The 57671-nt window shown below is 35.1% G+C and carries 60 protein-coding genes, 1 other RNA gene and 1 pseudogene (1 of these 62 running past the window's edge); 28 read left to right on the forward strand and 34 right to left on the reverse strand.

Annotated features, from left to right (window positions below; all coding sequences use genetic code 11):
• The 12 genes from M2373_RS13685 to M2373_RS13740 all read right to left on the reverse strand — a co-directional run.
• Positions 1-161, reverse strand: a 161-nt coding sequence (locus M2373_RS13685; RefSeq protein WP_259111807.1) for an FdtA/QdtA family cupin domain-containing protein, incomplete at its 3' end; no start/stop codon positions are given.
• 12 nt (positions 162-173) lie between these two features.
• Positions 174-1469 carry a nucleotide sugar dehydrogenase gene (locus tag M2373_RS13690; protein WP_259111608.1) on the reverse strand — a complete coding sequence of 432 codons (1296 nt, stop codon included), beginning with the start codon at positions 1467-1469 and terminating at the stop codon, positions 174-176.
• The gene (locus M2373_RS13695; RefSeq protein ID WP_259111609.1) at positions 1470-3875 is read right to left on the reverse strand and encodes a tyrosine-protein kinase; all 2406 of its coding nucleotides are present in this window, start codon (positions 3873-3875) and stop codon (positions 1470-1472) included.
• Positions 3876-3883: 8 nt separating this feature from the next.
• Positions 3884-4702, reverse strand: a complete 819-nt coding sequence (locus tag M2373_RS13700) for a polysaccharide biosynthesis/export family protein (protein WP_259111610.1) — start codon at positions 4700-4702, stop codon at positions 3884-3886.
• Between the two features lie 30 nt (positions 4703-4732).
• Complete coding sequence (locus M2373_RS13705; protein ID WP_259111611.1) at positions 4733-6661, reverse strand: nucleoside-diphosphate sugar epimerase/dehydratase; 1929 nt, start codon at positions 6659-6661, stop codon at positions 4733-4735.
• A gap of 280 nt (positions 6662-6941) precedes the next feature.
• Entirely contained in the window at positions 6942-7400 is a 459-nt protein-coding gene (locus tag M2373_RS13710) for a regulatory protein RecX (protein ID WP_259111612.1), read from the reverse strand.
• Positions 7401-7459: 59 nt separating this feature from the next.
• A complete protein-coding gene (glyA, locus tag M2373_RS13715) occupies positions 7460-8725 on the reverse strand; it encodes a serine hydroxymethyltransferase (RefSeq protein ID WP_259111613.1) in 1266 nt (421 codons plus the stop codon).
• Between the two features lie 126 nt (positions 8726-8851).
• Positions 8852-9895, reverse strand: a complete 1044-nt coding sequence (arsB, locus tag M2373_RS13720) for an ACR3 family arsenite efflux transporter (protein WP_259111614.1) — start codon at positions 9893-9895, stop codon at positions 8852-8854.
• Positions 9896-9897: 2 nt separating this feature from the next.
• The gene (locus M2373_RS13725) at positions 9898-10509 is read right to left on the reverse strand and encodes a low molecular weight phosphatase family protein (RefSeq protein ID WP_259111615.1); all 612 of its coding nucleotides are present in this window, start codon (positions 10507-10509) and stop codon (positions 9898-9900) included.
• 23 nt (positions 10510-10532) lie between these two features.
• On the reverse strand, positions 10533-11006 hold the full coding sequence (locus M2373_RS13730; protein WP_259111616.1) for a DUF6428 family protein: 474 nt from the start codon (positions 11004-11006) through the stop codon (positions 10533-10535).
• Positions 11007-11098: 92 nt separating this feature from the next.
• Entirely contained in the window at positions 11099-11425 is a 327-nt protein-coding gene (locus M2373_RS13735) for a helix-turn-helix transcriptional regulator (RefSeq protein ID WP_259111617.1), read from the reverse strand.
• A 119-nt stretch (positions 11426-11544) separates the two neighbouring features.
• Positions 11545-12486, reverse strand: a complete 942-nt coding sequence (locus tag M2373_RS13740) for an NAD(P)/FAD-dependent oxidoreductase (RefSeq protein ID WP_259111618.1) — start codon at positions 12484-12486, stop codon at positions 11545-11547.
• Positions 12487-12527: 41 nt separating this feature from the next.
• On the opposite strand from M2373_RS13740, the gene M2373_RS13745 reads away from it, so the two are divergent.
• Positions 12528-12905, forward strand: coding sequence for a Fur family transcriptional regulator (locus M2373_RS13745; protein WP_259111619.1), 378 nt, complete (start codon positions 12528-12530; stop codon positions 12903-12905).
• On the opposite strand, the gene bla is transcribed toward M2373_RS13745, so the two are convergent.
• From bla to M2373_RS13770, 5 genes are all read right to left on the reverse strand, one after another.
• Positions 12902-13657, reverse strand: coding sequence for a subclass B1 metallo-beta-lactamase (gene bla / locus M2373_RS13750; protein ID WP_259111620.1), 756 nt, complete (start codon positions 13655-13657; stop codon positions 12902-12904). The two genes, M2373_RS13745 and bla, sit on opposite strands and share 4 nt — an antisense overlap.
• Before the next feature lie 155 nt (positions 13658-13812).
• Positions 13813-15012 carry an efflux RND transporter periplasmic adaptor subunit gene (locus tag M2373_RS13755; RefSeq protein ID WP_259111621.1) on the reverse strand — a complete coding sequence of 400 codons (1200 nt, stop codon included), beginning with the start codon at positions 15010-15012 and terminating at the stop codon, positions 13813-13815.
• A gap of 35 nt (positions 15013-15047) precedes the next feature.
• On the reverse strand, positions 15048-16319 hold the full coding sequence (locus tag M2373_RS13760) for an ABC transporter permease (protein WP_259111622.1): 1272 nt from the start codon (positions 16317-16319) through the stop codon (positions 15048-15050).
• A 44-nt stretch (positions 16320-16363) separates the two neighbouring features.
• A complete protein-coding gene (locus M2373_RS13765; RefSeq protein ID WP_259111623.1) occupies positions 16364-17593 on the reverse strand; it encodes an ABC transporter permease in 1230 nt (409 codons plus the stop codon).
• A gap of 83 nt (positions 17594-17676) precedes the next feature.
• Positions 17677-18366, reverse strand: a complete 690-nt coding sequence (locus M2373_RS13770) for an ABC transporter ATP-binding protein (RefSeq protein WP_259111624.1) — start codon at positions 18364-18366, stop codon at positions 17677-17679.
• A 425-nt stretch (positions 18367-18791) separates the two neighbouring features.
• Between M2373_RS13770 and M2373_RS13775 the strand changes: the two genes are divergently transcribed.
• From M2373_RS13775 to M2373_RS13795, 5 genes are all read left to right on the forward strand, one after another.
• Entirely contained in the window at positions 18792-19766 is a 975-nt protein-coding gene (locus M2373_RS13775; protein ID WP_259111625.1) for a ribonucleotide-diphosphate reductase subunit beta, read from the forward strand.
• Positions 19767-19911: 145 nt separating this feature from the next.
• Positions 19912-20199 (forward strand): hypothetical protein, encoded by a 288-nt coding sequence (locus tag M2373_RS13780; RefSeq protein ID WP_259111626.1) that lies wholly within the window; start codon positions 19912-19914, stop codon positions 20197-20199.
• 52 nt (positions 20200-20251) lie between these two features.
• Positions 20252-21910, forward strand: a complete 1659-nt coding sequence (locus tag M2373_RS13785) for a ribonucleoside-diphosphate reductase subunit alpha (RefSeq protein ID WP_259111627.1) — start codon at positions 20252-20254, stop codon at positions 21908-21910.
• A gap of 156 nt (positions 21911-22066) precedes the next feature.
• Entirely contained in the window at positions 22067-22957 is an 891-nt protein-coding gene (locus M2373_RS13790; RefSeq protein ID WP_259111628.1) for a DUF72 domain-containing protein, read from the forward strand.
• A gap of 182 nt (positions 22958-23139) precedes the next feature.
• Entirely contained in the window at positions 23140-23370 is a 231-nt protein-coding gene (locus M2373_RS13795; RefSeq protein ID WP_259111629.1) for a hypothetical protein, read from the forward strand.
• 83 nt (positions 23371-23453) lie between these two features.
• Here M2373_RS13795 and M2373_RS13800 read toward each other — a convergent pair whose 3' ends face one another.
• Entirely contained in the window at positions 23454-24047 is a 594-nt protein-coding gene (locus M2373_RS13800; protein WP_259111630.1) for a hypothetical protein, read from the reverse strand.
• Between the two features lie 55 nt (positions 24048-24102).
• On the opposite strand from M2373_RS13800, the gene M2373_RS13805 reads away from it, so the two are divergent.
• The gene (locus M2373_RS13805) at positions 24103-25338 is read left to right on the forward strand and encodes a PorT family protein (RefSeq protein WP_259111631.1); all 1236 of its coding nucleotides are present in this window, start codon (positions 24103-24105) and stop codon (positions 25336-25338) included.
• Here the strand turns inward: M2373_RS13805 and M2373_RS13810 are convergent.
• The 5 genes from M2373_RS13810 to M2373_RS13830 all read right to left on the reverse strand — a co-directional run bounded on the left by M2373_RS13810 (position 25335) and on the right by M2373_RS13830 (position 31201).
• The gene (locus M2373_RS13810; RefSeq protein WP_259111632.1) at positions 25335-25979 is read right to left on the reverse strand and encodes an HD domain-containing protein; all 645 of its coding nucleotides are present in this window, start codon (positions 25977-25979) and stop codon (positions 25335-25337) included. The genes M2373_RS13805 and M2373_RS13810 overlap by 4 nt on opposite strands.
• Positions 25979-26818 carry an alpha/beta fold hydrolase gene (locus M2373_RS13815; RefSeq protein WP_259111633.1) on the reverse strand — a complete coding sequence of 280 codons (840 nt, stop codon included), beginning with the start codon at positions 26816-26818 and terminating at the stop codon, positions 25979-25981. The genes M2373_RS13810 and M2373_RS13815 overlap by 1 nt, the downstream gene beginning before the upstream one ends.
• Before the next feature lie 88 nt (positions 26819-26906).
• Positions 26907-27797 carry a ribokinase gene (locus M2373_RS13820; protein ID WP_259111634.1) on the reverse strand — a complete coding sequence of 297 codons (891 nt, stop codon included), beginning with the start codon at positions 27795-27797 and terminating at the stop codon, positions 26907-26909.
• An 84-nt stretch (positions 27798-27881) separates the two neighbouring features.
• Positions 27882-28517 (reverse strand): DUF4241 domain-containing protein, encoded by a 636-nt coding sequence (locus tag M2373_RS13825; RefSeq protein ID WP_259111635.1) that lies wholly within the window; start codon positions 28515-28517, stop codon positions 27882-27884.
• Positions 28518-28585: 68 nt separating this feature from the next.
• Positions 28586-31201 (reverse strand): valine--tRNA ligase, encoded by a 2616-nt coding sequence (locus M2373_RS13830; RefSeq protein WP_259111636.1) that lies wholly within the window; start codon positions 31199-31201, stop codon positions 28586-28588.
• A gap of 128 nt (positions 31202-31329) precedes the next feature.
• Between M2373_RS13830 and M2373_RS13835 the strand changes: the two genes are divergently transcribed.
• From M2373_RS13835 to M2373_RS13900, 14 genes are all read left to right on the forward strand, one after another.
• Positions 31330-31800 carry a DUF1573 domain-containing protein gene (locus M2373_RS13835; protein ID WP_259111637.1) on the forward strand — a complete coding sequence of 157 codons (471 nt, stop codon included), beginning with the start codon at positions 31330-31332 and terminating at the stop codon, positions 31798-31800.
• Positions 31801-32014: 214 nt separating this feature from the next.
• Positions 32015-32884: a polyphosphate kinase 2 family protein gene (locus tag M2373_RS13840; RefSeq protein ID WP_259111638.1), complete on the forward strand. Its 870-nt coding sequence runs from the start codon at positions 32015-32017 to the stop codon at positions 32882-32884.
• Positions 32885-33036: 152 nt separating this feature from the next.
• Positions 33037-33414, forward strand: a complete 378-nt coding sequence (locus tag M2373_RS13845; RefSeq protein WP_259111639.1) for a hypothetical protein — start codon at positions 33037-33039, stop codon at positions 33412-33414.
• Between the two features lie 4 nt (positions 33415-33418).
• Positions 33419-33988: a hypothetical protein gene (locus tag M2373_RS13850; protein ID WP_259111640.1), complete on the forward strand. Its 570-nt coding sequence runs from the start codon at positions 33419-33421 to the stop codon at positions 33986-33988.
• Between the two features lies 1 nt (position 33989).
• On the forward strand, positions 33990-34496 hold the full coding sequence (locus M2373_RS13855; RefSeq protein ID WP_259111641.1) for a hypothetical protein: 507 nt from the start codon (positions 33990-33992) through the stop codon (positions 34494-34496).
• 106 nt (positions 34497-34602) lie between these two features.
• Positions 34603-34986: a hypothetical protein gene (locus M2373_RS13860; RefSeq protein WP_259111642.1), complete on the forward strand. Its 384-nt coding sequence runs from the start codon at positions 34603-34605 to the stop codon at positions 34984-34986.
• Positions 34987-34990: 4 nt separating this feature from the next.
• A complete protein-coding gene (locus M2373_RS13865) occupies positions 34991-35563 on the forward strand; it encodes a hypothetical protein (protein WP_259111643.1) in 573 nt (190 codons plus the stop codon).
• Between the two features lie 18 nt (positions 35564-35581).
• Complete coding sequence (locus tag M2373_RS13870) at positions 35582-36148, forward strand: hypothetical protein (RefSeq protein ID WP_259111644.1); 567 nt, start codon at positions 35582-35584, stop codon at positions 36146-36148.
• 37 nt (positions 36149-36185) lie between these two features.
• Positions 36186-36569: a hypothetical protein gene (locus M2373_RS13875; protein WP_259111645.1), complete on the forward strand. Its 384-nt coding sequence runs from the start codon at positions 36186-36188 to the stop codon at positions 36567-36569.
• A gap of 6 nt (positions 36570-36575) precedes the next feature.
• Complete coding sequence (locus M2373_RS13880; RefSeq protein WP_259111646.1) at positions 36576-37133, forward strand: hypothetical protein; 558 nt, start codon at positions 36576-36578, stop codon at positions 37131-37133.
• Position 37134: 1 nt separating this feature from the next.
• Positions 37135-37650 (forward strand): hypothetical protein, encoded by a 516-nt coding sequence (locus M2373_RS13885; protein ID WP_259111647.1) that lies wholly within the window; start codon positions 37135-37137, stop codon positions 37648-37650.
• A 26-nt stretch (positions 37651-37676) separates the two neighbouring features.
• Positions 37677-38060, forward strand: a complete 384-nt coding sequence (locus M2373_RS13890) for a hypothetical protein (RefSeq protein WP_259111648.1) — start codon at positions 37677-37679, stop codon at positions 38058-38060.
• Between the two features lie 4 nt (positions 38061-38064).
• On the forward strand, positions 38065-38580 hold the full coding sequence (locus M2373_RS13895; RefSeq protein ID WP_259111649.1) for a hypothetical protein: 516 nt from the start codon (positions 38065-38067) through the stop codon (positions 38578-38580).
• A gap of 64 nt (positions 38581-38644) precedes the next feature.
• Positions 38645-39028, forward strand: a complete 384-nt coding sequence (locus M2373_RS13900) for a hypothetical protein (RefSeq protein ID WP_259111650.1) — start codon at positions 38645-38647, stop codon at positions 39026-39028.
• A 104-nt stretch (positions 39029-39132) separates the two neighbouring features.
• Here M2373_RS13900 and rnpB read toward each other — a convergent pair.
• Positions 39133-39464, reverse strand: an RNA gene (gene rnpB / locus M2373_RS13905) — RNase P RNA component class A.
• Between the two features lie 158 nt (positions 39465-39622).
• Between rnpB and M2373_RS13910 the strand changes: the two genes are divergently transcribed.
• The 3 genes from M2373_RS13910 to M2373_RS13920 all read left to right on the forward strand — a co-directional run bounded on the left by M2373_RS13910 (position 39623) and on the right by M2373_RS13920 (position 42466).
• Positions 39623-40114 carry an RNA polymerase sigma factor gene (locus tag M2373_RS13910; RefSeq protein ID WP_259111651.1) on the forward strand — a complete coding sequence of 164 codons (492 nt, stop codon included), beginning with the start codon at positions 39623-39625 and terminating at the stop codon, positions 40112-40114.
• Positions 40107-40781, forward strand: a complete 675-nt coding sequence (locus tag M2373_RS13915) for a beta-carotene 15,15'-monooxygenase (RefSeq protein WP_259111652.1) — start codon at positions 40107-40109, stop codon at positions 40779-40781. Before M2373_RS13910 ends, M2373_RS13915 begins: the two co-directional genes overlap by 8 nt.
• Before the next feature lie 62 nt (positions 40782-40843).
• Positions 40844-42466 (forward strand): AMP-binding protein, encoded by a 1623-nt coding sequence (locus M2373_RS13920; RefSeq protein ID WP_259111653.1) that lies wholly within the window; start codon positions 40844-40846, stop codon positions 42464-42466.
• 60 nt (positions 42467-42526) lie between these two features.
• On the opposite strand, the gene M2373_RS13925 is transcribed toward M2373_RS13920, so the two are convergent.
• From M2373_RS13925 to M2373_RS13945, 5 genes and pseudogenes are all read right to left on the reverse strand, one after another.
• Entirely contained in the window at positions 42527-44260 is a 1734-nt protein-coding gene (locus M2373_RS13925) for a T9SS type A sorting domain-containing protein (RefSeq protein WP_259111654.1), read from the reverse strand.
• 189 nt (positions 44261-44449) lie between these two features.
• Entirely contained in the window at positions 44450-45913 is a 1464-nt protein-coding gene (rpoN, locus tag M2373_RS13930; protein ID WP_259111655.1) for an RNA polymerase factor sigma-54, read from the reverse strand.
• A gap of 285 nt (positions 45914-46198) precedes the next feature.
• Positions 46199-47647 (reverse strand): asparagine--tRNA ligase, encoded by a 1449-nt coding sequence (gene asnS / locus M2373_RS13935; RefSeq protein WP_259111656.1) that lies wholly within the window; start codon positions 47645-47647, stop codon positions 46199-46201.
• A gap of 135 nt (positions 47648-47782) precedes the next feature.
• Positions 47783-48381 (reverse strand): annotated as a pseudogene (locus M2373_RS13940) (CDP-alcohol phosphatidyltransferase family protein).
• Between the two features lie 4 nt (positions 48382-48385).
• Positions 48386-49057: an LA_2272 family surface repeat-containing protein gene (locus M2373_RS13945; RefSeq protein WP_259111657.1), complete on the reverse strand. Its 672-nt coding sequence runs from the start codon at positions 49055-49057 to the stop codon at positions 48386-48388.
• A 106-nt stretch (positions 49058-49163) separates the two neighbouring features.
• On the opposite strand from M2373_RS13945, the gene M2373_RS13950 reads away from it, so the two are divergent.
• The 3 genes from M2373_RS13950 to M2373_RS13960 all read left to right on the forward strand — a co-directional run bounded on the left by M2373_RS13950 (position 49164) and on the right by M2373_RS13960 (position 52636).
• Positions 49164-50090, forward strand: coding sequence for an XRE family transcriptional regulator (locus M2373_RS13950; RefSeq protein ID WP_259111658.1), 927 nt, complete (start codon positions 49164-49166; stop codon positions 50088-50090).
• Position 50091: 1 nt separating this feature from the next.
• On the forward strand, positions 50092-50892 hold the full coding sequence (locus tag M2373_RS13955; RefSeq protein ID WP_259111659.1) for an AraC family transcriptional regulator: 801 nt from the start codon (positions 50092-50094) through the stop codon (positions 50890-50892).
• Positions 50893-50992: 100 nt separating this feature from the next.
• Positions 50993-52636, forward strand: a complete 1644-nt coding sequence (locus M2373_RS13960) for a serine hydrolase (RefSeq protein WP_259111660.1) — start codon at positions 50993-50995, stop codon at positions 52634-52636.
• Between the two features lie 83 nt (positions 52637-52719).
• Here the strand turns inward: M2373_RS13960 and rimM are convergent, their stop codons facing one another.
• The 5 genes from rimM to M2373_RS13985 all read right to left on the reverse strand — a co-directional run bounded on the left by rimM (position 52720) and on the right by M2373_RS13985 (position 55773).
• The gene (gene rimM / locus M2373_RS13965) at positions 52720-53262 is read right to left on the reverse strand and encodes a ribosome maturation factor RimM (protein WP_259111661.1); all 543 of its coding nucleotides are present in this window, start codon (positions 53260-53262) and stop codon (positions 52720-52722) included.
• A gap of 14 nt (positions 53263-53276) precedes the next feature.
• Positions 53277-53843, reverse strand: a complete 567-nt coding sequence (locus M2373_RS13970) for a 30S ribosomal protein S16 (RefSeq protein ID WP_259111662.1) — start codon at positions 53841-53843, stop codon at positions 53277-53279.
• 175 nt (positions 53844-54018) lie between these two features.
• On the reverse strand, positions 54019-54540 hold the full coding sequence (locus tag M2373_RS13975) for a nitroreductase (RefSeq protein WP_259111663.1): 522 nt from the start codon (positions 54538-54540) through the stop codon (positions 54019-54021).
• 138 nt (positions 54541-54678) lie between these two features.
• The gene (locus tag M2373_RS13980) at positions 54679-55128 is read right to left on the reverse strand and encodes a hypothetical protein (protein ID WP_259111664.1); all 450 of its coding nucleotides are present in this window, start codon (positions 55126-55128) and stop codon (positions 54679-54681) included.
• A 114-nt stretch (positions 55129-55242) separates the two neighbouring features.
• The gene (locus M2373_RS13985) at positions 55243-55773 is read right to left on the reverse strand and encodes an SRPBCC family protein (protein WP_259111665.1); all 531 of its coding nucleotides are present in this window, start codon (positions 55771-55773) and stop codon (positions 55243-55245) included.
• 213 nt (positions 55774-55986) lie between these two features.
• Between M2373_RS13985 and M2373_RS13990 the strand changes: the two genes are divergently transcribed.
• Positions 55987-57671, forward strand: the 5' portion of a protein-coding gene (locus M2373_RS13990; RefSeq protein WP_259111666.1) for a M3 family metallopeptidase. 373 nt of this gene lie beyond the right edge of the window; the window shows 1685 of its 2058 coding nt (coding positions 1-1685); its start codon is at positions 55987-55989; its stop codon lies off the right edge, out of view.

Consider the following 57671-nt stretch of genomic DNA (forward strand, 5'->3'; position numbering starts at 1 on the left):
TGTTCTTTAAATGCATGACTTCCTCTTACTTCTCCTCCCGGTACATCATAAATCCAGTAAGTTCTCTGTATCTCAAAAGGAAGCTGATTCGGATGCTCAAAAAAAGATAAATTACCTCTTTTGTCATAAATCTTGGGTAGCGAAATGAGTCTAGGTATCATGGAGTTTTAAATTTATAATCTAGCATCTACTAAGCTTCTATCTAAACATGCTTTAGCATCAAAAACCACAGCATTTTCTTTTTTCAGCAGATTAATATCCATTTTTAAAAATTCGTTATGTGAAACAGCGATAATAATAGAATCAAACGTTTCACCATCCGGTAAATGATCTAAGATGTCAACACCGTATTCATGCTTAACTTCTTCTTTATTCGCCCAAGGATCAAAAATACTTACATTGATACCGTAATCGATAAGCTCTTTATAAATATCAACCACCTTTGTATTTCTTACATCCGGGCAATTTTCTTTAAATGTAACTCCGAGAATGAGTGATTTAGATGCTTTGATAACCCCTCCTTTTTCAATAAGAAGCTTTACTACTTTAGAAGCAATAAATTTCGCAATAGAATCATTCACCCTACGCCCGGAAAGAATCACATCAGGATGATATCCTAATTGTTCCGCTTTATGGGCAAGATAATAAGGGTCTACTGAAATGCAGTGTCCTCCGACCAAGCCCGGTTTATATTTAAGAAAATTATATTTAGTGCCTGCTGCCTCTAAAACATCATGAGTATCAATACCGATTCTGTCAAATATCAATGCCAGTTCATTAACAAAGGAAATATTGACATCTCTTTGAGCATTTTCAATTGCTTTAGAAGCCTCTGCCACTTTAATGCTAGGAGCTTTATGAGTTCCTGCAGTAATAATTTTTTTATATAAATTATCAACTTCTTCAGCAATTTCTGCTGTAGAACCTGAAGTTACTTTTTTTACACTGGTAAGGGTATTAATCTTATCCCCCGGATTTATTCTTTCCGGTGAATATCCAACAAAGAAATCTTCATTGAATTTTAATCCGGAATATTTTTCTAAAACGGGTACACATTCTTCTTCTGTACATCCAGGGAAAACGGTAGATTCATAAATAACAATGTCACCTTTTTTAATAATCTCACCCAACATTCTGGAAGCAGAAATTAATGGTTTTAAGTCCGGAGCATTATATTTATCAATTGGAGTGGGAACTGTTACGATAAATATATTGGCATCGGAAATATCCGTCAACTTACTTGTTGCTTTATATCCTATTGCCTCATTAGATTCAATGCTTTTCTTAAGGCTGTTATGAAGTTTATCAATATCAGCTTCTAGGGTAAGATCTTTCCCCTCATTAAGTTGATCAACCCTCTGAGTATTAATATCAAATCCTAAAACAGGATAATGAGCGGCAAATTCCAAAGCTAAAGGTAAACCTACATACCCTTGTCCTATAATTGCAATTTTATAATTTTTCATCATCTATTTACTAAATATATTTTTCAGTTTATGTATCCATGTTTTTTCTTCTACATTATTATATCCGTACCCATATTTATTACTGTAACCCAAGTTTTCCCTGCTTACATCATTCAATACGAATCCTACATTTCTTATTTTCGCCTGGTCAATATTATTATTAGCAAACTCTATTAGAGATTTCTCTGTATATTTTGATCTTGAAACATATATGGTGATATCTGATAGCTCTGCAATTAAGAAAGTATCTGTTACCAGCAATAATGGAGCCGTATCTAAAATAATATAGTCATATTTTTCTTTAAGCTGATCTAATAGTCCCTCGTATCTACCATTTGACAATAACTCAGTAGGATTTGGAGGAATCATTCCCGAATAGATAACATCTAAGTGAGGATTGAATGATGAAACATGAATAATATCTTCAATCTTCGTATGATCCGAATAAAGATATTCTGTAAGCCCAATTAAACCTTTCCTTGCAGGATTATAACGTTGAAGCTGAGGGTTTCTAATATCTGATCCGATAATAATCGCTTTTTTCTTAGGATTAGCTAATGTTAAAGCCAAATTAACTGATGTAAAAGTTTTCCCTTCACCTTTTACAGTAGAGGTAACAAATACAACCCTCCCTCTGCCTGTGATTTTTGCCAGCATAAAATTCATATTGGTAATAAGAATTCTGAAGGCTTCAGCCATAGGAGTAATATCATTCATCTGAACAATATCAGAATCTCCTTTTTCTAAACTTGGCAATTCAGCAATAACAGGAGCATGAACCAGTTTTTCCAAATCATGTTTAGTCACTAGCTTATTATTAAATAATTCTGTTAAATAAATAATTAATAACGGAATTATTAATCCGATAACCAGTGCAATCATTAGAATGACACTACGCTTCGGTGCCACCGGAATATTAGATGCATAAGCAGTATCAATTACTCTTGCTTTGGGAGCAGTAATAGATTGAGCAATAGCAGTTTCTTCTCTTTTTTGTAATAATAAAAGATAAAGGTTTTCCTTGATCTGCTGCTGTCTTTCTATACCTCTGAATATTTTTTCAATAGAAGGAAGTTTTGATATTTTATTGGATACCTTATTTTGCTCTCCTAAATATTCGTTTCTGGCCAGTTCCAATCCTGACCTGTTTCTTTGAAGACTCTGCATTATGGAAGAACGCATCGTTCCCATTTGTCTTGTAATATCAATAACAGTAGGGTTTTCCGGAGTTGCAGATTCTAATAGTCTATTTCGCTGCAATACCAATTGGTTGTATGTTGTAATTCCTGCAAGAGCATCCTGATTGTTTAAGCCTATATTATAAGGTAAAGCCTGATACTGTCCTTGCTTTGAAACAAAATTAAGCAACTCATTTGTTAATTCCAGCTGAGCGTCAATATCCAATTGTTTTGCTCTGGCAGCTGAAGAGCTTTCTAAACTTATTTTTGCTTCAGTTTCTAAATCAGTAAGGTTATTTTTTGATTTAAAACTTTCTTTTTCATTTTCTACCTGCCCCAGCTCTACCGATAGTTTTTTAATTCTATCTTCAATAAAATCCAATGTTTTCTTAGATTCTAAATTCTTATCTACAATAGCATCATTATTATATGAAACCACTAAGGAATTTAATATATCTTCAGACTTAAAAATCTGAGGATACTTCATTTCCAATCTAACTACTGTAGCGTCTTTATTAACAAGATTAACATCTAAATTCCCCTGTAAACTTGTTATTTTCGATTCAACCGATGAAATAGCTAATTCTAAATCATTAACATCTACATTCTTTGCTAATTGTGAATTATATTTTTTATTTTTAATGATAATAATATTTGCATATGGAAGACTGATAGTCTTACCAAATCCAGAAATAATTTCTTTTTTTGTTTTTTTATCTTTTAAAACAAGTTTTTCACCTTCAATTTTTAGTTGTAAAACATTAACATCATTGGATGAAGACTGTTTTTCATTAATCACTTTAACTTCAACAGGTGAAGAGTCTTTATATAATTCGATTTTCTTAATTCCGTCTTTTGCAACGATATTCGTCTGAAGATTTTGATTAATGACTACCTCTCGCATTAATCTTTTGGACTTTAAGATTTCAATTTCATTGGCAATACTATTCGTTTTTAATCCTCCAAAACTTGAAAGATCTGGCAGAACACCTAAATCATTAGTAGGAACTTGTGAAGAGGAACTTTTTGCATCTTTAATTAAGACTGTTGTTTGTATACTATATACATTAGTCATAAATTTTAAAGCAATATAACCCACTATTACAGCAATAATAGCACTTATGATAAACCATGCCCATCTTCTAGTATATGGTTTAATTATTTCTTTAATATTTATATTATTAAAAATATCTTTCTCTTCTGATGATTTCGCGGAATATTGATTGTCCATTAATGTTTTTATTTCCTAATTAAACTTACAATAACTGCCGCTGCCGTAATCGCGATTGATGCTGCAGTTAAATAAAGACCTGTGTTTGGATTTTGTTTAGATGTTAAATCTTTTGTATTGTTGGCGGCTACAATAATCGCATCCCCTTGTTTAAGATTATAATAAGGAGAATTAATAAGGTTTGCATCCTGTAAGTTGATTTTTCCGTGAGAAACTACTCCATTTTCAGTTCTAATGATGAGAATATCATTTCTTTTCCCATACATTGTTAAGTCACCGGCAAGACCTAAGGCATTCCAAATAGTTGCCTGTCCGTTGCTTATCACATAGTCTCCCTGTCTGTTTACTTCTCCCAACACTGTTACTTTAAAATTAGCAAGTCTTACATTGACGGTTGGATTAATGACATATTTTGTCATCTTATTTCGAAGTTCCTCTTTAAAATCTATCAGAGATTTATCTTTTGTATTTATTTTTCCTAGTACAGGAAAATCAATATTTCCATCTACATCTACAATGTAAGTTGGTCCGGAAAGAGTTGTCATTCCCTGATTAGGGGTATTACCTCCAGCGTAAGTATTAGTCTGTACTAATTCTGCCGATGAATAATTTTGATTAAAAGGCTTTACCACATCCATATCTTTTGCGGTAATTAAAATCACGAGTTGATCTCCTGCCTGTATCGTCGAGTTGGAATTTTTAATCGATGTTTCGGTGGCGATTTGTTCTATATTCTGCATATAATTCAAATCATTATGAGCGTTCTGATTAGTTTTACAAGAAACTAATACCAATGCAGAAAATATAACCAATACTTTAGTCTTCATATTTTAAAAATTGTACAAATATACATTTTCTTATTTATCCAATACCTCATAGATAGAGTTGTTACTCCTAAATTCAGGTACTATTATTTTTAATATTTTTACGACTTCAACCTTATCTCTTTTCAAAGATGCTTTGGTAATTGAAGTAACTAATGAATCAATATCCGAAAACTCCATTAACGGATCCTTCGATATCATAATTTTATCATTATGGGTAGGAAGTGTTTTAGCATTATCGCTTAATAATTCTTCGTACAATTTTTCTCCCGGTCTCAATCCCGTATAAATAATTTTTATATCTATATTAGGTTCAAACCCGGATAATTTTATCATTCTTCTGGCAAGATCTAATATTTTTACAGGCTCGCCCATATCGAATACAAAAATCTCTCCTCCCTGCCCCATTGTTCCTGCCTGTAAAACCAATTCACATGCCTCAGGAATAGTCATGAAATATCTTACAATATCAGGATGGGTAATTGTTACCGGACCACCAGCTTCAATCTGCTTTTTAAAGTGAGGAATAACAGATCCGTTCGATCCTAAAACATTTCCAAACCTTGTTGTTATAAATTTAGTCTTGTTCCCTTCAACATTCTGCAATGACTGAACAAAAAGTTCGGCAGCTCTTTTCGAAGCTCCCATTACATTGGTCGGGTTTACAGCCTTGTCTGTAGAAACCATTACCAACCTGTTTACTTCATACTTACTTGATAATGAGGCAATAATTTTAGAACCAAGTACATTCACTAAAATAGCTTCATGCGGATTCTCCTCTACCAACGGAACGTGCTTATATGCCGCAGCATGATAAACCATTGCAAAATTATAGGTCTGAAACAGAGGCTCTACTCTATATTTATTAGAAACATCCGCTAATACAAACTTAAAACTGATATGAGGAAATTTCTCCTTCATTTCAAGTTCAATATCATATAACGGGGTTTCCGCCTGATCTAACACAACGATCAAAGAAGGATTAAATTGTGCGACCTGTCTTACGATTTCGCTACCAATAGAACCAGCTCCACCCGTTACCAGTACAGCTTTGTTAAAGTGCCTGCTTTTAACTTCTTCATTAACGATTTTAATAGGCTTTCTGTTTAGCAAATCCTCAATCTGTAGATTTCGGATGGAACCACCAAGATCACTGTCTCTTAATTTCTGTACAGATGGTGCTTTAAAAATATTAAGGTCTTTTTCAAGGAAAAGATTTACCCATGAGTTCATCTCATCTTTCGACATCATTTCTTTTACGATAATAATACCATCAATGAAAAGATCTTCTTTTGAACTTTCCTCTATTCTTTTTTTCTCGTAAATTGTTTTACCTAAAAGAGACGCCCTTTTTGTATCTGTTCTTTGTGTCAAAAAACCAACGACCTGATAAGGAAGACTCGGATTATCCAAAATAGCTCGGGCAATCGCAATAGACTGTTCATCAATTCCCAATACCAGAATTCTTTTTTTCAAAGAACTTCTTCTGTATTCTCTTACAATATGGAAAAACTCTTTTACATATAATCTGAATAAGAATAATCCCATGAAAGAAATAACAAAATACAGTACCAAGTAAGGGGTAAGCATAAACTTTCCGCCTGTAACCCAGAAATAAATCACATTTATTGTCCCTATCACAAACATAGTGCAGAAACAGGAAATAAGTAATTTAAAAAGATCTATAAATGTAGAGTGCCTGATAATTCCGGCGTAAGTCTTGAATAAATACATGAAAACAGTATTCACAAAAATGATAGACGCAAATACAATACTTTTGTCTTCATGATAAATGAATTCTTTCTGACTGATTTTTTCAATGATGTAAGTGGAAAGAAATAAAGATATAACCAGAATAATAATATCTATTACAAGAATTATCCATCTAGGTAAATACCTTACATCTGAGAGATTGACAACATTATCTCCTCCAAAAATCTTTTTTCTAAGAGAATCGTACATTGTCTTTATTTGTGTTCATATTTAAAATGTCTAAGTCGATTATTTCATCTGAAAATAATCATGATGCATTCCTGCAAAATTAAAATAAAATTCCATCTATAATTTAAATTTAAAAAATAAATTTTAAACAAGAACAAACTATTAACAAAAATCATACCACACGCCCTATTTAAGGAGCGTCTGTGATAACAGTAACAATCAGTACATTTTTTTTAATTTCACAAAAATTATAAAATTTTCAAAAAATATTTCTCCCTATTTTCAGGTAAAATATTTTACATTAGTCAAAAATATCATTTATTTTTTCATATTCAAAACCTTTACTCATTAAATATTTTATAGTTTTTGATTTTCTTTGGTATTCTTTTAATCCAGCTTGCTTGGAATAGTAATCTTCATAGATTTTCTTAATCGTTTTTTCATAATCCGATTCATCTATTTCATCAAAACAAGTATTGATTAACTTTTCCGGAACTTGTTTTTGTTTTAAATTGATTTTAATTTTATTCTTCCCCCAATGTTTTATATAAAATTTTCCCCGGATATAACTTCGGGTAAATCTCTCTTCATTCAAATAATTTTCTTTTAAAAGATAAAGCATAATTTCTTCTTTTGCTTCTTCGATCAAAAGAAATTCTTTCATTTTCTGCTCCACTTCTGCATGACATCGATCCTGATAAACACAATAGTTTACCAATTTCAGCTTAATTTCAGCAAAAGTGAAAGATTTCTTTTCCATATTGATACAAAAAAGAATGAGCAAAAGCCCATTCTTTATATTTTTAATTAAGGTAAATATTAATAGTTAAATAATGCCTTACCTTCCATTAGTTCATTAACTTTCTTTCTTACAGAACCTAAAACCTCTTCATTTTTGATATTATCTACCACCTCAGATATCAATTCTGCGATTGTATCCATATCATTTTCTTTCAAGCCTCTTGTTGTGATCGCTGCAGTTCCCAATCTGATTCCTGAAGTAGTGAATGGTGACTTATCGTCAAACGGAACCATATTCTTGTTACAAGTAATATCAGCTTTTACAAGTGCTTTTTCAGTTTCTTTACCGTTTACATTTTTATTTCTAAGATCCACAAGCATCAAGTGATTGTCTGTACCACCGCTTACAATATCAAATCCTCTGTCGATCATTGATTTTGATAAAGCCTGAGCATTTGATCTCACCTGCTTTGCATAAGTTTCAAACTTCCCATCGATAGCTTCTCCAAAAGCAACCGCTTTACCAGCGATAACGTGCTCTAGCGGACCACCCTGAATTCCCGGAAAAACAGCTCCGTCAAGAACCTGGCTCATCATTTTGATCTCGCCTTTTGGTGTTTTATGTCCGTAAGTATTTTCAAAATCTTTGCCCATCATAATCATTCCACCTCTCGGACCTCTTAACGTCTTATGAGTTGTAGTTGTTACCACATGACAATGCTCGAAAGGATTGTTTAAAAGACCTTTTGCAACCAACCCTGCAGGGTGAGCGATATCTGCCCAAAGAGTAGCTCCAATCTCATCAGCAACCTCTCTGAATTTTGCATAATCCAAATCTCTTGAATATGCTGAGAAACCGGCAATAAGCATTTTCGGTCTTTCTCTCAACGCTACCTCTCTCATTTGGTCATAATCAATAAGACCTGTCTCCTGCTGAACTCCGTAAGAAACCACATCATATTGGATTCCGGAAAAATTCACTGCTGAACCATGAGTAAGGTGACCTCCCATCGAAAGATCCATTCCCATGATTTTGTCACCAGGTTTCAAAACAGCAAGATAAATCGCCGCATTAGCCTGAGAACCGGAATGGGGCTGAACATTTACATAATCTACTCCGAAAAGCTCTTTTGCTCTCTCGATAGCCAGCGTTTCAACCTCATCTACTACTTCACATCCTCCGTAATATCTTTTTCCGGGATATCCTTCAGCATATTTGTTTGTCAATACACTTCCCATAGCTTTCATCACGTTTTCAGAAACAAAGTTTTCTGATGCAATCAGCTCAATTCCATGGGTTTGTCTTTGTCTTTCTTTTTCAATCAGGTCGAAAATAATGTCCATTTTACTTTTAGTTTTTGAAATTTTTCACCCCAAATGTACGGAATTTCCTTTGAGATTTCGGTATCATCAATTATGATTTTTGGAATAAAATTTCAGACATCTTCTCTTGATTTACTCGTCATTATCTCATTTTTTGACCTTCAATTCATATCTTTTTTTGAAATATAAACTTACTTTTACCAGTAAAATAAGCACAGGAACTTCCACTAGCGGACCTATCACTCCTACAAAAGCCTGAGATGAATGAATTCCGAAAATCGCAATGCTCACTGCAATAGCCAATTCAAAATTATTACCGGTCGCTGTAAAAGCAATAGAAACATTTTTTTCATAAGGAACTTTCATTAACCTGTTAATCGAAAAACTAATAAAAAACATCAATACAAAGTAAATCATCAATGGAATGGCTACTTTTACAACATCCATTGGCAGTTCTAATATTTTATCGCCTTTTAAACCAAACATTAAAATAATGGTAAACAGCAAAGCGTATAAAGTTACAGGTGAAATCACAGGAATAAACTGTCTGTTGTACCATTCTCTTCCTTTTGATTTTGTAAGAAAATAGCGGGTCAAAAAGCCCCCTAAAAATGGAATTCCCAGATAAATTAAAACACTTTCCGTCACATCCCGAATAGGTACATGAACATTAAAACTTCCCAATCCTAATTTTTGCGGAAGGATATGTATAAACAACCACACCAGAAAGCTGTAAAATACAATTTGAAAAATACTGTTGAGCGCAATCAATAAGGCAGCATATTCACGATTTCCTTTTGCCAGATCATTCCAGACAATTACCATGGCAATGCACCTAGCCAAGCCAATCAGGATCAGCCCAATCATAAAATCAGGTTCATTTCTAAGAAATATAATCGCTAAAACAAACATTAAAACGGGGCCTATCACCCAATTTAACAATAACGAAATAGAGATTACTTTTTTATCTTTCAATACTTTTGGCAGCAAACTGTACTCTACTTTCGCCAAAGGCGGATACATCATCAGAATTAAACCTATCGCTAAAGGTATATTGGTTGTACCTGAGGAAAGTGAATTCACTTTTACAGAAAAATCAGGAAAAAAATATCCTAACCCCACTCCTGTCATCATAGCCAGAAAAATCCACAGCGTTAAATATCTGTCAATAAATTTTAATCGGGGATTCATCTTTAATGGTTGATTTGAGAAAAAACATAAAACATTTCGGCCCCGATTTCCAGACTTTTTTCCTTATACACTTCAGCCTGATCGGACCTTCCATCTGAAATTTTCGGATCTTCATAAGTAACAGGAATACGTTTTTCTGCACCGGCAATAAAAGGACACCCTCCGTCAGCCTGCGAACAGGTCATTACGGCTGCAAAACCATTCTCAGGATTAAAAGCATCATCAAATTTTTTAGAAAAACCAATGATAGGTTGTGCATTCTCGGTATATTTTATTGAATAGATCGGATTTTCACTTTCATGTAATTTCCAAATATGGAAACCTGCATCTATCAATGTTTCGGCAATTTCAGGAAAAATGGCCGTGGTTTCAGTTCCCCCCGAATAACAATCAACATCCGGTATCTCAAAATATGCCGATGCGGTTTGTGCCCAGATTTGTGCCAGATGACTTCGTCTCGAATTGTGAGTGCAGATAAAATTAATGGCTATCGATTCTTTGTTGACCACTTTTTTCTGTATAAAATCAATCAATGGCTGTAAAATGACTTTTCTTTCTTCGCTTATATTTTGTGTAAGAATTGCTTTTATATAGTTGGATAGTTTGGTATTCATTTCATTCATTTTTTTAATTACTACTAACAACAGCCCGAACCTGGTGTACAGCAAGAACTCTGACCAGATTTCAGATCATTCAGATTTATTTTTTGTTTTTCCAGAGGAATTCCGCAGGCCTCCTGAGCCAGACAGGCTGTCATTTTATTTTTTAAGACAAAATATTTCCCGTTAAATTCCAGATCATATTTTCCAATTGTTTCATCCTGATATTCAACTTCAATTTCAAAATCTCCGATTCCCATTTTTTCCTCAGACAGACTGATAATATGAAGTAATTTTCCGGGTTTCAGGCGATGTTCATAATCATCAGCATCCCAAAGTTGAAAATTGACCTTCTCTTCATTCCTGACCGTCCCTCCGCAGTCAATAAAATTTTTAGTGACCATTCCGACTTCAGTTACATGGAAATGCTCCGGAACCTTATTTCCGTTTTCTAATCTAAATTCTACATGATCCAGTGTCGGCAGGATTTTTTTAATTTCTTCAAGTCTCATATTTTTTGATTTTAAACATTATAAGTAAACTTTAGTATTTTGATTCAAAATCGTAATATCGCAATATTACGATAAATTAGTGTAAATTTTTTTTAACAGCAATTTTGCTTTTTTACGGTTGTGATAATATTTGAAAAGAATGCATTCAAAACTTCGAAAGCCTTTTCGTCAATACAATAACAAATAGAATTCCCTTCAATATTTCCTTTGATGAGACCTGCATTTTTTAATTCTTTCAAATGTTGGGAAACAGTGGGCTGCGCAAGAGGAAGTTCATTCACAATGTCTCCGCAGATACATTCATTTACTCTTAATAAATACTCAATGATGGCTATCCTGGCCGGATGTCCTAAAGCTTTTGCAATGTTTGCAATCTTGTTTTGCTCTTCGGAAAAAAAATCTGTTTTTGTAGCACCCATTATAAATAAATCTATATCGCAATATTACGATAAATAATTTTTCTGACCAATACTTTTTTCTAATTAAAATAAAAAAATCCTCATAGCAAGACCATGAGGAAAAATATATGAGTTGAAACTTAAAAATCTTCTTCCGCTAGCTCCCTGTTAACAACAGCTCCCGCAAAATTCCCCTGCGCAATGGCATTAGCTACAGATCTCATCATCGTTACATTATCACCACATGCAAAAACTCCGGGAATATTAGTTTTATGCATCATATCTACTTTGATGAATCCCTGTTCAGTCAGTTCAAGTCCCAAATCATCGCTATTGATATTTTGAGTAAAAGGAATTTTCGCATACAAGGCTTTTAACGAAACTTCTTTTCCGTTTTTAAAGATCATTTTTTGAATTTTTCCGTTTGCCTGCTGAACTTCCTCAATTTCATCTTCAATAATATTGATTCTATTTTTCTGTAATTTTTCCGTCTGATCATTGTTTAAACTTGATCTTCCATTGGTAAACAGGACCAGGTTTTTTGTTAAATTAAAAACCAATTTTGAAAAATCAAATGCCATATCGCCGTTGGAAAGAATTCCTGTCACTTCATTTCTGATTTCATATCCATGACAATACGGGCAATGGAGAATAGAAATTCCCCAACATTCTGAAAATCCCGGAATATCAGGTATTATATCCTTAATTCCTGAAGCAATGATCAGCTTTTTAGCATGGAAATCATCCTTATTTTCAGTGATAACTTTAAAACCATCAACATCTTTATGCATTTTGACCACTACTCCATTCTGAAATTTCACTGTTTTATACTTTAAAACCTGTTCTTTAGCCAGATCAGAAATTTCTTTCGGGGTTTTACCATCATGTGTAATAAAATTGTGTGAATGCGGAGTCTGCCTGTTACTGGGCTTTCCACCATCAATAATCAAAACATTTCTTAAAGATCTTCCCAAAGCCATCGCAGCCGATAATCCTGCATAACTTCCACCGATTATAATAACATCAAAATTTTTCATGCGCTTATTACTTGTTGCTTTTGCAAATGTAAAACAAATTTTCATTAATGCGACTTAATCGCAATAATAATTTTTATATTTGCAGTATGGCAAAGAGAAATACGGTCACAAAACAGCTGATTCTTGATTCATTAAAAAAATCAAAATCTGCAGTCAGTCAGGAGATTTTACAAAAAGAATTGGGCGAGGCTGTAGACCGGGCAACAATTTACAGGGTTTTAAACAGTTTTTGTGAAGACGGAATTGTTCACAGGATTTTAGGTGACGACGGAAAATATTATTTTGCGTTTTGCATTAACTGTTCTGAAAAGAAGCACAATCATAATCATTTCCACTTCAAATGTTTAGCCTGCGGAAAAATAGAATGCCTGCCCAACGAAATGGACATAAAATTACCACAGGGCTATCAGTCTGTTAATTTTAACGGTTTTATCTCAGGCTATTGCGCTGATTGTTCTCATTAATTTTCTTTAAATAATTTGATCGTATAATCCAACAGCTCTTTTCCCCCAACCTCACCATGTCCGGGAATAACAATTGTGGCATTAGGATATTGGGCTTTTACTTTTTCAACAGTCGCAGACCAAGCCTGAACATTGGCGTCTCCCAAGTATCCTTTGGCAGCATCAACTTCCTTGATCAGACAGCCTCCGAACATCGCATTTTCTTTTGGAAAATATCCTATCACATTATCTTTTGTATGACCTTCACCAAAAAATTTTGCATAAACTTTCTGCTTGCCTATTTTTAAACTTAATTGTTTATCAAAGCTGTTGGCCGGAACATTGGCATTATTCTTTTTAGCCAATTCAACAGTCATTTTATTGGCATAAGAAGGAATATTATTTTTGCTAAATTCTTTCAGTCCGCCGACACAATCTTCATGAAAATGAGTGGCAACAACGGCATTGATTTTTGAATGCAATGTATTTTTAATCCAAGAAATCAATTCTGCTGAACTTTTATCATTTGTCGGAGTATCAAAAACAACGGTTTCGCTTCCGTCTTTTACAATCATGCCGTTGCATTCAACCTTTCCGTAAGATTCTGTCTGCAAAAATGAAATATGCTGATATACATTTTCAGACAGCTGAATGACCGTTAAGTTATCTGAATGAAAAACAATTTTCCCTTTCTCTAAAGGAGATTTCTGAAAACTGAAAGAAAAAATAATAAAGAATAAAAAAAGAAACAGATTTTTGGAAATTGACTTCATAACAGTTTATTTACGGATCGAACGAAAATAAAAAATTTCTTACGCCCAATAACAACCACTGCGCGTTAATTAAGTGTTAATTTCTTTGATTAAAATAAAAAAATCCCGGGAAAACTCCCCGGGACTTACAGTTTAAAATGTATAGTGATCGTTTACTATTTTTTCTTTTCTTTTAACTCTTCTTTATCTTTATCGGAAGGATTCCAGACTTTGATATCAGAATCTTTTGTAATTGGAGATCCCGGTAGAACCTGAACGTTGATTCCATCACTAGCTCCCAGTTTGATATATTCTTTTTTGAATTTTCCGTCTTTTTGTTTTACTTCAACAAAAGGAATATCCTTACCGTTCTTTTTTTCGTACTGAACCAATGATTCATCCAATAGTAAGGCATTCTTCTGAGAATTTAAAACAATCTCTCCGTTTGCCGAAAATCCTGCTCTGATATATTCGTTATTTGGATTATCCACGTCTCCTTCTACAGGAAATTTAATCGTTCCGTTTGTATCTTTTCCTTTCGGAGCGATCATCGTTAACTTCCCGGGGAAAGTTTTGTTTTGCAGTGCTCCGATGACAATATTCATTCCCATACCCTGCTTAAGTTTTCCGGCCTGAGCTTCATCAATCTCCCCCTGAAAAATCAGTGAATTAAGATCAGCAATAGAACATATAGTTGTTCCGGCATTGAATGAGTTGGCTTCAATCACCTGACTTCCTACTTTTACAGGTACCTCAAGAACAGTACCTGACGCTTTTGAACGAATCTGAGTGGTTGCCAGACCCTGTAATTCGGGAGTGGAACCTGTTTTCACGATCTGTAACGTTTTTTGAGCAGTTACCAACTGTTGCTGGGCATTCTTTAACGTCTGCTGCGTTGAATATAACTGCTGTTGAGAATTCAAAAACTCTTGTTTAGATGCTACTCCCTGCTTATAGAGTTTCTCCTGCATTTCAAATTGTTTGCGCATGTTATCAACATTCAGTTTGGCATTGTTAATCTGAAGCTGAGAATTATCCACATTCTGTTGAGCACTGTTTACATCTGCGATATTAGGAATAATTCTTACCGTAGCGATCAGCTGTCCTGCTACCACTTTATCTCCTTCATCCACTAAAATTTTATCGATGATTCCCGCAATATTGGGTTTGATTTCAATTTCTTCTTTAGGAACAATTTTTCCTGTCGCCATTACTTTATCATCCATATTCTGAATGGTAGGTCTTCTGGTCAGGAAAGCTTCGCTCTGCTTAGAATTCGATTTTACGAGATATCCAATTCCTGAGAACAATGCCACTGCAAATAAAAGCCCCAAGACAATATAAATGGCTTTTTTCCAGGTGAATTTCTTTTTCATATGTATAGTTTATTTTTTTATTTAAGTAGTTTTCTTTATTCTGTTCTTAACGCTTCGATAGGTCTTATTTTTACGGCTCTCTGCGCCGGAATCATTCCGATAATCAATCCTAATATGACCATTACAGACATGGCAGCAAAAACATTTCCGTAGTTAACAGTAGGGTTATAAAATGGAAATGCATCCTGATTTTGTGTCAGCATATTTAAAATAATCAACACAAAAATTCCTGATATAAAACCTAGCAATCCTGAAGACAGTGTGATAACAACACTTTCCAGCAAAATCTGGTTTCGGACTTCAGATGGCTTGGCACCTAATGCTCTTCTGATCCCAATTTCTTTGGTTCTTTCTTTTACGGTAATTAATAATATATTGGAAATCGCAATAACCCCTGCCAGAATTGTTAAGGTTCCGACAATAATCGTTAAAAGCTGCATTCCGGTAAGGAAACCTGTCAGTTTTTTAAATTCTTTTCCAAGATTAAAACTTCCAAATGCATTGGTATCTTCCGGCGACACTTTATTCTTAGTTTTCAGCACCTGTTTTACCCTTTCCTCTACATCATTCACGTTGGCATTCGGTTTACTCACAATCGCAAACATATCGATTTCATCACCTGCATTGTACATTTTGGTGTATGTAGAAAGCGGAATAAAAGCTGTCTGGTCATTTTCAAAACCACCGCCCTTTTTCACTCTGAAAACACCGATGATATTAAAAAAGATCCCTTTTATATTGATTGACTGACCTAATGGATTTTCATTTTTCTTAGAATCGAAAAAGTTCTTATAAATCTCTTCACCTATAACGGCTACATTTTTGTTTCCCGAAACATCAGCATCATTGAGATAGCGCCCGAAGATCAGTTTTTTTTCTGAAATTTTGTTTCCTATCGGGTAATCTCCGGAAAGAGAATAAGTTCCGTTTTTACCGTTTTTAGACATAGATTCTCCTGGAGTTCCTGTAAAACTTCCTCTTGCATTTTGTGGAGATATATAATCTATTTCAGGAATTTTATTTTTAAGCATCTGAATATCCGGCAAATTAAGATGAAGCTGTCTGCCTTTTGGGAAACCTTCATAAGGGATATTCGTATTTTGTGCCCAAAGGAAGATAGAATTCGTAGCAAAACCTGAGAACAGTTTATCAAAACCATTCTCCATTCCTTTAGCTGCTCCCAGCAGACTTACATATAAAAACATCCCCCATCCCACACCAATCATGGTAAGGAATGTTCGAAGCTTATTATTCTTCAGTGAATAATAAATTTCCTGCCAGGTATCCTTTTTAAATAAGATATTCACTTTATTTAATTATAAGTTAAAAATTATGAGTTATGAGTTTTTAATTACTCGGTTCTCAATGCTTCAATCGGTTTAATTCTCGAAGCTCTGTAAGCCGGGACAAATCCTGCAACCAATCCTGAAAAAACCAATGCAATGAATGCCATAAAAATGGTTCCCCATCCTACACTCGGACTTTTTATGAAATACTCTTCCAGACTGTCTCCAATAAGATGCAAAGCCAATACTCCAAGTCCTACTCCCACAAATCCTGAAACTACAGTAATCACAACACTTTCCTGAACGATAAGAGCCACAATACTTTTCGGTTTTGCTCCGATAGCTTTTCTTACCCCTATTTCTTTGGTTCTTTCTTTTACAATATAAACCATGATGTTACTAATTCCGATAATTCCCGCCAAGAGCGTTCCCATTCCGATAAATCCAACAATTGCGGTAAGAACTGCCATGAACATAAAAGTATCGTTCATATTCTGGGCATTATTCCATACACGCACTCCGTTTTCGTCATCAGGAGATACACTTTTTCTCGCCTTTAATTTATCTTTAAGTTCATCACCGTATTTTATGGCTTCTTGCGGATTTAGTTTTTCGTTATAAGCGATATAGACTGTGCTCACTGTATCAGAACCCTTTTTCATTTGCTGTAAAGCGGTAATAGGGACGGTAATATGCCTTTCATCGCGGTCTCCACCATCATCAGAAAAAACTCCGATAACCTTAAACATGGTTCCATTAATATCCAAATCTTTTCCTACAGGACTTCCGTTTTTGATCAAGTCTCTCTGAACCATTCTTCCGATGACAGCAACATTTTGTTTTCTTTCGAGATCCATGAGTCCGAGATAACGCCCTTCAATCATTTTACGGTTTTCAATATATTTTTCTTCCGCATCGGCACCATTTACCTGATAATTCCCACTTTCTTTTCCATATTTCACCAATAAACTAGCTGTATATCTTGGAGTTGCATTTCCGACTTTATCTTTATCAACTCCCACTAGGAAATCATAATCACTGTTGTTCATTACAATTTGTCTGTCAGACTGCAATCCATTATAAGCAAGTGTTGTTTTTCCTGTGAATATGGAAATCAAATTCTGGGCATCCCGCGCAAAACCTTCTGTAAAAGCATTCTGCAAACCCGTCCCGATCCCGAAAAGAACAATGAAGATAAATAACCCCAAAGCCACGGTAAAGCCGGAAAGTACCGTTCGCAATACATTACTGCGAATGGAACTGAATATTTCCTGCCAACGATCTAGATCAAACATATATTTAGATTTGAAGCGGTAAGCCCTATGATGGAAGTCTCCAATCTTGCCGCTGATTTTATGTTATTATTAAAAATCTATTCTTATAAAACGATCTGTTTTATAAACTCATCACTTTCTATAATTCCGTCTTTTAGAATTACATTTCGTTTGGTTTGAGCTGCTACATCCGGTTCGTGAGTTACAACGATGATTGTTTTCCCTTCATTATTAATATCCTGAAGAAGTTTCATAATATCATGTGTTGTTTTAGAATCCAGAGCTCCTGTCGGTTCATCTGCCAGAACGACTTTAGGGTTTGTAATTAAAGCTCTTGCGATGGCAACCCTCTGTTTTTGTCCTCCTGAAAGCTCATTAGGTAAGTGATTGGCCCATTGTGCCAGCCCTACTTTTTCGAGATATTCCATCGCCTTCTGGCTTCTTTCTTTTCTTGGAACATTCTGATAGTATAATGGAAGAGCTACATTATCAAGAGCAGTTTTATAACCAATCAAATTAAAAGACTGGAAAATAAAACCCAGAAATTTACTTCTGTATTCTGCCGCTTTTATTTCAGACAGATGTTCAATAGGAACATTATCCAGCTCATACGTTCCTGAGTCTTTTTCATCAAGAATTCCTATAATATTAAGAAGTGTGGATTTTCCGGAACCGGAGCTTCCCATAATAGAAACAAACTCCCCTTCAGCGATATTAAGATTAATCCCTTTGAGAACGTGCAGTTTACTTTTTCCTGTATCGTATGATTTATGTAAATCCTGAATTACTAACATTAAGTGATGTATGTTTTATGCCTAATAAGTAGATGTTAATTTCAATTTGTTACGAAGAATAAAAATTTCTTTAATTAAATTATTGTTTAATAATTTAAACCTTTATTAATAGCATTTTACAAAAAAGTGTTTAACTGTAACTTATCAATTCTATCTATTTTTGAACAATAATCGTGTCTAAGCCAATATCAGCCGCTGTTTTATGTAAATGTGGAAAACTTTTAAGGTTAAAACTCAATCAATTAGTCTTTACCCCTTTTAAATACAGTTCTTTTTTTCGACCTTTGTGCTTCGCACGGCACAAAAACAAAACCACTTTTTCTGTGAAAAACTTTTTAATTTAAGTTACGACATATCAAGTTGTTGAGTAATCTCCGAGCTTTATCCACAGTGATCTGATTATTTTAATTTAAAAGATATTTAATATGGGAATTTTTGATAAAAGAGTAAGCTATAAGCCATTTGAATACCCTGAGGTTCTTCAATTTGTAGAAGCGATCAACAAATCGTTTTGGGTACATTCGGAAGTGGACTTTACTGCAGATGTTCAGGATTTTCATTCGCAGTTAGAACCACATGAAAAACATGCTGTGAAAAATGCGCTTTTGGCCATTGCACAGATCGAAGTGTCTGTAAAGACATTCTGGGGAAACCTATACCACCACATGCCAAAACCTGAGCTGAATGGTCTTGGAGCTACTTTTGCAGAATGCGAATTCCGTCATTCTGAAGCTTATTCCCGTTTATTGGAAGTACTGGGATATAATGAAGAATTCTCTTCTGTAGTGGAAATCCCTGCTATAAAAAAGAGAATCGATTTCTTATCAAATGTTTTGAAACATGCTAATTCTACGACACCAAAAGAATATGTTTCTTCACTTTTATTATTCAGTATCCTGATTGAAAACGTATCGTTATTCTCTCAGTTTGCGATTATCCTTTCATTCACAAGATTTAAAGGATTCATGAAAAATGTTTCCAATATCATTGCATGGACATCTATTGACGAACAAATCCACGCAAACGGTGGAATTTATTTAATCAACAAAATTCGTGAAGAACAACCAGACCTGTTAACAGATTCTGACATCGAAGACATTTACACATTAGTAGATCAGTCTATCGAGCTGGAAGGTGAAATCCTTGACTGGATTTTCGAATTGGGTGAACTTAGCGTTTTCTCTAAAGAAGATCTTTTAAACTTCATGAAATACCGTGTTGATGACAGTTTAAAGAAAATCAATATGAATCCTCGTTACAATGTTTCTCCAGAACAATATAAACCAATGGTATGGTTCGAAGAGGAAGTTTTTGCTAATTCTATGGATGATTTCTTTGCAAAAAGACCTGTAGATTATACAAAACACGATAAGAGTATTACGGCGAACGATCTTTTCTAAATTTTAATCGGAAGAGAGCGAGCAAAGCGAGCGTCAAAGCTGCTAGTATTCGCGATGTCATACTGAGCCTGTCGAAGTATTTATTAAAAAATTTCGACAAGCTCAAAATGACAGTCATTTTTAATAATAGTATCAAACACAAATTATGATCAATGTAATCGTAACCTATACCGTAAAACCTGAATTTGTTTCAGAAAATAAATTGAATATTCAGAAGTTTTTAAATGATTTTAAAGATTTGGATCAGGAAACATTTGAATATAAAGTATACATAAAAGAAGACGGTATTACGTTTTTACATTATTCAAATTACATCAATGAAGAGGTACAGTATGAGGTTTTGAACATTCCATCTTTTAAGGAATTCCAAAAATTAAGAGATGAAAGCGGACTGAATGACTCTCACAAAGTAGAAATTTTACAATCAATTTAGCACAAAATTCCTAAGGCTAAAAAACTAAGGAATTCGAAAATATAAAACAATTATGGAAGAACAAAATTCAAATATATGGTGGCTCAACGAAGAGTCTGAGCAAATGCTTAACAGAGGATATCTGTTGAAGGGAGAAACTGTAGACGGAGCTATCGACAGAATCACCACCGCTGCTGCCAAAAAATTATATAAACCGGAACTTCAACCTGCTTTCAAAGAAATGATCACGAAAGGATGGATCAGTTTTTCATCTCCTGTTTGGGCAAACATGGGAACACAGAGAGGTCTTCCTATTTCTTGTTTCAACGTTCACATTCCCGATAGTATCGAAGGAATTACCCACAAAATGGGTGAAGTGATCATGCAGACAAAAATCGGAGGCGGAACCTCAGGTTATTTCGGAGAACTTCGTAACAGAGGCACCGCAGTAACGGATAACGGGAAGTCTTCAGGAGCTGTTTCTTTCATGAAATTGTTTGATACTGCAATGGATGTGGTTTCACAAGGAGGTGTAAGAAGAGGAGCTTTTGCTGCTTATCTGGATATTGATCACGGAGATATTGAAGAATTCTTATCTATTAAAGACATCGGAAGCCCGATCCAAAACCTATTTACAGGAATTTGTGTTCCTGATTATTGGATGCAGGACATGATCGATGGTGACATGGATAAGCGTAAAATCTGGGCAAGAGTACTTGAAAGCCGCCAACAGAAAGGTCTTCCATACATTTTCTTCACAGATAACGTTAACAGAAATAAACCTCAGGTTTACAAAGATCTGGGAATGCCTGTCAATGCAAGTAACCTTTGTTCGGAAATCATGCTTCCTTCTACAAGGGAAGAATCATTTATCTGCTGTTTATCATCAATGAATTTAGAATTATATGATGAGTGGAAAGATACAGACGCTGTAAAGCTAGCGGTTTATTTCTTAGATGCAGTTTTAACTGAATTTATCGAAAAAACTGAAGGAAACTATTATTTACAAGGAGCGAGAAACTTTGCAATGCGTCACAGAGCTCTTGGATTGGGGGTATTAGGATACCACTCTTATTTACAGAAAAATATGATTCCTTTTGAAAGTTTTGAAGCTACTCAGTTTAACGCAAGAGCTTTCAGACATATTAAAGAACAGGCAGAACAGGCTTCAAGAGAATTAGCAAACATCTATGGTGAACCGGAATTATTGAAAGGATATGGATTGAGAAATACCACAACAATGGCTATTGCTCCTACGACTTCAAGTTCTGCAATCTTAGGACAGACTTCTCCTGGTATTGAGCCGTTTGCATCTAATTATTATAAAGCCGGCTTAGCTAAAGGAAACTTTATGCGTAAGAACAAATATTTAGCAAGATTACTGGAAGAAAAAGGAATCGACAACGAAGAAACCTGGAGAACAATTATGCTAAACCACGGTTCTGTTCAGCATTTGAAAGAATTAACTGACGAAGAAAAAGCAGTATTTAAAACCTTCAAGGAAATTTCTCCAATGGAGATTATTTCTCAGGCTGCACAAAGACAGCAATATATTGACCAGGCTCAATCTCTTAACCTGCAGATTCCTTCTACAATGCCTGTGAAAGATGTAAACTATCTTTATATTGAAGCATGGAAAAAGGGAGTAAAAACTCTTTATTATCAAAGAAGTTCTTCTGTATCTAAGGAAATGATGGTTAATTTTGTAACATGCTCAGCTTGTGAAGCATAATATCTGACAAATAATAATTCAATATAGCATCCGGCACGCTTTCAGCGTGCCGGATTCATTTTCACTTAAATACATCAACAAAAAACAGATAAACTTCAGTCACTTTTAGCCTTTTTATTATATTTGTTAACCAGTTTAATTCTAAAAACGTTAAATATGAAATTCGGACAAGTAGAAGATCCTTCTAAAATAGATTTTACATTACCTAAGGACCATCCAAGAACAAAAGAGATTTTAAAGCAAAATAAAAAAGGGCTGGAAAATATCTCTATCGGATGTGCAAAATGGAACAAAACAGACCTTAAAGGCTTCTACCCGAAAGGAACTAAAGATGAATTGACTTATTATGCGACTCAGTTTAATTCTATCGAGCTGAATGCTACTTTCTACGGAATGCCCACACCGGAGCAGGTGCAAACCTGGAAAGAAAAAACACCGGAAAATTTTAAATTTTTCCCAAAAATAACCAACACGGTCTCACACTTCAGAAGGCTTTTAAATATTGATGACGTTGTCACACAATTTGCAAGTGCTGTTTTAAATTTTGATGAAAAATTGGGTATGGTCTTTCTACAGCTTCATGATAATTTCAAACCGAAAGATTATGACAGATTAGAAAAGTTTGTGAAAAACTGGCCTAAAGAAGTTCCTTTAGGAATTGAGCTGAGAAATACAGAATGGTTTACTGATGATGAAATTTTCAATACAACCTGTACACTTTTCGAAACCCATAATATCACAAACATTATCGTAGACACTGCCGCCCGAAGAGATATGCTTCATATGCGCCTCACTACTCCCAATGTATTTATCCGATATGTCGGTGCCAATGCAGAAAGTGATTATGAAAGATTAGATGACTGGTTGAAGCATCTCACACAATGGAAAAAAGAAGGTCTTCAAAATCTGTATTTCTTTGTGCATCAGAATGTAGAAAAAGCTTCGCCATTACTTTCCGCTTATTTCATTAAAAAGATGAATGAAGAATGGCAAACAGACCTTCCGATACCAAAAATGGCAACTGAAAGCACAGGAACTCTATTTTAATTTTAATTATTTTTAATTTTTCACCACAAAATAATTCACAAACACTCATAAAAAATCAAATCAGCTACAATTTATTAATCATTTGATTTACAAGTAAAAACATTTGCAAATTTCCTATTTACATTGATTTTTTCAATAAATTTAGATAAGACAATAATTTTGAATTATTTAAAATAAAAGTCATGGAAAAGGAAATTTGTAAAATCAGTATTGCCAATAATTGGCGTAATGATGAGTATACTTTTTATGAAAATAATAAAGTAAAAAGATTTTTTGACAATAACAGTCTTAGCTCGGATGTTACAGAATGGCTGGACCCATCAACGATCAGCAAACAGAACAAAGATCGGCTGATAAAAAAATGTCCCGAGGAATTTAAGGAAAAAATAATGCAGATCTTAGATTATCCTTAAAATTTGAATTTGATCAAAAAGCTTTATTAAACTTCTTTATAAAAAAAACAAATCCCAACTTGCTTTTCCAGACTGTCAAATTATTATTTCCTTTTTCTGAGAAGTAAAACCAAATTAATAAATACTAAAAGAAAGTCTAGCGTAACCCAGATTCCAAGCTTTATATTTTCATAATTATAAGCTTCAACCTCTTTTTTTGCTTTTTCCGAGAGTTTCAGACTTTGATTAATATAGTTCTGAATTTCAATAACCTGATCAATGTTTTTATTTGGTACGGAATGCTGGGAAAAATATGCCAGATTCTTTTTTCCAAGATATCCTACAATCCAGTATTCATCAGAAGTATCCATTTTAAGGTACTCGATTCGGTAATATTCAGGACGTATTTTCCCTATATGCTTGGTATCCAGAATTCCATTTTTATCTTTATCATCTAAATTAATTACATAAAAATCCAGTGGCTGAGGAAGTTTATTAACAACCTGCAATGATATAGAATCCTTTACAATTCCTATTGCACTTTTTTTGATAAACCAATAGGTAAAAATAGAAATAGAAAAAACAAGTGTCGCGATACGAAATAGCCTCGCCCATTTAGCAATACTCCCCTTTTTGACTTTAGATAAAAATAAGGAAATAAAAGACGCCCAAAATATGATAAAGATGATGAATACCATCTTGCAAAGATACTTTTTTATCAATACTTTTGGGGAAATTTAAAAACGATTAACTATGAGAAAGACTTTTTTAGTTTTTTTATTATTTTTTGTATTTTTTTCTAATGCCCAGGTAAAATTTGAAAAAGGATACCTGATCACCAATGATGGTGAAAAGAAAGAGGTATTGATTAAAAATATGGATTGGACTGGTACACCAAAGGATATTTCGTACAAAACCAATGAACAGTCAAGCCAGATAACTGTTAATCCTACCGACATCAAAGAATTTGGAATATATGGTGCAGGAAAATATATTACATACAATGGTCCTGTTGAGTCTTCTTATGATGATCTTTCAATTTTATCAGGGCAATATGATCCTATTTTTAAGGATGAAACTATTTTCTTAAAAGAGCTTTCCGCAGGAAATAAAAATCTTTATTATTATAATTTAAGAAATGCCGTAAAGTTTTTCTATTCAGACGGAAATTCAGAAATAAAGCCTCTTATCTATAAAAGATATAATCCTCAAGGTGATCAATCAAAAGTTGCAACCAACGACACTTATATAAGTCAGTTAAAAGAAATTTTCAAAGATGATTCTGCTGCAACAGTATTGGTACCCAAAACAAAATATAGCATTAGTAGTCTTACTAAAATCTTCTCATTACATAATGATAAAGATGCTGACCCAAATATCAAAAAAGAATTTTTAGCCGAAACAAAATCTAAATACAATCTGAGCATTAGACCCGGAGTGATATTTTTCAATCCTATAGAAGCATCAAATCCTGTAGGTGAGGGTAATTTCCCTTCGAAAACTAATTTTAGAATAGGAGTAGAAGCTGAATGGGTTTTACCATTCAACAAAAACAAATGGTCAATCTTAATTGAGCCTACTTATTCGTTTTATTCTAATGACAAAATGAGTTTCAAATCCAGAGATCAACTTTATACGATAAGCTTTGACAGCTATTCATTTATTAATATTCCCCTAAGTATCAGACACCACATGTACTTGAATAATAAATCTAAATTATTTGTGAATGTAGGTATTGATGCATTAAATTTTCAACTTGGAAATGGGAAAAATTTAGAAACAGATTATGACGGTGAAGTTTTTAGCAGAGCAAAATTATCTCCTGTCCTTTTATTCCAAGGTTTTTCAGCTGGAGCAGGCTTCACTTATAATAACAAATTCACTATTGAAGCAAGGTATAATGGTAGATATAGTCTTATTCCAGTCAGAGAACCTGGAGGTATGGCTATAAAATACTCTTCTATTATCCTAGGCTATAATATTTTCTAGTCTACATTCCATTCTTTATAAAACTGGTCGAGGAAACGCAACATAAATTCATGCCTTTCCTCGGCTATTTTTTTGCCCTCTTCTGTATTCATTAAATCTTTTAACAGCAATAATTTTTCGTAAAAATGATTAATTGTCGTTCCATTAGATTTTTTATACTCTTCTTTTGACATATTGAGCTTCGGTTCTACATTAGGATCATACATCGGGTTATTTTTGAAGCCTCCAAAGTTGAAAGTTCTCCCAATTCCGATTGCACCAATCGCATCAACCCTATCTGCATCCTGAACTATTTTTAATTCAACAGGCAGGTTTTCCTGAACTTCTCCTCTATTTTTAAATGAAATATTTTTTATAATAAATAAAACCTGCTCAATGATATCTTCCGCAGCATTCTGGCTTTCCAGAAATTCTCGGGAAACTCTTAAAGCAATTGTTTCATCTCCATTATGAAATTTCGGATCTGCAATATCATGAAGTAATGCTGAAAGCTCAACGACCTCCTGATTGCAATTCTCAGTCTCTGCTATCTTTTTTGAAAGCTTCCACACTCTTTCGATGTGAAACCAATCGTGTCCGGCTTCCGCTCCCTCCAATTTTTCTTTTACAAAAGATATCGTATTTTCAATTAAATTATTCATTATATCAATTCATTTAAAATAATATTCCAAAGCTTTTTATTATAGCTTCTAAAAAAATTAACGTGTCCTATTTCTCCTTTTTCAGATTCTGCCGTTTTTAATAATCGATACGTAGGCTTCAGGTTTGGATAGGTATTGTCAAGTAAACTCCTCACTCCTTTTTCTGTTAACCACACATCATCTTCTGCCCGAATGACAAATACTTTTTGAGTTAATTTTTTAGAATGGTCAACAATTTTCTCTAACAGTCCATTGGTTGATTTCCTGTTCAAAATTAAGGTTCTCCAGTCATAAGCACAATTTTTTGGAAGACTTTCTCCCAGTCCAAACCAATTTGCAGGAAAATAGCCTAATAATCCGGTGGTTAAAGGCTGTACAATTCCAAAACCCAGATACGCCTCAATTTTGGTTCTGAATTTTAAATTTCCGACAAATGCATTCTGAGTTCCTACGAAAACAAATTCTTCAAACATCACTGAATCATCATTCATTCCTAAAATCAATGCCCCGACCGAATGTCCAAGGCAATATTTCCGATATTCATTAAAATGGCTCTTAATATAATCCGTTACTATTTTATAGTCCTCCGAGCCCCAGATTCGCATAGAAGCTTTAAAATTTTTCATTTTTTCAGGTTTTGAAAGCCCTATTCCACGATAATCATAGGTAATGACCGTAAATCCTTTTTTGGAAAAATAATGTGCAAAAGAAAAATAGATCTGTTGTTTAACTCCCGTTGCAGAATTGATCAGCAGAAGTTTGTTATTGCTTTTTTCAGGCAAGAAAAGATGACTAATGATTGAAATACCATCCTGAGTGGTCAGACTAAGTTTTTCCATATTGTAAAAGAAAAAATCCACTATAAAAGTGGAAATTTTACTTTGTATTTTATGTTAAGTTTTAAACTTTCGATATGTAGCAAATAACTTATGAAAAGAAATCTGAAACTCTTGGAAGCCCGGTTTGTGAACCTTTTTTCGCTGCAACTCTTACAGAAACCTCATTTCCGAACTTTACACATTCTTCAATAGAATTTCCATGACATAAAGCTACCGCAAAACCAGAGGTAAAACCATCTCCTGTTCCCATTTTGTAAGCTGTTTTATCATTACTGTTTCTGTAATATTTCATTTCGGTACCGTCAAAATAGACGGTAGAATTGGTATCATCTCTTACAAAAACTTTATTGAAATACTTTTTCAGAATCTCTTCCCTCTGCTCTTCTCCGAAAACAATGTATAACTCACTGCTTTTGGCAACGATAAAATCTATCATTTCAATGATCTCATCACTGAGTCTTGCTGCAGGAGAGGCATATACTCCTACTTTTTTACCATATTTCTTAGCCTTCCGCACCGTATATTCAATCACCTTCATAGGAACCTCCAGCTGTACCAACACAAGATCCACCGTATGAAAATATTTATCCGCCATTTCAACATGCTCTATGCTCAGGTGATTATTGGCTGCAGGAACTACCACAATAGCTGCATTTCCTTCAGAAGTCGTCACATACGCTGTGCCTGTTGTTTCTCTATCTGTTTCATGTACGAAACCTACATTCACATTCTCACTTACCAGATTTCTCATAATCTGCTGTCCGAGAGGATCCATACCGACGCAACCTACAAAATAAACACTGGCTCCCAATCTTGCAGCTCCTACTGCCTGATTGGCTCCTTTTCCTCCAAAATAACTTTCAGAATTGTATGCTATAACGGTTTCGTTTGATGCGGGAACTTTTTCAGTTTCTAAAATAAGATCTATAGAGGAACTCCCTACAACGATGATTTTTGGTTGTTCAGATGAGAAATTCATTGTGTTTTGTATCGTTTTAAGTTTTGTGTTGATTTTGACAAATTTATACTATGGGAACTGGGTATCAAAAATAATTAACTTTAATTAACTAATCTCTATAAATTCAGTAATTATTTTCACGGGGATATTATTTTTATCAAAAGCAATATAGCTCGCATAAAAACCTTCTCCATAGCCTGTTTCAAAGGCAAAGATGGTTCCGGGATGATTTTCTGAGGGTTTTAAGAATGCATATTGATCAATGGCTCCGTTTTCATCAAAGAAATATTCATGAAAAAATTCTTCATAAATCCCCTGAAAATCGACTCCTTTACTTTTATATAATTTCTGCTCCAATTCATTCAGGCTGTTCTGGGTATCTACATCCATGAAACATCCCATTCCACTTTCAACAGGATATCCGAAGACTTCTCCTTCAGCAAGATCTTTCAGATTTTGCCCGGGGGTAGTCGCCAGCTTCCATTCAGAAATCTGTGAATTACTAAAAATAATTTCGGCATATGCTACACAATTACTTTCTCTTTCTTTGTGTAATAAAACAGAAAAATCCCCTTTCGGAAATTCTATAGAAAAAGACTGCATGTCATTTGTGATCAAAGGATCGCAGGCAACCAGTTTCCCGCTGGAAAGATAAATCTTACCCACTTCAAAACTTTCTAACAAAGGACTCTCAACAAAGTCTTTTGAAAATAGTTTCTTTATGTTTTCTATGTGTGTCATTCTAATTTTAGGCTAAGATTAAGGCCAAGGCTGAGTCTGAAACTCAACCTTTACCTAAACCTTTAATTTTATAAACTTTTCAATTTCTCTTCCAAAATTGCAATTTTGTCAAGAGCATCTTTTTGTTTCTTACGCTCAACTTCTACAACTTCCGGTTTTGCATTGGCTACAAACTTTTCATTAGAAAGTTTTTTATCAACAGAAATTAAGAATCCTTTTAAATATTTCAATTCTTCTTCTGTTTTGATTTTTTCTTCTCCTAAGTCTAAGTTTTCACTTAGTGGAATAGAAATCTCCGTTGCACCCACCAGGAATGTAAAGCTTGGCTTATCTGTCTTTGTTCCGAAATGAATTTCTGAAACGTTTGCCAATTTTTTGATTACAGGTTCATTCGCAAATTCTGTAGCATTCGTATAAATTTCAACTACTTCTTTTGGAGAAATACCTTTTGTCTGACGGTAATTTCTAACTCCCGAAATTACTTCTGATGCCGTTTCGAAGTTCTTAATAATATCTTCATTAAATGCTTCAGCTTTCTTCTGCTGAGCAATAACCAAAGCTTCATCCGCGTTTCTTTCTGAAATCAGCTGCCAGATTTCTTCTGACTGGAACGGTAAAAACGGGTGAACCAATTTCATTAATTCTTCAAAAAGAGCAACTGTTTTGTTGTAAACTTCTTTAGAAATCCCCTCTCCATAATTTGGTTTAATCGCTTCAAGATAAGATCCACAGAAATCATCCCAGATCAATTTATAAATCAAGTGTAAAGCATCAGAAATTCTGAATTTCTCAAACTGATCATTGATTTCAACGATCGTTTTATTTAATTTATTTTCAAACCATTCGATTGTCTGAGTTTCTGTGTCGTTCGCTGGTTTATCTTCATGATTCCACATGTTGATCAAACGGAAAGCGCTCCAGATCTTCGTCATGAAATTTCTTCCCTGAAGCATTAGATCTTCATCAAAAAGAAGGTCATTTCCGGCCGCAGAACTTAATAAAACTCCAACACGAACTCCATCTGCACCATATTTATCCATTAATTCCAATGGATCCGGTGAATTCCCAAGAGATTTTGACATCTTTCTTCTCTGCTTATCTCTTACAATTCCTGTAAAATAAACATTTTTGAAAGGAACTTCTTTTCTGTATTCCAATCCGGCCATAATCATTCTAGCAACCCAGAAGAAAATAATATCCGGACCTGTTACCAAGTCTGAAGTCGGGTAATAATAATTGATGTCCTTATTTTCTGGATCATTTATACCGTCAAAAACTGACATTGGCCACAACCAAGATGAAAACCATGTATCAAGAGCATCTTCGTCTTGTCTTAAGCTGGAAGCTGGAAGCTCGGGGGTGGAAGTTTTTTCTCTTGCGAGTTTTAATGCTTCTTCTATGCTTTCTGCAACTACAAAATCATTTTCTCCGTCACCATAATAGAATGCAGGAATTTGCTGTCCCCACCAAAGCTGACGTGAAATATTCCAGTCACGGATGTTTTCCATCCAGTGTTTGTAGGTATTTTTAAACTTTTCAGGATAAAATTTAACCTCATCATCCATTACAACATCCAAAGCTGGTTTTGCAATATCAGACATTTTTAAGAACCATTGAACAGAAACTTTAGGCTCGATAACCGCACCCGTTCTTTCTGAAGTTCCTACTTTATTTACATAATCTTCTGCTTTCAACAAAAGATCTTTTTCCTCTAATTCTTTTGCGATTTGTTTTCTTACATTAAATCTGTTTTTTCCTGCGTAATGTTGACCGTGATCATTTAAATTCCCATCATCATCCAAAGAGTCAATCATCTGAAGATTATGCTTCTGGCCGATTTCATAGTCATTGATGTCATGAGCAGGCGTAATTTTTAATGCTCCTGTTCCGAATTCGATGTCAACATATTCGTCTTCAATAATCGGAACCACTCTGTTTACGATCGGTACGATTACTTTTTTACCTTTAAGATGAGCATACCGTTCATCATTAGGATTGATACAAACCGCAGTATCTCCGAAAATAGTTTCAGGACGCGTTGTAGCTACCGAAAGAAATTCTTCCGAACCTTCGATTTTATATTTCAGGAAATATAATTTTCCGTTTTGCTCTTTAAAAATTACTTCTTCGTCAGAGATATTGGTTTTCGCTTCCGGATCCCAGTTGACCATTCTGTACCCACGGTAAATCAATCCTTTATTATAAAGATCAACAAAAGATTTGATAACCTGCTGAGAAAGTCTAGGCTCCATGGTGAAACGGGTTCTGTCCCAATCACAAGAGCAACCCAGTTTTTTCAGCTGCTCAAGAATAGTTCCTCCGTATTTATCAGTCCAGTCCCAGGCATGTTTTAAGAATTCTTCGCGGGTAATATCAGACTTGCTGACCCCTTCTGATTTCAGTTTAGCAACAACTTTCGCTTCCGTAGCAATTGAAGCGTGATCTGTTCCCGGAACCCAGCAAGCATTAAAGCCCTGCATTCTTGCACGACGGACCAGAACATCTTGGATGGTATTATTAAGCATATGCCCCATGTGTAAGATCCCCGTAACGTTTGGCGGAGGAATTACAACAGTGTAAGGCGGCTTATCATTTGGTTCTGAATGGAAGTACTTGTTTTCCAACCAGTAATTGTACCACTTTTGTTCTGTTTCCTGTGGATTGTACTTTTCTGAAATCTGCATAAATTCTGTTTCTTTAATTTACAATTTGCAAAAATAGTCTAAAGAAAAAAAATTTTAAGTATGAATTAAAATAATTTTTAACTTTGTTTCTCAAAATTTATCTAACAAACATATTAACATTCAAGAATATGAAAAAATTAATCGCAGGAATTGCATTATTCGGGACATTTGCTTTAGCATCTGCACAAACTATTACATTTGACAAAACTACTTTTGACTATGGTACGGTAAAGCCTAACGCTGACGGTATCAGATTCTTTACAGTAACGAACACTGGTGACAAGCCTCTAGTTCTTTCAAACGTAAAAGCTTCTTGTGGATGTACAACTCCTGAATTCAGCACTGATCCTATCATGCCAGGAAAATCTGCAAAAATCAAAGTTGGATACAACACTGCAATCAATGGTGGATTCAACAAAATGATTGAAGTATTTTCTAACGACCCTGCAAACAGCAGAAGTGTAATCTACATCAAAGGAACTGTAGACGCTAATGCTCCTGCAACGGCTGCAGTAGCACCAGCAGCTCCGGCTACAAAAGCTGAGGCTAAAGCAGCAAAAAAAGCTGAAAAACAAGCTAAAAAAGTAGCTGCAAAGTAAGCTCTACTTAAGAAAATAAAAAAACCGTCTCCCAGTGAGGCGGTTTTTTTATTATATTTATGTTAGAGTTAATTGATGGTATTGAGTTGATAGCTGACAGACAATCTCTAAAATTGAAGCTTAGTTCTAATATTAAATCATTAAATCATTAAATCATTAAATCATTAAATCATTAAATCATTAAATCATTAAATCAAATAATAAATATTACTATATGGACACCAATTTCTCAGATGATTTCGAAGTTAAAGGAAAATTTTCAATCAAAAAATATTCTACAAAATATGAAGGAAAGCTTACTAAAGATGAAGGAGCACAATTACTGATTCAGGAAAAAGAAAAACTTCGTGAATTACAGGAAAAATTATATGCGGACGGAAGTAAGTCTCTTCTGGTCATACTTCAGGCTATGGATGCTGCCGGAAAAGACAGCTTAATAGAACATGTTTTTGGCGGAGTAAACCCTCAGGGATGTAACGTGACCAGCTTTAAAACGCCAAGTTCGAAAGAGTATTCCCACGATTTTTTATGGAGACATTATCTGGCCCTTCCTCAGAAAGGAATGATCGGGATATTTAACCGTTCTCACTACGAAAGTGTTTTGGTATGTAAAGTTCATCCTGAATACAATCTAAGTGAAAAAACATGGAAATCTGTAAAAGATTTTGATGACAAATTCTGGAAAAACCGATACGAAAGCATTCGAAATTTTGAAAAACATCTTTCTGAAAATGGAACGACCATCATTAAAATATTTTTAAACGTATCAAAAGAAGAACAAAAGAAAAGACTGCTGGACAGAATCAATGAGCAGGATAAAAACTGGAAATTCTCTACCGCCGATCTTCCGGAAAGAGCTTTATTTGATCAATATATGGATTGTTATCAGACTGCAATAAATGAAACATCTGAAGATTATGCGCCTTGGTATGTTCTTCCCGCAGACAACAAATGGTTTGCAAGAGTTGCAGCTGTTCAGATTATTATTGATGCCTTGGAAAAAATGAATCTTAAATATCCTCAGGTATCAGAAAAAGAAATTCTGGCACTTCAGGAGGCTAAAAAAACTCTTGAAGGTGAATAATTAAAAAAAATAACCAGCTATAAATCATACATAACAAAGCGATTAACCTGAATAAAAACACACTAAAAAGTGAAAAATTTTAACTATGTAATAAATAATTCATTATATTTATCAAAAATTTATTTTATTCAATCAATCACTAAATTATAACTATGAAAAAACAGCTATTGTTAGCAGCCTTCGTTATCTTAGGCTTATCTTCTTGTAATAATGAATCAGCAGCAGTAAATACTGTAGAAAGTATGAAAACTCCTGAAATGGACAATTTCAACAAAGCTTTTAAAAGTCTGGGAGATCCTCAAAACAGACCTACAGAAGAGGAAAAGAAAAGAAATACCTCAGAATTAAGTGACCGAAGAAAAGCATTACTGGTACCGGCTTCCAAAGCATTAATTCTTTCAACCGGAGTTACCGAAGCAGAACTGGCAAGAAAGACTAATAACGATATGAGTGCAACCATAGTCTGGGCCACACAAATCTATTCTAAAAAAACAGCAGAGATCCGTAACAAAATAAAATCCGAAAACTAAAACGATGAAAAAGTTTTTAACAATAATCGGAATTTGTTCGGCTGCTGTTGCCTACTCTCAAGCAGGAACATTTATTCTCAACAATTATTCTCCCTATAATTTTAACGGTGCTATTATTGCAGCTAATCCAAGCCCGACAGGAGGAACATGCTATCCACTAGTAAGCAGCAGCAATCCCAACCCTCTTGTCATTCCGGCAGACTCTCATATGGGTAACGGATTAGAATTAAAAATGGATAATTATAAAGATCAGTATCCCAACTCACTTTATCCGATCATGACTTGGGATGTAAGCACCAGTGCTACCAACCAGGGTATTCCAAGAGCATGGAACCATCCTGCTGTAATGCCTGGCGGAACTGTTTCAAATAATACAAAATGGGCCGGTTCCAAATTTTATATGACCGACCCGGCGACCGGAACTTCTATTCCATTATTCAATGCGAATATCGCGGTAGCAGGTACTTGTAATTCTGCTGCAGTTCCGGATTATTATGTATGTCCTTCCGGAAGTGCCGAAATGTTTACCATAAGCTCAGGACCGAATACCATTACTTATTTTAATATATTCTAATATGAAAAAAATAACATTACTTGCCCTTACGCTCTTAGGATGCTATTCGTTTTCTCAGAGTACCCGTTTAGTGATCAACAACTATAGTGTTTATAATTTAGAAGGCAGACTGATTGCCGGAAGTCCTACAACCAGTAACGCAGGTTTGATAGCTGCACCCAATGCACCTTACGGCTCTTATACCGTTCCGGCATTGATGACAGATATACAGTATAACTCCTTTGATACTTCAGGTATATCTTTACTTCCTATTGACAATTGGTATCTGGCATCCGGTTCCTATCCCTATAATCACCCTAATGTAACGGCATTAGTTCCTGTTGCAGAATGGGCGACTTTCTATTTTCAGACCAAAGATAGCGCGGGAAATAATTTTGACGATTTCCGAATTGGCAATCCTGCTATATCAGGAGCTATAGGCTTTACAAGTTTCAGTAGCCAGACAGGCACCTACTCAGATGCCGAATGGTTTGACATCGGAGGCTACACGTATTTACAGGTATACTAAGTTTATAAATACCAACTTATTGTAACTATTTTAAGCAGATTTTCACTTTTCTGCCTTGATATAGCTATGCAAAAAATAAATGATAACAAACATCTAAATTTTATCCATGAAAAAACATTTTTTACTGGCAGTATTTGCCGTTTTAAGTCTTACCGCTGTTTCTTGTAATAATGAATCTGCAGCAGTGAACACCGTTGAAAGCATGAAAACTCCTGAAATGGACAATTTCAATAAAGCTTTCAAAAGTCTGGGAGATCCTCAGAACAGACCGACAGAAGAGGAAAAGAAAAGAAATACTTCTGAACTGAGTGACCGAAGAAAAGCATTACTGGTACCGGCTTCAAAAGCATTAATTCTTTCTACAGGCGTTACAGAAGCCGAACTGACAAGAAAAACAAATGGTGATATGAGTGCTATTATTGTTTGGGCCACCCAGATCTATTCTCAAAAAAATGCCGAAATCCGTAACAAAATAAAATCTGAAAACTAAGATCATGAAAAAACTTTTATCAACAATAGGATTGTGTGCTGCTGCATTTGCCTACGCACAAGGAGGAACGCTTATTCTTAACAATTACTCATCTTATGACTTTAACGGATATATTTATGCTGCCAACCCAACACCCACGGGAGGTACTTGCTATCCAATTGTAGGTAATGGCACACCAGACCCTATCGTAGTTCCGGCAAATTCCAATACTATCACTGGAACACAATTGGAAATCAGAAACTACAGAGATCAGTATACAACCTCATTATACCCTGTTACAACATGGTTAGTCAGCACAAGTCCAACTATTCAAACTATCCCTAGAGCATGGAATCACGCTGCGGTAATGCCAGGTGGTACCATTTCTAATAATACTAAATGGGCAGGATCCAAATTTTTCATGACAGATCCAGCAAACGGAGGAGCCTCTGTTCCTTTATTTAATGCAAACATTGCAGTAGCCGGAAGTTGTAATTCTTCCTTTATTCCGGATTCCTATTCTTGTCCTTCCGGATATGCTGAACTGTTTACGATAACTACAGGAACTACTGTAACCACTTATTTTGAAATTTATTAACCCTTTTTAAGTATTAATATGAGAAAAACGATTTCCGCCTTACTATTATTAGCAGGCGCTATATTCTATGCCCAGAGTTCTATTTTTGTAATGAATAATTATAATACTAATTATCATGCAGTAGGAAGATTTTTCACCGCAAGTAAGGCTCCGGGTAATGCTTTATCTATGTTCGCAGCACCCAATCCTACACCATATGGAGCTTACACAATGCCTTCAACGATCTATTATAAATATGGAAGCTTTGATACTACCGGAGGAATGGGTAGCGTAATGGATATCAATGAGTGGTATGTGAATGATCCGGCCAATCCGGCCAACTCAGGAACTTATGCTTACAATGATCCTTTCATCACCTCATATATGAAACCTAATAATGACTGGGCAGGATATATATTCTGGCTGAAGGACATCTCAACCGGAATAGATTATGATTATTTTGAAGTAGGAGATCCTGCTATTGCTGCCAATGCAGGCTTTGTGGTAAATTCAAATCAAATCGGGGCGACTACAGGAGTAGAAGCAGAATGGTTTACCATTTCTACAGGATCGGAGATGGTTACTTATTTCTCGATTTATCCATAATATCATTTACATCTATCAATACACATTAATAATACTCATGAAAAAATATTTTCTACTGGCAGCTTTTGCCACTTTAAGCCTTACAGCAATTTCCTGTAACAATGAATCTGCAGCAGTGAACACCGTTGAAAGTATGAAAACTCCGGAAATGGACAATTTCAATAAAGCTTTCAAAAGTCTGGGAGATCCTCAGAACAGACCGACAGAAGAGGAAAAGAAAAGAAATACTTCTGAACTGAGCGACCGAAGAAAAGCTTTACTGGTACCAGCTTCAAAAGCACTGATTCTTTCTACAGGCATTACAGAAACAGAACTGACAAGAAAAACAAACGGTGACATGAGTGCCATCATCGTTTGGGCAACACAGATCTATTCACAAAAAAATGCTGAAATCCGCAATAAAGTAAAAGCTGAAAACTAAAATACCATGAAAAAGATTGTAACATCATTAGGTTTATTCATTGCATGTTTAGCCTACTCTCAGGGAGGTGTTCTTATAGTAAACAACTACTCTACTGCTTATGATTTTCACGGAAACATTCAGGCCGCCAATACTTCGGGGGGCTGCTATCCAATGGTAAATTCTTACAATCCGGATATGGTAGTTGTTCCGGCTGATTCGCACGAGGGAAACGGACAAAATTTAGAATATAAAAACTACAGAGATCAGTTTGGAGGTTCATTGTATCCTATGACACAATGGTACGTTTATCTTTCTGCCAGCAATCAGATGCCAAGAGCCTGGAATCATTTAAGTCTTACTCCGGGAGGAACAATCTCTTTGAATACCAAATGGGTAGGTTCTAAATTCCAGATGTATCATAAAGGAACAAATACTCCCGAAATTTTCTTTAACGGAAACCTTGGAGAAGACATCGCTCCTTGTATAACCAATCAGGCTTACATTACAACGCCTTATGGGGATGCAGAATGGTTCACGTTAACATCAGGTGGAGAAAACTATTCTTATATCCAAATCTATTAACATGAAAAAAATATTATGCTCATTATCGTTGCTATGCGGAGTATTTGCATTTTCGCAGAGCACTACATTGATAATCAATAACTACAGCCATCGTAATCTGTCAGGAAGGCTCATGGCAGCCAATTTATCTACCTCTTCCGGAACTCCTATTATTTATGCAGCACCTAATGCTCCTTATGGCAGCTATACCGTTCCTGCACTTTTAACGGATGTTGAATATCCTACGCTAAGTACTTCCGGATACTCCATTCTACCCATAGATTCATGGTTTGTTACCGATCCTGTTTATGGAGGAAATCATGCCTTTAACACACCGACTATTGACACCCTTACCTCGATGGTGGAATGGGGACGATTTCATTTTGTAGCTCAAGACAGTGCAGGCAATGGCGTCGACAGCTTCGTCATGGGAGAACCCGCTGCAGGTGGGGTGTATTATGCTCTTGGTGTAGAAACCGAAGCAGAATGGTTCACGATAGGCGGAAGTACCTATCTGCAAGTCTATGATTACCCATAAATACTATAAACATCTAAAATAATATCATGAAAAAATATTTTCTACTGGCTGCTTTTGCCACTTTAGGCCTCACAGCAATTTCCTGTAACAATGAATCTGCAGCAGTAAACACCGTTGAAAGTATGAAAACTCCGGAAATGGACAATTTCAATAAAGCTTTCAAAAGTCTGGGAGATCCTCAGAACAGACCTACAGAAGAAGAGAAAAAAAGAAATACTTCTGAGTTGAGCGACCGAAGAAAAGCTTTACTGGTGCCAGCTTCAAAAGCATTGATCCTTTCTACAGGCGTTACAGAAGCAGAACTGACAAGAAAAACAAACGGTGACATGAGTGCCATCATCGTTTGGGCAACACAGATCTATTCACAAAAAAATGCTGAAATCCGCAATAAAGTAAAAGCTGAAAATTAATAACATGAAAAAAATAATATATTCATTATCTATGTTATGCGGTGTTTTTGCTTTTTCGCAAAGTAAAGTACTGACCATCAATAATTATAGCCAGTTTAAACTTGAAGGCAGGCTGATGGCGGCTAACTCAGCTCCCACTATTACCAATCCTGTAGTGTATGCCGCACCCAATGCCCCTTACGGAGTTTATACCGTTCCGCCGTTTTTAACTGATATCGAGTATAAAACTCTAAGTACCTCAGGATATTCTATTTTACCCATCGATACATGGTATGTTACTGATCCTACTTACGGAGGAAGCTATGCCTTCAATAATCCGGTTATGGATACGGTAAGCTCTATGGTAGAATGGGGAAGATTTGACTTCGTAGCCAAAGATAATGCAGGCAATCCCGTAGATGGTTTTGCAATGGGAGAACCTTTTACAGGTGCAGTGTATTATACTCTCGGAACCCATTCTGAAGCCGACTGGTTTACCATAGGGGACTATACTTATCTGCAAGTCTACGATTATCCGTAAATACTCCTAAACATCAAAAAAACTGAGCCATTGCCCAGTTAAACATTTTATTTAAAATAATATCATGAAAAAATATTTTCTACTGGCTGCTTTTGCCACTTTAAGTCTTACCGCAGTTTCCTGTAACAATGAATCTGCAGCAGTGAACACCGTTGAAAGCATGAAAACTCCGGAAATGGACAATTTCAATAAAGCTTTCAAAAGTCTGGGAGATCCTCAGAACAGACCGACAGAAGAGGAAAAGAAAAGAAACACTTCTGAGTTGAGCGACCGAAGAAAAGCCTTATTAGTACCTGCTTCAAAAGCACTGATTCTTTCTACAGGCGTTACAGAAGCCGAACTGACAAGAAAAACAAACGGGGATATGAGTGCTATTATTGTTTGGGCAACACAGATTTATTCACAAAAAAATACTGAAATCCGCAATAAAGTAAAAGCGGAAAACTAAAACAAGCATCTACATCATATCAACAGAAAAGCGGAGAACATTCTCCGCTTTTTTATTTCTACCGATTCCGGATTTAAACACCGGATTATACCTTAATACCAATAAACACGAGAAAATCTATAAGCCGGATTTTGTATCCTGTTGCGAGCAACGAGATGCCTGTTATTTATCTACTCCCGTTATTGCTAACGGGATTGAGCTGATTACCCCTCGGCTTTCAGGGCGAGCAACCCCTATTTCCATTACTGAAAAGAACCGATATACTTATCATTGCACCACAAAGAGTTTACCTGGTTTCACTACAGCCGAACTGTACTTGCTTTCTGTTGCACTTGTCCTACCCTCACGGGTGACGGATGTTATCCGCTTTGATGCTCTATGGTGTCCGGACTTTCCTACCCTTACCGAAATAAGAATCAACAAGCCGATTTTCTCGTGGCTGCAAAGATACAAATTAGTTATGAGTTGAAAGTTATAAGTTATGAATGTTCAAAAGACTTCTATAACAATAATTTTCAAAAAAAATTATAACTCATAACTCTTCAATAATTACCACATAATCATTATCTTCGTCAACTAAATTACACATCTACATTGGCTTCAAAAGAAAAAGAATTTGCGCAGCTTATTAAGGATAATCAGGGATTGATTATCAAGGTTTCGCGTCTTTATACCAATTCTCTTGAAGATGAGGAAGATCTTTTCCAGGAGATTGTTTTACAGCTTTGGAGAAGTTATGATTCTTTCAAAGGAAATTCCAAAATTTCTACGTGGATGTACCGTGTTGCCTTAAATACAGCCATTACGCTTTTCAGAAAAAAAAGCAAAAGCCTTCCTACCAACGAGCTGGATATCAACCACAGAGATTTCGTAGAAGATGATGATGACAAACAGCAGCAGATATCGCTTCTGTATACCGTGATCAAAACCCTTCCGAACGTAGAAAGAGCAATTGTAATGATGTATCTTGATGACTTGCCTTACAAGGATATTGCAGAAAACCTCGGGATCACCGAAGTTAATGCGCGTGTGAAAATGAACAGATTAAAGAAAACCCTTAAAGAACAAATGGAAAAATATGCCTGAATTTGACTTAGACAGCTTTAAGAAAACATGGCAGGAACAACCTGTTCAGCAAAAATACGACAACGAAGAGATCCTTAAAATGTTGAATAAAAAGTCGCGTAACTATGTGAAGTATATCTTCTGGATCAGCGTTGCGGAATTTTTGTTCTTTTCTGTTTTAGGATTATTTTATTTTTTCCAGGGTGAGGAATCCAATAGCTTTGTAAAAGTTTTAGAAAGACTGGGAGCCCAGAAAACACCGGAAGTGGAAAATAATTTCGACAATACTTATTTGGCCATAAAGATTTTAAGCTTACTCATTACAGCATATTTTGTCTATAAATTCTATCAAAACTATCGCAAAATAAAGATTGAGGAAAACCTGAAGGGTCTTATTACAAGAATCATCAAGTTCAAAAAAACGGTGAATGCATTTATCTTAATCAGTATTGTTTTACTGGTCGCTTTCACCTCTGTTTTTACGGCCTTTATATTTTATGCTTTAAATACTCAGAATATTGAACCTACCAATTCTGACCTCACCATTGTGATTGTAGGAATTGTAGTAAGTATGGTACTTACCATTGTTTTGGTATGGCTTTACTATCGTTTGGTTTACGGAATTATCATCAGAAAGCTTGATAAAAATCTAAAGCAGCTAAAAGACATCGATTCTAAGGAAAAATAACCCCAAATAGATAATGAGTTTAGGATATATTTGTTAATTTTATTTAACCAAATCTTTTTACTATGCCTTTATCTTATGTATATGGTGCATCCGAGGTCCCTTTAATGGGGCAGACTATCGGAGGCAGCTTAAAAAATACAGTTGAAAAATTCCCCAATCACGAAGCGTTAATATGTGTCCATCAAAACTACAGAGCGACCTATCAGGAGTTTTATAACCAAACCACTGCTGTTGCAAAAGCCCTGATCTTTTTAGGCGTAAAAACCGGAGACCGTATCGGAATATGGTCTACTAACCGCTATGAATGGGTTCTTTTACAATATGCCACTGCACGGATAGGAGCTATACTCGTAAATATCAATCCTGCTTACCGAACCAGTGAGCTCATCTTTGTGATCAATCAGTCAGAGATGTCACATATTTTTTCTTCTCTTATCTTCAAATCCAGTGATTATAAAAAAATGATTGCGGACGCCCGGGAATTCTGTACGACCCTGAGATCAGAAATATTTTTTGATGATAATTGGGAGGAATTCCTGAATAACGGACAGGAAATCTCCGATGATACACTGCACAGCTTTGAAGAGCATGTACAGTTTGACGATCCCGTAAACATTCAGTATACTTCAGGGACAACAGGCTTTCCTAAAGGAGTTACACTTTCTCACCATAATATTCTGAATAATGGTTATTTTATCGGCGTGCGGCTGAAATATTCTGAGAAAGACAGAGTCTGTATTCCTGTTCCGTTTTATCACTGTTTCGGTATGGTTATCGGAAATATGTGCTGTACTGTACACGGTGCCTGTATGGTAATTCCGAATGACAGTTTCGATCCTGAAATTACCTTAAAAGTAGTTTCTGAAGAAAAGTGTACTTCATTATATGGTGTTCCCACCATGTTTATTGCTGAACTTGCAGTAAAAGATTTCGAATCTTTTGATTTTTCCAGCTTACGAACGGGAGTAATGGCCGGATCGGTTTGTCCGCCGGAGATCATGAAAAAAGTAGAAAACCTCATGAATATTAAAGAGATGAGCATCTGCTACGGAATGACCGAAACATCCCCTGTTTCTACCCAGACTTTAATAGGAACACCTTTTGAAAAACAGGTGAATACGGTGGGCACTGTTCAGGATCACCTTGAAATAAAAATCGTTGATGAAAACGGACGGATTGTCGAACGCGGCGAGCACGGTGAATTGTGCACCAGAGGATATTCTGTTATGCTGAAATATTGGAATGATCCTGAAAATACGAGAAAAGTGCTTGATGATGCCCGATGGATGCATACCGGAGACATGGCAGTGATGGATGAAGAAGGATATATTACCATTTCGGGAAGAATAAAAGACCTGATCATTCGTGGTGGTGAAAATATTTCACCTAAAGAGATTGAAGACTTCCTGTACACTTATCCTAATATTCTTGATGTTCAGATCATCGGTGTTCCGAGTGAGAAATTCGGGGAGGAAGTAATGGCATGGGTGAAGGTCAGAAAAGGATTTAACGTCACCGAAGAAGAACTTTTAAGCTATTGCAAGGATAGAATTGCTCATTATAAAGTTCCGAAATACTGGAAGTTCGTCGATGAGTTTCCAATGACGATCTCAGGAAAAATACGAAAAGTGGAAATGCGTGAAGTATCTGTGAAAGAACTGGGTCTTGAAAAAGTGAAGATTTAACATTAGAAAATATAAAAAAAGCAGTTCAAATTGAACTGCTTTTCTGTTTTATCACAAAATTTATTTTTTAATGATCTTTTTAACCACTACCTGATTTTTAAGATAAACCTTTAATAGATATAGTCCGTTAGGAAGGTGTTTAAGATTTACAGTACGGGTATCTTTCTCTTTTGTAATAAGATTTCCGGCAATTGAATATAGTTCTACTGCTTCTACTTTCTGATTGGTTTTAATATTCACCTGATCTGAGGTGGGATTCGGATAAATTCCGATAACTTCTTCTGTTTTATTATTTTCAACTGTCGACAGATTATTGTTTTGGATGTTGACATTATAGTCTTCCACCTCACCTATCGAGTTGTAGCCACAAGCTCCTGAGCCTACCCAGCCATTCACGGCTTTCAGACGCATACGAACTGTTCCTGTAACTGCTGTGGTAGGAACTGTAAAGCTAAATGCCGCTGCATTGGGTTCTTCACTGGAAGACTGATAGATCATTTCATCATCTGTAAAAACATTATCGCCATTCCAGTCGATCCAGGCGGAAAGATAAGCTGTATTGGTAGAAAAGTCAAGGTTCATATTGACGGTGCTTCCTTTTATAACCCCTAAAGAAAGGCTTGTAAAATTGGCATATCCTGTCAATGAATTGTTATTGGAACATCCCGACGAAATATTATTTAAATTGGAAGCAGCTCCCGTTGTGGAAACATTGTCAATATATAAGTAAGAACATCCATTCACAAAATAAGACTCACAATATCCTCCGGACTGGCCTGAAATAGTAATATCCAGCTCTCCCTGAACTGCAGGATCTGAGTCTAAAGTTGCTACAGCCTTCACTGTACCGTTGGAAAGCGCTGTTACTTTTGCATACTGATCAATTGTTGCATTTCCTGTTCCTGCTACGATCTTCCATGTTATATCGCCGGTGTAGCTTCCGTTGAGCTCAGCCATTAAACTTAATGTTCCGTTGTTCGTTGTGATCGTTGCAGGTCCTCCGTTATATGTTTTTACGGCTAAATTATTCGTCACTGCCTGTGAAGAAGCTGCTACAGAAAGTATTGACAATCTGATTTCATTAGCATATGCTGCAGAAGAATCCCCATTAAATGTAAAGGTTACTCCTGTAATTGTTTTAGACTGATTCGCGGGATCAATCGTAATTGCATCTTCGTATAATCTTGGATTTTCGCTGTCACCTTCAAGATTATTATTGCTGATATTGACTCTTCCGATTCCCTTGATGGCAAAGCCTGCATTTCCATACCAGTCTTTTGCCTGAACGGTGCTGATCTGATTTGTCCCATCGCTGAAATTGATCTGTGCTGTATAAGGTATATTATTTGATCCACCTCCGGCAGCAGAAGAAAGAATATATAAAGTTGCTACATTAGTTGTCTGAAACGAAAGCGTACCCGTATTTTGAGTATTTGCAGACCCTGTAACATAAGCAGGTGTAAGATATAATGCATTATTTGAAGAATAATTTCCTAATTGATAGACAACACCCGAATTCATAATACTGGTGATCTGTCCATTTGCAGGAAGTCCATAATTCGGAGCCGAAGAGGAACTGGTCGCTTTAAAATCCAATGAAACCAAAGCTCTTGTATTCACTTCATCCAGCCCTATCGTTGTGGATTGTGAGGCATTTCCTGTTCCGTTTGCAATAATATCCTGGTTGAAACCAGTTATATTTCCAATATTCTGTGCTGATAAAAGTGAACCTGAGGATAATAATATAATTCCGAAAGCACTTTTAGTGACATTAAAAAAATCAACTTTTCTCATAAAACTGTCATTGTTTATTAAATGAAAAGCAAAAGTAAATTCAATTTAGAATAAATAAAAATAATTAACCCATGAATGTAACCGATTACACTATGATTTAAATCATCATCATTTTTTAATTTAAAGTTTTCGTATTAAATAAAAAATGCCCAGTAAAAACTGAGCATTTGATTTATTTTGTAGAATATTTTACAATTCCTTTCGTAACCTGGCAACCGGAATGTTAAGCTGCTCACGGTATTTTGCAATTGTTCTTCTTGCAATATTATATCCCTGTTCTTTTAAGATCACTACCAAAGCATCATCCGTAAGAGGTTTTCTCTTATTTTCTTTGCTGATGACTTCCTGAAGATGTGTCTTAATTTCTTTTGTAGAAACCTCTTCCCCATCGTCATTGGTAAGACTGTCAGAAAACAGATCTTTAAGATATACAATTCCGTTCGGAGTATCGGCATATTTACTTTTTACCACTCTTGAAATCGTAGAAATATCAAATCCTGTAATATCTGCAATATCTTTTAAAATCATTGGTCTTAATGACTTTTCATCACCGGTGATGAAATAATCTTTCTGAAATTTTACAATCGCAGTAATGGTTTGTAACAAAGTATTCTGGCGCTGATTAATAGCATCTATATACCATTTTGCAGCATCCAGTTTCTGCTTGATAAATAAAGCGGCCTGTTTATGCTCAGAAGAATTTTTATCATGAGAATAAGTCGTCAGAATATCTTTGTATTCCTCAGAAACCCTCAAAGTAGGTGCATTTTTGCTGTTCAGCATCGGGATAACCAATCCGTCTTTCACCTGAATCACAAAATCCGGAATAATCTCCTGATTGATGGTAATCGTCTGGGTATCAAAGTTCCCCCCTACTTTTGGAGACAACTTTGAAATTTCATCTAACGCATCTTTAAGATCATCTTCTTCAATATCATATTTCTGAATGATCTTATTATAATGCTTATTGGTTAAAGCATCAAACTGATGTCTCAGAATATTTGCCGCCAAAGAAACTGCTTTATCAGAGCTCACTTTCTTTTCAATCTGTAAAAGAAGGCATTCCTGCAGTCCTCTCGCTCCTACTCCCGGCGGATCAAGCTTCTGAACATAGTTTTCAAGAATATCCTCTACTTTTTCTTTTGTTGTATACAATCCTTGTGAAAATGCAAGATCATCAACAAGAGATTTGATTTCTCTTCTTAAATATCCGTCCGTATCAAGATTCCCAATAATATATTCTGCAATCTTAAGATCATGTTCATTGATACTGGATAAATGAATTTGTTCGGTAAGATAATCATACAGAGACTGCCCTTCGGTTAAAAGACTTTCATTATCGAATTCTTCGTCGTCCGGAGAATAGTTGCTGGATGCAGTTTTATAGGTTGGTTCGTCGTCGTAGAGATATTCGTTAACATCAAAATCAGTTTCAATGCTTTCTGTTCCTTCATTTTCATAAGAATCTTCCAAAGAAGAATACTCATCTTCCTTAGACTCCTCTTTTGCGATCTCCAAAGCAGGATTTTCTTCTAACTCTCTCTCGAGTTCCTCTTCAAATTCCAACGTGTGAAGCTGAATCAACTTCATCAGCTGGATTTGTTGAGGGGCCAACTTCTGTCCTAATTTGAGTTGTAAGTGTTGTTTAAGCATATTACTATTTGTGTTTTAACATAACATATTCCACGAATTTAATAAAATTTTCTGACAAAAAAATATATTTTAGCACGATTTTTGTATTATCCATACCACAATAAACTATTAGAAAATAAAAAAAGCCTTAAACATGATGTTTTAAGGCTTTTTTGTGCGTTTTATAGATGGTAATTTTCGGGTTTTTACGAAAACAACAATGCTTTGGAATTTATTTTTTTATAAATCAATAAAAAATCCTTCTCATAAATGGGAAGGATTTATATATTTAATAACTAAAGTTTTTTAAAACTCTGCATTTTTCGGTGTTCTTGGGAAAGGAATTACGTCTCTGATGTTCGTCATACCCGTTACGAAAAGAACTAATCTTTCCAATCCTAATCCAAATCCTGCATGTGGAACCGAACCGAATTTTCTGGTGTCTAAATACCACCAAAGCTCATGCTCATCAACATGCATATCTTCCATTTTCTGTTTTAAAACATCCAGTCTCGCCTCCCTTTCTGAACCACCGATGATTTCACCGATTCCAGGGAAAAGTACATCCATTGCTGCAACCGTTTTGTTATCGTCGTTAAGCTTCATGTAGAATGCTTTGATCTCCTTAGGATAATCAAATAATACCACCGGACTCTCGAAATGTTTCTCCACTAAGAATCTTTCGTGCTCAGACTGAAGGTCAGTTCCCCAGCTTTCAACCGGATATTGGAATTTTCCTTTTTTATTTTCTTTAGAGTTCATTAAGATCTCGATCGCTTCCGTATAGCTTACACGCTTGAAACGTTTAGCAATAACATTCTGAAGCTTTTCGATCAATCCTTCTTTTGCTCTGTCTTTTTCTGGTTTTCCTTTTTGTTCTTCCTCAAAACGCTTGTCTAAGAAGTCCAAATCATCTTTGCAGTTATCCAAAACATACTGAATCACATATTTTAAGAAATCTTCCGCAAGGTCGATGTTATCTTCAAGGTTGTTGAAAGCAACTTCCGGCTCGATCATCCAGAATTCCGCTAAGTGACGCGTTGTGTTTGAATTTTCAGCACGGAAAGTAGGTCCGAAAGTATAAATTCTTCCCAATCCCATTGCTGCGGTTTCTCCTTCAAGCTGTCCTGAAACCGTTAAGTTTGTTTTTTTACCAAAGAAATCCTGAGCAAAATCAATTTCCCCATCTTCTCCTCTCGGAATATTGTTCAGATCAAAATTGGTCACACCAAACATTTCACCCGCACCTTCTGCATCAGCTCCTGTAATAACTGGTGTGTTGATATAAAAGAACTGGTTTTGGTTGAAGAATGAATGCACTGCAAAACTCACCGCGTGACGTACTCTGAAAACAGCTCCGAATAAATTAGTTCTGAATCTCAGGTGTGCCTGATCTCTCAATGTTTCCAGTGAGTGCTTCTTAGGCTGAAGGATCGTTTTATCTCTGTCTTCTGTAAAGTTATCTCCTAAAATAATAATTTTTTTAGCGATAATTTCCACAGCCTGACCCGCTCCCTGGCTTTCCACCACTTCACCTACAACTTTTAAAGAAGCTGCAGTACTGATTTTACTGATAATCTCTTCGTCGAAATTCTCAAAATCAACAACTATTTGCAAATTATTAATCGTAGAACCATCATTAAGTGCTATAAAGCGATTGGCACGGAACGTTCTTACCCAACCGTAAACCGTGATGTCATGATGTAATACTTTCTTGTAATCCTGTAGGATTTCCTTAATTGTCTGCTTTTTCATTTGTTGATTAAAATTTTTGTATAAAAATTAATGTCCGCAAAGTTACAAAAAAACAGCGCAATTTGATGATTACACTGCTTTTTTACAAAATCATTTATCAATTAATTAATGAAAAACTATGCTTTAAATATTATTTTAATTAAAGAATATTCCTTTTTTATGTTGCCTACCGTTTCTTATTTTCCAGGCATGATAAGCACTCGGGACGTCATACTGCCATTTTGGGAGTATTAAAATAATAAGAATAACATCAATATGCGAAATCAAGCCCAGCCCCACAGCCAGATAAAAAGCCCAGCCTATTTCTGAAAATCCTATTAAACAAGTAAAAGCAATTAACAGACTCAGACCCCACATTTTTGACAAAAAAGCATGGGTACAGGTTTCCTTTCCAAATTTCCATATGCTGACAATGTAACAAAGTGCCTCCATAGCGAAGATTAAAACAATGCCTTTCCATTCATTTTTAATCAATTCGGATTCAAAAAATAAGCAGCGAATCCTAACGAAAGCCAGAAAATTAAATCAGTCTGACTGTCTAATCTTCTTAATTTCTCAGAAGAAACACCAGTTTTTCGGGCGATAATACCGTCGAAAATATCGGTTAATAATCCGGAATACATCAAGGTTAAAATTAAAAATCTAGATTCTTCACCTTTGAGATAAGCCAATAAAAGAATGATTGGAGCCAGAATAAATCTTGTGACAATTAAAATATAGGGTATCGTTTTCATAGTATTAAAAATTAATTATGGGTAAACTTCTTTTTCCATTTTTATTCCATAATCCGATTTGAAGACCTTTTAATTTTTTAGATTTATTTACTAAACCAATCTGCATTCCTGTAACTACTTCACTCGAATTATATCCTCCAATCTGTATTCCTTTCATGATTTCAGCATCATTAAAAACAGAAATACTCACACCATTCAACTCTTTAGAATAGAAACCGACAGGGGAGACAAAAATTCCGTTTCCTTCTTCAATATAGGTCGTAAAAAGTGTTCCCGATACACCATTCATAGTATGACCATAATTATAGAGAGAAAGATTGATTCCGTTGTGACTTACCCCCCGCAAATATCCTGCGGCTGAAATAGTAATCCCGTTAACTTTTATAAATTCTATATTCTGACCTTTTGCCGGATCATAAAACATCCAGAATAAAAATCCCAAAGCATTTACATCGAGATTTAAACCATTCACTTTTTGAAGCAATTTTACATTTTGCTCTTTAAAAACATATTTTGAATCAAAACCTAATCCTACGGTCAACCCGTTTACTTTATCAATGTTATCATTAAAAGGCGTTAAAGCAATCAACTTGGCTTTTTGTATTTTCAAACTATCCTGAGCATGAAAAAAATTAACTATCAAAAAACTTAATATCAATAAAATCCGTGTTCTCATCTTTCATTATTTTAAAATTATTCATCAAAATTATCTGCAGAAAACAAAAAAGTGAATGTGAAAAAAAATTAAAATAAATGACTACATTTGTGAAAATCACAAAAACATGTATCAGGAGCGTCTGCTTAAGGAAATTCGAAAAAAAATTGGTGACAGATCTTTGAACGACGAGATCTCAAATATCCTTAATATAAGTTATGATGCAGCCCACAGAAGAACTTCTTTAAAGGCAAAATTCAGTTTTGAGGAAGCATTGGAACTGGCAAAATATTATCAGATCTCACTCAATCAGTTTATCAGTAACGACCATCAGTTTATGGTTCAGAAGACCTCTGCCGTAACGAACACAGAAGATTTGCAGTCCTTTTTCAAAAACAATCTCAGTGTTTTTGAGAATCTGCCGCTTTCTAATGGGATGACAATTTATTATTCTGCGAAAGATATTCCATTCTTTTATACCCTTTCTGATACCTTGCTTTCCCGTTTCAAAATTTATGTCTGGATGAATCTGCTTAATTCGAAACAGGTTTTTATTCCTTTTTTACAGTTTTCGCCACCCAGCTTTGAGCCGGATACCCAAGCATTAAAGAATAAATATGAAGCTCAAAATGTGGTAGAATTATGGAATGATATGACGATCACAAGTATTCTCCAGCAGATCTCATTTTATTTCGATACAGGCCTTTTACTGCGAAATGAGGCCAAAATAATTCTTCAGGAACTAAAAGAACTTATTAAATATATCGAACAAAAAACAGAAAACGATCCCAAATTTCATTTATACGAAAATGAACTGGTGCACCTTTCCAATGATATCTTTTTTCATCATCCCAAGCAGTCACTTTTTGCCCTGCCGGCCAATATGTTCGGGTATATTTTAATTAATGATCCGAAAACATGCAGCGAAACACTGAATTATTTTGAACATCAGATAAAAAACTGTAAATCACTTAATACTGCCGGAAACAGAGACAGAAAAAAGTTTTTCAATAAAATACACGAGCAAATTGAAAATTTAAATAAAAACATATAATATGAAAACGCTTCGTAATGGTGAATTTTTCGGACAGACCAACGAAACCCTCATTTTCGACGGATTGACTATTACGGATACAGAATACACCCATTCTTTTGTGGATTGGCATTACCATGAAAATCCCTATTTTACCTTTCTGCTGCAGGGAAATATGACTGAAAGAAACAAAAAAGAATCCTATGACTGCTCAGCCGGAACATTGCTTTATCATCATTGGGAAGACGCACACTATAACATAAAACCAGATATTTTTACGCGGGGGTTTCACATTGAAATTACAGAAGAGTGGTTTAAAAAATTTCAACTTTCAAAAGATCAGACTGAAGGCAGCTTTATGATTAAGAACCCGTCTTCAAAATTATTAATTCATCAGATTTTTAAAGAGTCAAAAATCAATAATGATTCTTTTGAACTGTCTATTCATCAGCTTTTGTTAAATATTTTCAGTCATTTATCCAATCAAAAAGAACATTGTGAAAAGAAACCGGTCTGGGTAAAACAAATTGACGAAATTTTACATGAAACTTCTACAGAAAAACTGAATCTGACAGGACTTTCTAAAACACTGAATATTCATCCAATGCATTTGAGCAGAGATTTTCAGAAATATTTCCAATGTAATCTGGGAGAATATCTAAGAAAATTAAAAGTTGAAAAATCATTGAAATTGTTGAATGAGTATGAATCTTTATCAGAAGTTGCACTGGAGTCTGGATTTTCAGATCAGAGTCATTTTATCCGTTGTTTTAAGGAAAATATCGGTATTACTCCGTTGAAATACAGGAAAATTTTGAAGTGATTAAGAATAATTCTTTTTTTAAGGCTGCAGATCCGGAATGTTAATTTCATTCTATTTTTTAAAGAAAACGATGTATATTTTTGTCTAGATAAAATTCACCATGAAAACAATCTTAGTCTTTACATTAATTCTGATCTCAAATCTTTCTTTGGCGCAGGTTCAAAACATCATTGAGCCTGAAAAAATTGAAAATTCTGTTCAGAAAAAACATTTAAAAGAGATCCTTTTTTCGGATAAAGTGATTTCCTTAGAAAAAATAAAAGAAACTGATTTTCTGCAGACCATGGTTTATCAGGAAGATAAAAATTTTGACATTCGTGTCTTTTTGGATAATTCATTGATTAATTATTTACATCAGCTCGATTCCTCTTTAAGTACAGAAGAACTTCTTAAAAAGGGAAACTATCAATTCAATTTCTTTGTAGACGGAAAATTAATTTACACTGAAAATCTCAATTCAGGAGCAGGAACACCGGAGAGTAAAAAAATTAAAACAAGTTTGAGAATTCCTTTTCTCAGTACGACAAACGAAGACTCATGGGGAAAATATCTGTGGATGAGATTTTATCTTGCCAATGGTGGAATTGATGCTCTGGAAAACGGAAATTATACACTGACAATTGAAATCAAACCTTATTTGAAAACTACTGTATTAAAAGTCGGAAATACTATTGCACGGGGAGAAATTAAACTTATCATTCCAAAAAAGAATATTTCCGAACAAGAGATTACGGTTCAGAAAATCCAGCCGGATAGTGGATGGAAAATATCTGATGAGCAGTTTAATCAGAAAAAAATCGAAGCTCTTAATCAAAAAATCGCAGAAAACAGATTCCGTGATATCACCGGAATTGTCATTATTAAAAACGGCAAACTACTTCTTGAAGAATATTTTAACGGTTATAAAAGAGACAGCTTAAATGATACCCGTTCTGTTGGAAAGTCATTCTCCTCAGCATTAATGGGAATTGCCATAAAAGATGGCTTTATTAAAAACGAATACCAAAGCCTGAAAGAATTTTATCATTTAAAACAATTCAATAATTATTCTTCTGAAAAAGAAAATGTCACCATTAAAAGCTTACTTACAATGAGCTCCGGATTTAATGGGAATGATGAAGATTACGAATCTCCGGGAAATGAGGAAAATATGTATCCAACGGAAAATTGGATAAAATTTACGCTTGATTTGCCCATGACAGAAAATAAAATCGGACAGAACTGGAATTATTTTACGGCCGGTGTGGTTTTAACCGGAGACATTTTAGATCAATCGGTTCCGAAAGGTTTGGAAAATTATGCCGGTCAAAAACTTTTCCAACCATTAGGAATCACCAATTATGAATGGCAATTTACACCTCAGCAAAAACCATCTTTGGCAGGAGGACTGAAAATGAAAGCTTTAGATTTCGCAAAATTCGGACAGCTTTATAAAAACAACGGAATCTGGAACGGAAAAACTATTTTAGATAAAAATTGGATCAAAAAAACGTTCACTAATTATTTTACTTCTCATAAAGACTTTGAAGGATACGGTTATTTATTCTGGAGAAAAATATACAAAGTGGGAAACAAAAATTTCGAGGCTTATCAAGCCAGTGGAAATGGCGGAAATAAAATTATTATTTTTACTGAAATCCCTGTTGTAATGGTAGTTACAGCAAAAGCATATAACAAACCTTATGCTCATGCACAGGTTGATAAAATAGTACAGGAATATTTATTACCCGCAGTTTATGAGTAATAAGTAATCGGTAATGAGGAATAAAAAATAGTATGTATAGTCAAAGAAGAACTTCCTTGTTCCAAAAAAAGAGAATACTATTACTATTCGTCTTTTTTTGAAGGAATAAGAAAAACATCAATAAGACCTTCGGGAAGCTGCATTTTGATCACTCTTTCTTCTCTGTCTACTTCAAGAATCCAGTCCTTGATCATAGGAATAACCACTTCTTTCCCGTCCAGATTGGTAATGAAATAAACCTGTGCGGTCTGATCATTTACAGATCTGATAACACCACAGTCATTATCATTTTCGTCAAGGATATTGTAGCCGATGATTTCGTGATAATAGAATTGCTTTCCAGAAAGTTTGGGCAAAGAAGCCAACGGTAAATAAACATTTTTACCTAAAGACTGGTCTACCAGTGCCTCAGAAGAGTTCTTAAAGGCAATATTAAGAGCATCCAACTTGCTCCAGGATGATTTTGCAATAAAAAAAGGAACCAATAATCCGTTGATTTCAACGAATATTGATTCCAGTTTATTGTAAAGCTCGGGTTGATCTGTATCCAATTTAAGGATTACATTCCCCGCAAGTCCGTGTCTGCGTGTAATTTTCCCTAATAAATAGCAATCTTCTTTACGCATACAGGATTTTGTTATTAAGCTTCAGTGTTTTCTTCTGTAGATTCAGCAACAGGAGCTTCTCCTTCAGTTGCTTCAGCAACTTCTTCAGCAGGTGCATTAGCAGCTTCTTCAGCAGCCTTAGCATCAGCTTCAGCTTGTGCAGCAGCAGCAATTCTAGCTTCGTTTACTTTAGCTTCAGCTTCCAAAGCAGCTTTCTTAGCATCAGCCTGAGCTTTTGATAATCCTTCTACTTTACCTTGTACTTTTGAATCTTTAGCTTCAACCCATGCATTGAATCTTTTTTCAGCTTCAGCCTCATCAAAAGCTCCTTTAGCAACACCACCTTGTAAGTGTTTTTTGTAAAGTGCACCTTTGTAAGAAAGGATCGCTCTAGCAGTATCAGTTGGTTGAGCACCGTTGTTTAACCACTTTACAGCAGAATCAACGTTCAAATCGATAGTTGCAGGGTTAGTAATTGGGTTGTAAGTTCCTAATTTCTCGATGAATTTACCATCTCTTCTTGATCTAGAATCTGCAACCACGATGTGGAAAAAAGGTCTCCCTTTTGATCCGTGTCTTTGTAATCTGATTTTTACTGACATAATGTTTGAATTTTACGGGAACTCGTCCCAGTTAAATATTTAAGTGTGCAAAGATAAACAAAAATTCTTATTCAACAATTATTAATGTAACAATTATTAATGTAACAATTTATCTGTCTAGCAATATAACAATATTGATATTCCTTTTTTTGAGAATTGATACATTGATAAACTGTTATATTGCTACATTAGAAATCCCCATATAAAACAACCCAAGACATTTCTGATTTTCCTCGATCGTTAAAGATTCTTTCAACTGCTCAACAATTTTAGGAGAGCTCCAGTACGAGCCTATTCCGTTGGCTGTACACGTAAGATACATATTCTGAACAGCCATTGAAACCGCTGCAATTTCTTCCCATTCCGGAACCATTCCGCTGAAATTAACGACAATAGAAGCTACAGCATCAGCTTTATTGATTTTAAAACCAATGTCATTATATTTTTTTTCCAAAAAAAGTTGTTCGGGTTGAGAAGCTTTGTAGATTGCCTGCATTTCGGAAGCCAGTTTTGCTTTTTCTTCGCCTTTAAATATTTTGAAACGCCAAGGCTTGGTACGTTTATGATTGGGAGCAAATGTTGCTGAATTTAAAATCTCATCAATAATATTCTGAGGAATTTCATTTTCGGTATAATCTTTTGGAAAGATACTTCTTCTTTGCTCTATGATTTCTTTTAAAACTTCTGCTTTGTTCATGAAAGCAAAATTACAAAAAAGTTGATGGCTGATTGTTTATGGTTGATAGTTTTTCACTCTTAACATTAATAGATTTCTCCTTCGTATAAATAATAATTTCCCAAAAACTCAAAACTCATCATTCATAACTCCTAACTTCTAAAGCACCTCAACAATTTCCTGATGAATTTTATTTAATGTAAAATCATTCCCTGCTTTCATTCCCATCATTTTTCTGGCCATGGGGCTTTCAGGGGAAATAGCATAAAAGCGGTCGCCTTCAAAAAAAAACTCTCCCAGAGAAACTGAAATATAAAAACGTGCTTTATTGGTAATAACCAGCGAGCCAAGCTGAACTCTTTCAGTTGAAGTATTTAAAACCTTTGCCATATTCCTTTTCAGATCATTGAGGGCTCCAAGTTGTCTTTGCATCTGATAAATTTCCTCCTGCATTTCTTCCCTCATGCTGTCATATTTTGGAGTCTTTTTGATATCGCGGCTTGCTTCCAGAGTAAATTCGATAAAGTTTTTAAGCTTTTCAATCTTTTCGGCAATCACGGTTTTTACATAATTTCGTATGTCATTCTTCTCGAATACTGTCTTCTCCATACATCGATTCTTTATATAAAGATAATATTTTTTAAATAATTTATACAAATATGGTAAAGCTTCAACAAAATAATAATGCAAAAAAGCCCTGTAAATTAACAAGGCTTTCATTTTTTATTTTTCAGAGATCTTTTTCAGCTCGTCTAGTCCCTCGCCAAACATTTTTCCCATCTGGCTGTCCATCATAGGCTTCATTACTTTCATCATCGTTGTGAGCTCGTTGTCCATCGTCCAAGTGACTTTTGTTCCGTTACCTTCAGGAGTTAAAATAAAATTTCCTTTTGCAACACCGTCCCAAGGTTTGATAAAATGAAGATCACTGGACAGTTTTTCGTTGGGAATCACCGCCGTTACAGTCTGTTCTCCTTCTCCCACCTGGTCATTTCCTTTCCAGTGGTAGGCGTCTCCCACGGCCCCCGGTGTTCCAGAGTAAATAATCTGAATATTCGGATCAGCTTTTGCAAATGGATTCCATTCATTGAAAGCCTTTGTAGAACCGACATGTTGCCATACTTTCTCTTTCGGGGCATTAATCACGATTGATTTTTCGAAGTGATAATCTTTACTGAAAGCCAGCATGGCAATCACTGCATATGCCACGATCAGCAGAATGATTACACCGATAATTTTTAAGATTGTTTTCATAGTTTAAATATTTTGGGTTTAAAATTTTTAACATCCGTAAGCCTATAACTTGCTGTCAAAATTAGTCAATCCCACCTCATCTCAACTTTGCATATGACAAGATTATTAAAGTTAAACAATTTTGTCACACCTTCTTATTCAGGCATCATTTTTGAGCATTTTTGCTGTCGATTCATCAGAATCATTAAATTTACATTAATTAAAAATTAGAATATGAATATTTTAACTGAAAAATTTAATACACCATATCATTCTGCCCCATTCAACAATATAAAAAATGAAGATTATCTTCCGGCTTTTAAAGAATTAATTCAAAAATCAGAAGAAGAAATAGACGCTATTGTCAATAATTCAGAAGAACCGACTTTCGGAAATGTGATCGAAGCATTAGCCTATTCCGGAGAACAGTTAGATACGGTTTCCAATATTTTTTTCAATTTAAACTCTGCAGAAACGAGTGACGAACTTCAACAGATCGCTCAGGAAGTTTCTCCTATTTTAACAGAATATTCTTCAAAAATTTCCCAGAACGAAGCCCTTTTCAATAAGATAAAAAAAGTTTACGACGAAAAAGAAAAATACAATCTGAACGAAGAACAGCAAATGCTTTTAAACGAAACCTACAAGGGTTTTGTGAGAAGCGGAGCATTATTAAATGAAGAAGACAAAGAAAAATTAAAGAAAATCAGCATGGATTTATCTTTAAAGTCGCTTCAGTTCGGACAAAATGTATTGGCTTCAACAAATAATTATTTTAAACACATCTCCAATAAAGAAGATTTGGCAGGAATTCCGGAAGCTATCCTTGAACAATACGCCGAGGATGCAAAAGAAAGAGATCTGGAAGGCTGGGTTGTCACATTACAATATCCCAGCTACCTTCCATTAATGACGTATGCCGAAAACCGCGAATTAAGAAAAGAAATTGCACTGGCCAACGGTAAAAAATCCTTCGATGGCGGAGAATTTGACAATCAGAATCTTATTAAAGAGCTTCTTTCTTTGAAACAGCAAAAAGCAGAATTATTAGGCTATAAAGATTATGCAGACTACGTTTTGGAGGAGAGAATGGCAAAATCTCCAACAAAAGTCATTGATTTCCTGAATGAACTTTTAACGAAAGCAAAACCGTACGCTGATAAAGAAATTGAAGAGTTAAAATCTTTGGCAAAAGCTGATGGTATTGATGAAATGCAGGGCTATGATCATGCTTTCTATGCTGAAAAACTTCGTAAAGCAAAATACGATCTTAATGATGAGGAACTAAAGCCTTATTTCCCGTTAAATCAGGTTCAGGATGCCGTTTTTGGTCTTGCAAATAAACTTTTCGGATTAAGCTTTGAAGAAAGAAACGATATCCCGAAATACCATGAAGATGTAAAAGTGTATGAGGTTTTTGAGGCAGGAAGCGGTAAGCCGGAGGATGGAAGTAACAATTCTGAAAAAACTTTCAAAGCGTTGCTTTATGTTGATTATTTCCCAAGAAAAGGCAAGAGAGCCGGAGCCTGGATGACGAGCTACAAAAATCAGTATACAAAAGAGGGTGAAAATTCCCGTCCGCATATCTCAATTGTCTGTAATTTCAGCAAACCAACAAAAGATACACCGAGTTTACTGACGTTCCAGGAAGTAACCACGCTGTTTCATGAATTTGGTCATGCTCTTCACGGAATGCTTGCCAATACCCAGTATCCTACCCTTTCAGGAACTTCTGTAAAATGGGATTTTGTAGAATTACCGTCTCAGTTTCTGGAAAACTTCTGTTACGAACCTGAATTCTTAAAAACGTTCGCTAAGCATTATAAAACAGGAGAAATTCTTCCTGATGAAAAAATTGAGAAAATCGCTCAGTCTAAAAACTTTATGGAAGGCTACCAGACTTTGAGACAGATAGGTTT

The sequence above is a fragment of the Chryseobacterium sp. JUb7 genome, assembly GCF_024806495.1.
GTDB lineage: Bacteria > Bacteroidota > Bacteroidia > Flavobacteriales > Weeksellaceae > Chryseobacterium.

Excerpts from the sequence above, each read along its gene's own strand:
- M2373_RS13690 (WP_259111608.1), bottom strand. The coding sequence starts at position 1,469 with ATGATGAAAAATTATAAAATTGCAATTATAGGACAAGGGTATGTAGGT.
- M2373_RS13695 (WP_259111609.1), bottom strand. The coding sequence starts at position 3,875 with ATGGACAATCAATATTCCGCGAAATCATCAGAAGAGAAAGATATTTTT.
- M2373_RS13700 (WP_259111610.1), bottom strand. The coding sequence starts at position 4,702 with ATGAAGACTAAAGTATTGGTTATATTTTCTGCATTGGTATTAGTTTCT.
- M2373_RS13705 (WP_259111611.1), bottom strand. The coding sequence starts at position 6,661 with ATGTACGATTCTCTTAGAAAAAAGATTTTTGGAGGAGATAATGTTGTC.
- M2373_RS13710 (WP_259111612.1), bottom strand. The coding sequence starts at position 7,400 with ATGGAAAAGAAATCTTTCACTTTTGCTGAAATTAAGCTGAAATTGGTA.
- glyA (WP_259111613.1), bottom strand. The coding sequence starts at position 8,725 with ATGGACATTATTTTCGACCTGATTGAAAAAGAAAGACAAAGACAAACC.
- arsB (WP_259111614.1), bottom strand. The coding sequence starts at position 9,895 with ATGAATCCCCGATTAAAATTTATTGACAGATATTTAACGCTGTGGATT.
- M2373_RS13725 (WP_259111615.1), bottom strand. The coding sequence starts at position 10,509 with ATGAATACCAAACTATCCAACTATATAAAAGCAATTCTTACACAAAAT.
- M2373_RS13730 (WP_259111616.1), bottom strand. The coding sequence starts at position 11,006 with ATGAGACTTGAAGAAATTAAAAAAATCCTGCCGACACTGGATCATGTA.
- M2373_RS13735 (WP_259111617.1), bottom strand. The coding sequence starts at position 11,425 with ATGGGTGCTACAAAAACAGATTTTTTTTCCGAAGAGCAAAACAAGATT.
- M2373_RS13740 (WP_259111618.1), bottom strand. The coding sequence starts at position 12,486 with ATGAAAATTTGTTTTACATTTGCAAAAGCAACAAGTAATAAGCGCATG.
- M2373_RS13745 (WP_259111619.1), top strand. The coding sequence starts at position 12,528 with ATGGCAAAGAGAAATACGGTCACAAAACAGCTGATTCTTGATTCATTA.
- bla (WP_259111620.1), bottom strand. The coding sequence starts at position 13,657 with ATGAAGTCAATTTCCAAAAATCTGTTTCTTTTTTTATTCTTTATTATT.
- M2373_RS13755 (WP_259111621.1), bottom strand. The coding sequence starts at position 15,012 with ATGAAAAAGAAATTCACCTGGAAAAAAGCCATTTATATTGTCTTGGGG.
- M2373_RS13765 (WP_259111623.1), bottom strand. The coding sequence starts at position 17,593 with ATGTTTGATCTAGATCGTTGGCAGGAAATATTCAGTTCCATTCGCAGT.
- M2373_RS13770 (WP_259111624.1), bottom strand. The coding sequence starts at position 18,366 with ATGTTAGTAATTCAGGATTTACATAAATCATACGATACAGGAAAAAGT.
- M2373_RS13775 (WP_259111625.1), top strand. The coding sequence starts at position 18,792 with ATGGGAATTTTTGATAAAAGAGTAAGCTATAAGCCATTTGAATACCCT.
- M2373_RS13780 (WP_259111626.1), top strand. The coding sequence starts at position 19,912 with ATGATCAATGTAATCGTAACCTATACCGTAAAACCTGAATTTGTTTCA.
- M2373_RS13785 (WP_259111627.1), top strand. The coding sequence starts at position 20,252 with ATGGAAGAACAAAATTCAAATATATGGTGGCTCAACGAAGAGTCTGAG.
- M2373_RS13790 (WP_259111628.1), top strand. The coding sequence starts at position 22,067 with ATGAAATTCGGACAAGTAGAAGATCCTTCTAAAATAGATTTTACATTA.
- M2373_RS13795 (WP_259111629.1), top strand. The coding sequence starts at position 23,140 with ATGGAAAAGGAAATTTGTAAAATCAGTATTGCCAATAATTGGCGTAAT.
- M2373_RS13800 (WP_259111630.1), bottom strand. The coding sequence starts at position 24,047 with ATGGTATTCATCATCTTTATCATATTTTGGGCGTCTTTTATTTCCTTA.
- M2373_RS13805 (WP_259111631.1), top strand. The coding sequence starts at position 24,103 with ATGAGAAAGACTTTTTTAGTTTTTTTATTATTTTTTGTATTTTTTTCT.
- M2373_RS13810 (WP_259111632.1), bottom strand. The coding sequence starts at position 25,979 with ATGAATAATTTAATTGAAAATACGATATCTTTTGTAAAAGAAAAATTG.
- M2373_RS13815 (WP_259111633.1), bottom strand. The coding sequence starts at position 26,818 with ATGGAAAAACTTAGTCTGACCACTCAGGATGGTATTTCAATCATTAGT.
- M2373_RS13820 (WP_259111634.1), bottom strand. The coding sequence starts at position 27,797 with ATGAATTTCTCATCTGAACAACCAAAAATCATCGTTGTAGGGAGTTCC.
- M2373_RS13825 (WP_259111635.1), bottom strand. The coding sequence starts at position 28,517 with ATGACACACATAGAAAACATAAAGAAACTATTTTCAAAAGACTTTGTT.
- M2373_RS13830 (WP_259111636.1), bottom strand. The coding sequence starts at position 31,201 with ATGCAGATTTCAGAAAAGTACAATCCACAGGAAACAGAACAAAAGTGG.
- M2373_RS13835 (WP_259111637.1), top strand. The coding sequence starts at position 31,330 with ATGAAAAAATTAATCGCAGGAATTGCATTATTCGGGACATTTGCTTTA.
- M2373_RS13840 (WP_259111638.1), top strand. The coding sequence starts at position 32,015 with ATGGACACCAATTTCTCAGATGATTTCGAAGTTAAAGGAAAATTTTCA.
- M2373_RS13845 (WP_259111639.1), top strand. The coding sequence starts at position 33,037 with ATGAAAAAACAGCTATTGTTAGCAGCCTTCGTTATCTTAGGCTTATCT.
- M2373_RS13850 (WP_259111640.1), top strand. The coding sequence starts at position 33,419 with ATGAAAAAGTTTTTAACAATAATCGGAATTTGTTCGGCTGCTGTTGCC.
- M2373_RS13855 (WP_259111641.1), top strand. The coding sequence starts at position 33,990 with ATGAAAAAAATAACATTACTTGCCCTTACGCTCTTAGGATGCTATTCG.
- M2373_RS13860 (WP_259111642.1), top strand. The coding sequence starts at position 34,603 with ATGAAAAAACATTTTTTACTGGCAGTATTTGCCGTTTTAAGTCTTACC.
- M2373_RS13865 (WP_259111643.1), top strand. The coding sequence starts at position 34,991 with ATGAAAAAACTTTTATCAACAATAGGATTGTGTGCTGCTGCATTTGCC.
- M2373_RS13870 (WP_259111644.1), top strand. The coding sequence starts at position 35,582 with ATGAGAAAAACGATTTCCGCCTTACTATTATTAGCAGGCGCTATATTC.
- M2373_RS13875 (WP_259111645.1), top strand. The coding sequence starts at position 36,186 with ATGAAAAAATATTTTCTACTGGCAGCTTTTGCCACTTTAAGCCTTACA.
- M2373_RS13880 (WP_259111646.1), top strand. The coding sequence starts at position 36,576 with ATGAAAAAGATTGTAACATCATTAGGTTTATTCATTGCATGTTTAGCC.
- M2373_RS13885 (WP_259111647.1), top strand. The coding sequence starts at position 37,135 with ATGAAAAAAATATTATGCTCATTATCGTTGCTATGCGGAGTATTTGCA.
- M2373_RS13890 (WP_259111648.1), top strand. The coding sequence starts at position 37,677 with ATGAAAAAATATTTTCTACTGGCTGCTTTTGCCACTTTAGGCCTCACA.
- M2373_RS13895 (WP_259111649.1), top strand. The coding sequence starts at position 38,065 with ATGAAAAAAATAATATATTCATTATCTATGTTATGCGGTGTTTTTGCT.
- M2373_RS13900 (WP_259111650.1), top strand. The coding sequence starts at position 38,645 with ATGAAAAAATATTTTCTACTGGCTGCTTTTGCCACTTTAAGTCTTACC.
- M2373_RS13915 (WP_259111652.1), top strand. The coding sequence starts at position 40,107 with ATGCCTGAATTTGACTTAGACAGCTTTAAGAAAACATGGCAGGAACAA.
- M2373_RS13920 (WP_259111653.1), top strand. The coding sequence starts at position 40,844 with ATGCCTTTATCTTATGTATATGGTGCATCCGAGGTCCCTTTAATGGGG.
- M2373_RS13925 (WP_259111654.1), bottom strand. The coding sequence starts at position 44,260 with ATGAGAAAAGTTGATTTTTTTAATGTCACTAAAAGTGCTTTCGGAATT.
- rpoN (WP_259111655.1), bottom strand. The coding sequence starts at position 45,913 with ATGCTTAAACAACACTTACAACTCAAATTAGGACAGAAGTTGGCCCCT.
- asnS (WP_259111656.1), bottom strand. The coding sequence starts at position 47,647 with ATGAAAAAGCAGACAATTAAGGAAATCCTACAGGATTACAAGAAAGTA.
- M2373_RS13945 (WP_259111657.1), bottom strand. The coding sequence starts at position 49,057 with ATGAGAACACGGATTTTATTGATATTAAGTTTTTTGATAGTTAATTTT.
- M2373_RS13950 (WP_259111658.1), top strand. The coding sequence starts at position 49,164 with ATGTATCAGGAGCGTCTGCTTAAGGAAATTCGAAAAAAAATTGGTGAC.
- M2373_RS13955 (WP_259111659.1), top strand. The coding sequence starts at position 50,092 with ATGAAAACGCTTCGTAATGGTGAATTTTTCGGACAGACCAACGAAACC.
- M2373_RS13960 (WP_259111660.1), top strand. The coding sequence starts at position 50,993 with ATGAAAACAATCTTAGTCTTTACATTAATTCTGATCTCAAATCTTTCT.
- rimM (WP_259111661.1), bottom strand. The coding sequence starts at position 53,262 with ATGCGTAAAGAAGATTGCTATTTATTAGGGAAAATTACACGCAGACAC.
- M2373_RS13970 (WP_259111662.1), bottom strand. The coding sequence starts at position 53,843 with ATGTCAGTAAAAATCAGATTACAAAGACACGGATCAAAAGGGAGACCT.
- M2373_RS13975 (WP_259111663.1), bottom strand. The coding sequence starts at position 54,540 with ATGAACAAAGCAGAAGTTTTAAAAGAAATCATAGAGCAAAGAAGAAGT.
- M2373_RS13980 (WP_259111664.1), bottom strand. The coding sequence starts at position 55,128 with ATGGAGAAGACAGTATTCGAGAAGAATGACATACGAAATTATGTAAAA.
- M2373_RS13985 (WP_259111665.1), bottom strand. The coding sequence starts at position 55,773 with ATGAAAACAATCTTAAAAATTATCGGTGTAATCATTCTGCTGATCGTG.